The sequence below is a fragment of the Mycobacterium innocens genome (assembly GCF_900566055.1).
Taxonomy (GTDB): Bacteria; Actinomycetota; Actinomycetes; order Mycobacteriales; family Mycobacteriaceae; genus Mycobacterium; species Mycobacterium innocens.
This window is the reverse complement of the sequence record NZ_UPHQ01000040.1, coordinates 1-57,671: the sequence shown is the minus strand read 5'-3', so window position 1 is coordinate 57,671 and position 57,671 is coordinate 1. Positions and strand designations below refer to the sequence as shown.

Annotated in this window: 37 protein-coding genes, 3 pseudogenes and 1 riboswitch; of the genes and pseudogenes, 26 read left to right on the top strand and 14 right to left on the bottom strand. The window is 66.9% G+C overall.

Annotated features, from left to right (window positions below):
* Positions 1-279: 279 nt before the first annotated feature.
* From sdhC to EET03_RS05040, 11 genes are all read left to right on the top strand, one after another.
* Complete coding sequence (gene sdhC, locus EET03_RS05090) at positions 280-618, top strand: succinate dehydrogenase, cytochrome b556 subunit (RefSeq protein ID WP_023371364.1); 339 nt, start codon at positions 280-282, stop codon at positions 616-618.
* On the top strand, positions 615-1,094 hold the full coding sequence (locus EET03_RS05085; protein WP_075543102.1) for a succinate dehydrogenase hydrophobic membrane anchor subunit: 480 nt from the start codon (positions 615-617) through the stop codon (positions 1,092-1,094). The genes sdhC and EET03_RS05085 overlap by 4 nt, the downstream gene beginning before the upstream one ends.
* Positions 1,095-1,156: 62 nt before the next feature.
* The gene (gene sdhA, locus EET03_RS05080; RefSeq protein WP_075543101.1) at positions 1,157-2,947 is read left to right on the top strand and encodes a succinate dehydrogenase flavoprotein subunit; all 1,791 of its coding nucleotides are present in this window, start codon (positions 1,157-1,159) and stop codon (positions 2,945-2,947) included.
* A 50-nt stretch (positions 2,948-2,997) separates the two neighbouring features.
* A complete protein-coding gene (locus EET03_RS05075; protein ID WP_099194327.1) occupies positions 2,998-3,774 on the top strand; it encodes a succinate dehydrogenase iron-sulfur subunit in 777 nt (258 codons plus the stop codon).
* A 21-nt stretch (positions 3,775-3,795) separates the two neighbouring features.
* Positions 3,796-5,388, top strand: a complete 1,593-nt coding sequence (locus tag EET03_RS05070; RefSeq protein ID WP_208648999.1) for an AAA family ATPase — start codon at positions 3,796-3,798, stop codon at positions 5,386-5,388.
* Positions 5,375-6,307, top strand: coding sequence for a hypothetical protein (locus tag EET03_RS05065; protein WP_075543099.1), 933 nt, complete (start codon positions 5,375-5,377; stop codon positions 6,305-6,307). The genes EET03_RS05070 and EET03_RS05065 overlap by 14 nt, the downstream gene beginning before the upstream one ends.
* Positions 6,304-8,037, top strand: a complete 1,734-nt coding sequence (locus EET03_RS05060) for a hypothetical protein (protein WP_099193991.1) — start codon at positions 6,304-6,306, stop codon at positions 8,035-8,037. Before EET03_RS05065 ends, EET03_RS05060 begins: the two co-directional genes overlap by 4 nt.
* A gap of 5 nt (positions 8,038-8,042) precedes the next feature.
* On the top strand, positions 8,043-8,621 hold the full coding sequence (locus EET03_RS05055) for a hypothetical protein (RefSeq protein WP_075543106.1): 579 nt from the start codon (positions 8,043-8,045) through the stop codon (positions 8,619-8,621).
* A gap of 3 nt (positions 8,622-8,624) precedes the next feature.
* Positions 8,625-9,980 (top strand): phenylacetate--CoA ligase family protein, encoded by a 1,356-nt coding sequence (locus EET03_RS05050; protein WP_136625645.1) that lies wholly within the window; start codon positions 8,625-8,627, stop codon positions 9,978-9,980.
* Positions 9,977-10,864, top strand: a complete 888-nt coding sequence (locus EET03_RS05045) for a radical SAM protein (protein WP_075543096.1) — start codon at positions 9,977-9,979, stop codon at positions 10,862-10,864. Before EET03_RS05050 ends, EET03_RS05045 begins: the two co-directional genes overlap by 4 nt.
* Before the next feature lie 68 nt (positions 10,865-10,932).
* Positions 10,933-11,805, top strand: coding sequence for a hypothetical protein (locus EET03_RS05040; protein WP_099193990.1), 873 nt, complete (start codon positions 10,933-10,935; stop codon positions 11,803-11,805).
* A gap of 81 nt (positions 11,806-11,886) precedes the next feature.
* Here the strand turns inward: EET03_RS05040 and EET03_RS05035 are convergent, their stop codons facing one another.
* Positions 11,887-12,327, bottom strand: a complete 441-nt coding sequence (locus tag EET03_RS05035; RefSeq protein WP_075543094.1) for a condensation domain-containing protein — start codon at positions 12,325-12,327, stop codon at positions 11,887-11,889.
* Between the two features lie 33 nt (positions 12,328-12,360).
* Between EET03_RS05035 and EET03_RS05030 the strand changes: the two are divergent.
* The 3 genes and pseudogenes from EET03_RS05030 to EET03_RS05020 form a co-directional block, all read left to right on the top strand.
* Positions 12,361-12,975: pseudogene (locus EET03_RS05030) on the top strand (carboxymuconolactone decarboxylase family protein); the annotation flags it as partial.
* A gap of 65 nt (positions 12,976-13,040) precedes the next feature.
* Positions 13,041-13,334: a lipase family protein gene (locus EET03_RS30695; protein ID WP_075543092.1), complete on the top strand. Its 294-nt coding sequence runs from the start codon at positions 13,041-13,043 to the stop codon at positions 13,332-13,334.
* A 77-nt stretch (positions 13,335-13,411) separates the two neighbouring features.
* Positions 13,412-14,833, top strand: a complete 1,422-nt coding sequence (locus tag EET03_RS05020; protein WP_075543091.1) for a PE domain-containing protein — start codon at positions 13,412-13,414, stop codon at positions 14,831-14,833.
* Here the strand turns inward: EET03_RS05020 and EET03_RS05015 are convergent.
* Positions 14,817-15,746: a sigma-70 family RNA polymerase sigma factor gene (locus EET03_RS05015; protein ID WP_075543090.1), complete on the bottom strand. Its 930-nt coding sequence runs from the start codon at positions 15,744-15,746 to the stop codon at positions 14,817-14,819. The genes EET03_RS05020 and EET03_RS05015 overlap by 17 nt on opposite strands.
* A gap of 31 nt (positions 15,747-15,777) precedes the next feature.
* On the opposite strand from EET03_RS05015, the gene EET03_RS05010 reads away from it, so the two are divergent.
* Positions 15,778-17,094: an aspartate aminotransferase family protein gene (locus EET03_RS05010; RefSeq protein ID WP_075543089.1), complete on the top strand. Its 1,317-nt coding sequence runs from the start codon at positions 15,778-15,780 to the stop codon at positions 17,092-17,094.
* Here EET03_RS05010 and EET03_RS05005 read toward each other — a convergent pair.
* Positions 17,091-19,334 (bottom strand): VIT domain-containing protein, encoded by a 2,244-nt coding sequence (locus EET03_RS05005; protein WP_075543088.1) that lies wholly within the window; start codon positions 19,332-19,334, stop codon positions 17,091-17,093. The genes EET03_RS05010 and EET03_RS05005 overlap by 4 nt on opposite strands.
* The gene (locus EET03_RS05000; RefSeq protein WP_063472142.1) at positions 19,331-19,900 is read right to left on the bottom strand and encodes a helix-turn-helix domain-containing protein; all 570 of its coding nucleotides are present in this window, start codon (positions 19,898-19,900) and stop codon (positions 19,331-19,333) included. The genes EET03_RS05005 and EET03_RS05000 overlap by 4 nt, the downstream gene beginning before the upstream one ends.
* 120 nt (positions 19,901-20,020) lie before the next feature.
* On the opposite strand from EET03_RS05000, the gene dacB1 reads away from it, so the two are divergent.
* The 5 genes from dacB1 (at position 20,021) to EET03_RS04975 (ending at position 25,557) form a co-directional block, all read left to right on the top strand.
* On the top strand, positions 20,021-21,247 hold the full coding sequence (dacB1, locus tag EET03_RS04995; RefSeq protein WP_075543087.1) for a D-alanyl-D-alanine carboxypeptidase DacB1: 1,227 nt from the start codon (positions 20,021-20,023) through the stop codon (positions 21,245-21,247).
* A 10-nt stretch (positions 21,248-21,257) separates the two neighbouring features.
* Entirely contained in the window at positions 21,258-21,584 is a 327-nt protein-coding gene (locus EET03_RS04990; protein ID WP_075543086.1) for a hypothetical protein, read from the top strand.
* 7 nt (positions 21,585-21,591) lie between these two features.
* Positions 21,592-22,953: a sugar porter family MFS transporter gene (locus EET03_RS04985; RefSeq protein ID WP_075543085.1), complete on the top strand. Its 1,362-nt coding sequence runs from the start codon at positions 21,592-21,594 to the stop codon at positions 22,951-22,953.
* Positions 22,950-24,089: an N-acetylglucosamine-6-phosphate deacetylase gene (gene nagA, locus EET03_RS04980; RefSeq protein WP_099193989.1), complete on the top strand. Its 1,140-nt coding sequence runs from the start codon at positions 22,950-22,952 to the stop codon at positions 24,087-24,089. The genes EET03_RS04985 and nagA overlap by 4 nt, the downstream gene beginning before the upstream one ends.
* Positions 24,090-24,354: 265 nt before the next feature.
* Entirely contained in the window at positions 24,355-25,557 is a 1,203-nt protein-coding gene (locus tag EET03_RS04975; protein WP_075543083.1) for a PPE family protein, read from the top strand.
* A gap of 8 nt (positions 25,558-25,565) precedes the next feature.
* On the opposite strand, the gene yhjD is transcribed toward EET03_RS04975, so the two are convergent.
* Positions 25,566-26,594, bottom strand: a complete 1,029-nt coding sequence (gene yhjD, locus EET03_RS04970; protein ID WP_075543082.1) for an inner membrane protein YhjD — start codon at positions 26,592-26,594, stop codon at positions 25,566-25,568.
* Positions 26,591-27,622, bottom strand: a complete 1,032-nt coding sequence (gene trpS / locus EET03_RS04965; RefSeq protein ID WP_075543081.1) for a tryptophan--tRNA ligase — start codon at positions 27,620-27,622, stop codon at positions 26,591-26,593. The genes yhjD and trpS overlap by 4 nt, the downstream gene beginning before the upstream one ends.
* Positions 27,623-27,706: 84 nt before the next feature.
* Here trpS and EET03_RS04960 point away from each other — a divergent pair, with 84 nt between their 5' ends.
* Complete coding sequence (locus EET03_RS04960) at positions 27,707-28,549, top strand: alpha/beta fold hydrolase (protein WP_075543080.1); 843 nt, start codon at positions 27,707-27,709, stop codon at positions 28,547-28,549.
* 72 nt (positions 28,550-28,621) lie between these two features.
* Here the strand turns inward: EET03_RS04960 and EET03_RS04955 are convergent, their stop codons facing one another.
* Complete coding sequence (locus EET03_RS04955) at positions 28,622-29,851, bottom strand: NADP-dependent isocitrate dehydrogenase (RefSeq protein WP_099193988.1); 1,230 nt, start codon at positions 29,849-29,851, stop codon at positions 28,622-28,624.
* 144 nt (positions 29,852-29,995) lie between these two features.
* Positions 29,996-30,115, top strand: a riboswitch (SAM riboswitch).
* A gap of 40 nt (positions 30,116-30,155) precedes the next feature.
* Between EET03_RS04955 and EET03_RS04950 the strand changes: the two genes are divergently transcribed.
* From EET03_RS04950 to EET03_RS04940, 3 genes are read left to right on the top strand one after another with little or no spacing between them, the layout of a single operon-like run.
* Complete coding sequence (locus EET03_RS04950) at positions 30,156-31,514, top strand: bifunctional o-acetylhomoserine/o-acetylserine sulfhydrylase (protein ID WP_099193987.1); 1,359 nt, start codon at positions 30,156-30,158, stop codon at positions 31,512-31,514.
* An 11-nt stretch (positions 31,515-31,525) separates the two neighbouring features.
* Positions 31,526-32,677, top strand: coding sequence for a homoserine O-acetyltransferase MetX (metX, locus tag EET03_RS04945; protein WP_075543077.1), 1,152 nt, complete (start codon positions 31,526-31,528; stop codon positions 32,675-32,677).
* Positions 32,674-33,405 carry a class I SAM-dependent methyltransferase gene (locus EET03_RS04940; protein WP_075543105.1) on the top strand — a complete coding sequence of 244 codons (732 nt, stop codon included), beginning with the start codon at positions 32,674-32,676 and terminating at the stop codon, positions 33,403-33,405. The genes metX and EET03_RS04940 overlap by 4 nt, the downstream gene beginning before the upstream one ends.
* 608 nt (positions 33,406-34,013) lie before the next feature.
* On the opposite strand, the gene EET03_RS04935 is transcribed toward EET03_RS04940, so the two are convergent.
* The 3 genes from EET03_RS04935 to EET03_RS04925 all read right to left on the bottom strand — a co-directional run bounded on the left by EET03_RS04935 (position 34,014) and on the right by EET03_RS04925 (position 51,875).
* Entirely contained in the window at positions 34,014-41,726 is a 7,713-nt protein-coding gene (locus EET03_RS04935; RefSeq protein WP_167470584.1) for a type I polyketide synthase, read from the bottom strand.
* Positions 41,727-41,735: 9 nt separating this feature from the next.
* Complete coding sequence (locus tag EET03_RS04930) at positions 41,736-50,312, bottom strand: type I polyketide synthase (RefSeq protein WP_099193986.1); 8,577 nt, start codon at positions 50,310-50,312, stop codon at positions 41,736-41,738.
* A gap of 120 nt (positions 50,313-50,432) precedes the next feature.
* Positions 50,433-51,875 (bottom strand): FAD-dependent oxidoreductase, encoded by a 1,443-nt coding sequence (locus EET03_RS04925; protein ID WP_075541725.1) that lies wholly within the window; start codon positions 51,873-51,875, stop codon positions 50,433-50,435.
* Between the two features lie 209 nt (positions 51,876-52,084).
* On the opposite strand from EET03_RS04925, the gene EET03_RS04920 reads away from it, so the two are divergent.
* On the top strand, positions 52,085-52,495 hold the full coding sequence (locus tag EET03_RS04920) for a DUF732 domain-containing protein (RefSeq protein ID WP_075541726.1): 411 nt from the start codon (positions 52,085-52,087) through the stop codon (positions 52,493-52,495).
* A gap of 3 nt (positions 52,496-52,498) precedes the next feature.
* Here EET03_RS04920 and EET03_RS04915 read toward each other — a convergent pair whose 3' ends face one another.
* Together EET03_RS04915 and EET03_RS04910 are read right to left on the bottom strand one after the other, a co-directional pair.
* A complete protein-coding gene (locus EET03_RS04915; protein WP_075541727.1) occupies positions 52,499-52,792 on the bottom strand; it encodes a DUF3017 domain-containing protein in 294 nt (97 codons plus the stop codon).
* The gene (locus EET03_RS04910) at positions 52,789-53,646 is read right to left on the bottom strand and encodes a bifunctional methylenetetrahydrofolate dehydrogenase/methenyltetrahydrofolate cyclohydrolase (RefSeq protein WP_075541728.1); all 858 of its coding nucleotides are present in this window, start codon (positions 53,644-53,646) and stop codon (positions 52,789-52,791) included. The genes EET03_RS04915 and EET03_RS04910 overlap by 4 nt, the downstream gene beginning before the upstream one ends.
* A gap of 39 nt (positions 53,647-53,685) precedes the next feature.
* Here EET03_RS04910 and EET03_RS04905 point away from each other — a divergent pair, with 39 nt between their 5' ends.
* Positions 53,686-54,870, top strand: coding sequence for an NADH:flavin oxidoreductase (locus EET03_RS04905; protein WP_063471944.1), 1,185 nt, complete (start codon positions 53,686-53,688; stop codon positions 54,868-54,870).
* A 58-nt stretch (positions 54,871-54,928) separates the two neighbouring features.
* Here the strand turns inward: EET03_RS04905 and EET03_RS04900 are convergent.
* Both EET03_RS04900 and EET03_RS04895 read right to left on the bottom strand, forming a co-directional pair.
* Positions 54,929-56,267: pseudogene (locus tag EET03_RS04900) on the bottom strand (TfuA-like protein).
* Positions 56,264-57,507, bottom strand: a pseudogene (locus EET03_RS04895) (YcaO-like family protein). Before EET03_RS04895 ends, EET03_RS04900 begins: the two co-directional pseudogenes overlap by 4 nt.
* Positions 57,508-57,671: the final 164 nt, after the last annotated feature.

Here is a 57,671-nt window from a genome sequence, read left to right as displayed (position 1 = left end):
ACCCCGACGGGACGAGCCGCGTCGACCACGAATGGCCACGCGACACATGATTGCGATCGGACTGTCGGTACCGCCCGCGGACCTGGTCAAGTTAAGCTCGATTGCCCGGCTAGAGCTGTTTGATGCCGTTTCTTACGGGGTTTGGAAGGCGGTGAGGACGGTCTGAATACCAAGGCGACGACCGCGAATCCGGCAGCGCCCACAAAGGGGCCTGAACCTGCCCCCGGATCATCACGCAAACGGCGGCCACCACGGACCCTCTATCGCGGCGACCCCGGCATGTGGTCGTGGGTGCTGCATCGCATCACCGGCGCGACGATCTTCTTCTTCCTGTTCGTCCACGTCCTGGACACCGCGCTGGTGCGGGTCAGCCCCCAGGCGTACAACTCGGTGATCGGCACCTACAAGACGCCGGTCGTCGGCCTGATGGAATTCGGGTTGGTGGTTGCGGTCTCCTACCACGCCCTCAACGGAATCCGGATCATCTTGATCGACTTCTGGTCGCAGGGGCCGCGCTATCAGCGGCTGATGTTGGGCGTCGTCGGCATCGTATGGCTGCTGATCCTGGTGCCCGCGGCGGTGGTGCTGGGCATCCACATGTGGGAGCACTTCCGATGAGCACCCCCGGCGTGCAGCTCAACCCGCAAACCGGCAAGAGCCGCCGCGCACCGGTGCTGCAACGCACCCATGACCGGCCCGCCAGCCTGGACAATCCGCGGTCGCCGCGGCGCCGCGCCGGTATGCCCAACTTCGAGAAATTCGCCTGGCTGTTCATGCGGTTCTCCGGGGTGGTGCTGGTGTTCCTGGCCCTGGGTCACCTGTTCATCGGTCTGATGTGGGACAACGGCGTCTATCGCATCGACTTCAACTACGTGGCGCAGCGCTGGAACTCACCGTTCTGGCAGACCTGGGACCTGCTGCTGTTGTGGCTGGCGCAGTTGCACGGCGGCAACGGACTGCGCGTCATCATCGACGACTACAGCCGCAAGGAATCCACCCGGTTCTGGCTCAATTCGCTGCTGGCGGTGTCGATGACATTCACGCTGGTGCTGGGCAGCTACGTGTTGCTGACCTTCGACGCGAACATCTCCTGAAAGGCGCACATGTTTTCGCCACCTCCTCCTCATCGCTTCGCTCTGCATCGTCGGCGGCGGCGGTGATCCACCAACACCGATACGACGTGGTGATCGTCGGCGCGGGCGGTGCCGGCATGCGCGCTGCGGTAGAGGCCGGTCCGCGGGTCCGCACCGCCGTGTTGACCAAGCTCTACCCCACCCGCAGCCACACCGGCGCCGCCCAGGGCGGCATGTGCGCCGCCCTGGCCAACGTCGAAGACGACAACTGGGAATGGCACACCTTCGACACCGTCAAGGGCGGCGACTACCTGGCTGACCAGGACGCCGTCGAGATCATGTGCAAGGAAGCCATCGACGCGGTGCTGGACCTGGAGAAAATGGGGATGCCGTTCAACCGCACCCCCGAGGGCCGCATCGACCAGCGCCGCTTCGGCGGCCACACCCGCGACCATGGCAAGGCTCCGGTGCGCCGGGCGTGCTACGCCGCCGACCGCACCGGCCACATGATCCTGCAGACCCTCTACCAAAACTGTGTCAAGCACGACGTGGAGTTCTTCAACGAGTTCTACGTACTCGACCTGGCACTCACCCACACTCCCAGCGGCCCGGTGGCCACCGGGGTGGTGGCCTACGAGCTGGCGACCGGCGACATCCACGTCTTCCACGCCAAGGCCGTCGTGATCGCGACCGGCGGCTCCGGCCGGATGTACAAGACCACATCCAACGCGCTCACCCTCACCGGCGACGGCATCGGCATCGTCTTCCGTAAGGGACTTCCGTTGGAGGACATGGAGTTTCACCAGTTCCACCCGACCGGACTGGCCGGCCTGGGCATCCTGATCTCCGAGGCGGTGCGCGGCGAGGGCGGCCGGCTGCTCAACGGCGAGGGTGAACGCTTCATGGAGCGCTACGCCCCCACGATCGTCGACCTGGCTCCCCGCGACATCGTCGCCCGCTCGATGGTGCTGGAGGTGCTGGAGGGCCGCGGCGCCGGCCCGCACAAGGACTACGTCTACATCGACGTGCGCCACCTGGGTGCGGACGTGCTGGAGGCCAAGCTGCCCGACATCACCGAGTTCGCCCGCACCTACCTGGGCGTGGACCCGGTGCACGAGCTGGTCCCGGTCTACCCGACCTGCCACTACGTGATGGGCGGCATCCCCACCACGGTCACCGGCCAGGTGCTGCGGGACAACACCCACACCGTCCCGGGCCTGTACGCGGCCGGCGAGTGCGCGTGCGTGTCGGTACACGGCGCCAACCGGCTGGGCACCAACTCATTGCTGGACATCAACGTGTTCGGTCGCCGGGCCGGCATCGCCGCGGCCAACTACGCGCGCGGTCACGACTTCGTCGAGATGCCACCGAACCCGGCGGCCATGGTCGTGGGATGGGTGAACGACATCCTGTCCGAGCACGGCAACGAACGGGTAGCCGACATCCGCGGCGCGCTGCAGCGCACGATGGACAACAACGCCGCGGTGTTCCGCACCGAGGAAACCCTGAAGCAGGCGCTCACCGACATCCACGCACTCAAGGAGCGATACTCCCGAATCAGCCTGCACGACAAGGGAAAACGCTTCAACAGTGACCTGCTGGAAGCCATCGAGCTGGGCTTCTTGCTGGAGCTGGCCGAGGTCACCGTGGTCGGCGCACTCAACCGCAAGGAATCCCGCGGCGGGCATGCCCGCGAGGACTACCCCAACCGCGACGACGTCAACTACATGCGCCACACCATGGCCTACAAGGAAATTGGGGCCGATAAGGAATTTGGGGCCGATAAGCAGGGCACCGAACTGCTCAGCGACATCGCGCTGGACTTCAAACCCGTCGTGCAGACCCGCTACGAACCCAAGGAACGGAAGTACTGATGGCCGAAGGCGACACTGTGGGATCAGCAGAGGTAGCCGAGACCGAACCGGTGCCGGACCTGCCGGAGAGACCGCTGCCGCCGGTTCCCGAGGGCTCGGTGATGGTGACCGTCAAGATCGCCCGGTTCAACCCGGATGACCCGGAGCGGTACACCGAAACCGGTGGCTGGCAAAGCTTTCGGGTGCCCTGCCTGCCCAGCGACCGGGTGATCAACCTGCTCATCTACATCAAGGGTTACCTCGACGGCACACTGACCTTCCGGCGGTCGTGCGGGCACGGGGTGTGCGGCTCGGATGCCATGCGGATCAACGGCGTCAACCGGCTGGCCTGCAAGGTGCTGATGCGTGACCTGCTGCCGAAAAAGCCCGGTAAGCAACTGACCATCACGGTCGAACCGATTCGCGGGCTGCCGGTGGAAAAGGACCTGGTGGTCGACATGGAGCCGTTCTTCGACGCCTATCGCGCGGTCAAGCCGTATCTGATCACCAGCGGCAATCCGCCCACCCGCGAACGGATTCAGAGCCAGACCGACCGCGCCCGCTACGACGACACCACCAAGTGCATCCTGTGCGCGGCCTGCACCACCAGCTGCCCGGTGTTCTGGAACGAGGGCAGCTACTTCGGCCCGGCGGCGATCGTCAACGCCCACCGCTTCATCTTCGACAGCCGTGACGAGGCCGCCGCCGAACGCCTCGACATCCTCAACGAGGTCGACGGGGTGTGGCGCTGCCGGACCACGTTCAACTGCACCGACGCCTGCCCGCGCGGTATCGAGGTGACCAAGGCGATCCAGGAGGTCAAGCGCGCGCTCATGTTCTCGCGCTGAGCAACCCGAGAAGGCAACCACGTGGCCCTGATCGATCGGCGAAAACTTCGCCATGTACCCGAGGCACCCACCAACCCCACGGCCGACCATCGCGGTGCGCCCGTCTTCGATGTCGCCGACCTCTACCGAGGTCCGATCAGTACGGGTGAGGAGCATGCCGGCGAGGTCGCGCTCGATGAAAAGCTGCGTCAGGCCTACTTCTGGATCGTCAACCAGGCGATCATCAGCCCGCATTACGACATCGACTACTTCCACGGCGCTCACCAGAGTTTCCGATTCGGCGACTCCCAGACCCAGGTCGATCTTCCCAGCGGCCAGTCCTACAGCAGCTTCGTCCTGATCCCCCTGCTCAACTTCGCGGTCCGGCGGCGGTGCCTGCTCGTCGGCGGGCCGGGCCGGGGCAAGACGGCCAGTGCGGTATTGATGGGTGTCTTGGCGGGCTACTCGGTTACCGAAATCCGCCGCGGGATGCAGCATGGTCATCCGGAGATGACGGTGGCGGACCTGCTGGGCAGCCCGCTGCCCGCCGACCTGATCAAAGCCGCCAGCCCGCAGGACATTCGGATCGCCTGGCGGGCTTGGCTGCAGATGCGCGTCCGAATTGTCGACGAGTACAACCGGATTCCCACTCGCACCCAGTCGGCACTGCTGACGCTGATGGGCGACAACTACGCCGAGATGTTCGACCAGGTGCTGGAGTGTCCCGAGGCCGCCTGGTATCTGACCGCCAATGACGACGCCGGCGGCGGCACCTACCACGTGATCGAAGCGCTGCGCGACCGCATCGACGTGGTGGTGGCGGCGCTGAACTTCAACCCGCGCTTCCTCACCCATCTGCTGGACCGGATCGAGGCCGGCTTTCGTCCGGACGAAGTCGTACCCGAACAGCTGGTGTTCAGCGCCGCCGAGCTGGATCGGCTCTATGCGGAGGTCCTCGCCGTCGAGATTCCTTTCGAAGTGCGACGGCGGATCGAGTTCTTCGTCAGCCAGTTCGAGTTCCTCGATGCCGCGGCGTGCACCCTGGAATACAAGACAAAGGACACCGCACGGCTGGCCGGGCTCGATCCGCACCTGCTGGCCCTGGACGACACCGGCCGCGATCGCCTCGCCGACCTGGGCGCGCAAACCCACAACGGGCTGTCGGTGAGGTCGCTGCAGACCATTTTGGTATTTGCAAAAGCGTTGGCGTACTTCCGCGGAACTTGCATCGTCGCGATCGAGGACGTTCGGCACATACTGCCGTTCGTCCTGGTGAACCGGCTGGTTCAGGATCGCGACGCGCCGTTTTTCGAGGTGGCGGGCAACGCCGCCTACCGAGCCGACCGAGTCGGCTGGATCCGGCGCCTGTTCGAGCTGTCCTGCGCGCAATACGACCAACAGGGACTCGACGCCGACGATCCGGTGGTCGATCTGTTCGCCGAGTTCGAGCTGGGCCTCGACGGCATCACCGAGCGCCAGGTGCGCGATCGACTGGTCCGCATCGAGCGCACCTTGAGCGGCTGGTCGACCGGACGAAAGCTGTACGGCACCGTCTACGACGACATCATCGCGCTGAAGTACCTGCACCAGCGCTACACCAACTATCTCGCATGGCTGACCCATGACGCTGGTTGACGGCCCGATGGCCGCCGCGCTCGCCCAGCATCGGGACCGCTGCAACGCGATCGTCGCCAACGCGCGCCGAACCTATGTCGACTTCGACACCACCATCCTGGAGAACCAAATTCGGGGCCCGCTGCGCGACCTCGTCGACTCATGCGACCGGATCTCGCCCGGCTCCGGTGCGCGCGTGCTGGCCGCGGTATTCGACTCCGTTGTCGAGCTCGTCGGCCAGCACCGCCTTGGCGGCGGCTCCCACGACCCGCTGCTGGCCGCGCTGCCGGGGTTGGCGCGGATCCTGCTCGACGAACCGCGCAAGGTCTTCGGTTCACTCGCCAATGCCGTTGTCCACCTGCACCACTGCGGGCTGTCCGTCGGCGAGTGGCTCACCCGCGTGACCACCGCAGCGGCCGCCGGTAACCCGACGATGACGATGCGTGCCGGACAGGTCGCGGCCTGGCTGCTTGGCCTCAGCCAGTACCGCGACAGCGCCCTGAGCGTCGCGGTGACGCTCAGTGATGCCGCATTCAGCGCCGCAGTCGGCGTCAACGGGGTGACGGCAGCCGACACCCTGCAACGGATGCGGGACAACCGGTGGTGGCGACCCGGCCGAACCCCTACCGGCGCTCCGTCCGTCGCCCACCGGGTGGGGGCTTTCCGAGGGTTCGGAGGTCAGTTCTTGAGTCCGCCGCGGGTCGGGGTCCGGGCCGGGCACATCGTGGTCTGCTCCGGACCAGACGCCTGGTTGCTGCACGCCGATGCCTGGGGCGCCACGCTGACCCGCACCGAACCGCAGAGCATCGATTTTTCCTCGGCCACAAAGGCTTTCGTTCCCCCGGGGGTGCGCCCGGTCAGTGTCGCCGCTACCGCGGACATGACCGCGCTCACGGTGCCCACCAGCTATCAGGTGCTGGTCGTGGAGCCCGGCCGATGACGACCGTCGCCACCGCGGCCGACGCCCGCCAAGAATGGCACCGACGCTGGTCCGACGCCCTGGCGTTATGGAGTCGGTTCACCCGGCTGCGCGAGCCGCAGTTGTGCACGACGACCGAGCAGGCCAACAGGTCGGGCCTGGACGGCAGCTTCGCCATGATCCGGCTGACCGACCAACTGGTGGTGATCGACCTACAACAGGTGATCGAGCGGAACCTGGTGGACCTGCCGCTGGAGATCATGGGTCATGAGATCGGCCACCACATCCTGTGTCCGGCCAACCTCACCGACCAAGCGCGGATGCTGGCCCGCATGCGCTGGGCGCTGCCGGGGGTGGAAGGCGCCGCACCGGCCGTGGCCAACCTCTACGCCGACCTGCACATCAACGACCGGCTGCAACGCGGCTCCGGCCTGCGCATGGACGAGGTGTATCGCCGACTGAAAGCGCATGCCCCCGAGGGACCGATCAGCGACTTGTGGCGCCTCTACCAGCGCATCTACGAGATCTTGTGGGCATTGCGCCGCGGCGACCTGTCCCCCGGTCCGCTGCCCGACCGGATCGAAGGCGACGCCCAGTTGGGAAGTCGGCTGGTGCGTGCCTACCGTTCGGACTGGCTCGACGGGGCAGCCGGGTTCGCCGCTCTATGCCTGCCGTATCTGGCTCAAGACCCTGACGCCCGCCGCGTTCTGGCCGGCTGGGACGACTCGCTGAACACGGCCGGGGGTGTGGTACCGCCCGGGCTCACCGACATGGACGCCGGCGAACGGACCGAGCCACTGCATCCCGCCAACGACCCGCGGGTCACCGAGGGCGCTGAACCTGTTGCAGCACAGCCGCTCTCAGAAGTTCCGTCGGCCGCGCCGCGGGTCCAGGCTCGCGAGCCCTTCCAGTACGGCGAACTGCTGCGCGCGCTGGGTCTGAAGCTGAGCGACCATGACGTCGCGGTCCGCTACTACCGGGAGGCGGCCCAGCGTCACCTCATCCCGTTCCCGTCGAGGCCGGCGCCTAGCACTGGAGACCTGGTGCCGGAAGGCCTTTCGCCGTGGACGGTGGGGGAACCGATGGCCGACATCGATTGGCTGCACTCGGTCATTCGCAGCCCGCTCGTCATACCGGGCGTCACCACCGTCAAGCGAGTAATGGCCCCCGAGGAAGACCTGCCGCCGCGCCCGCAACCACTGGACCTCGACCTCTACATCGACTCGTCGGGCTCCATCGTCAACCCGCAACGACAGCTGTCTTTCCTGGCGCTGGCCGCAGCGATCATCGCGCTGTCCTGCCTGCGCTGCGGCGGCCGTGTCCAGGCCACCCTGTGGAGCGGTGCGCGGCGGTTCGAAACCACCGCCGGTTTCATCACCGACACCGAACGCATCTTGCGGATCGTCACCGGCTACCTCCGCGGCGGCACCGCCTTTCCGATCCACGTACTGCGCGACACTTACGCTGCTCGCACCGAACGGGACCGGCCCGTGCACGTGCTGGTGATCTCGGATGACGGCGTGACGACGATGTTCAACCAGGACGAACACGGCAACGACGGCGCGGTGATCGCCCGGGAATCGTTGGCTCGGGCGCGCGGTGGCGGCACCATGGTGCTCAACCTGTACCGGTGGCCCGACGACTTGAATCCGGCCGTCGAGATGGGCTGGGACGTGGTTTCGATCCGCGGCTGGGCAGAGTTGCTGGGTTTCGCCCGCCGTTTCGCGCGCCAGGCATACCCGGGCCGGTGAACGACATGTCCACGCCTTCAGTTGCCACGCTGGTTCATCGGTTGGCCGACTGTCCGGACGACTTCTTGGCGCCGCCATTGATCGGTGACCGCGGACTAGTCGCAGTCGCCGCGGTGGTCGGCGACACCCTGGCCTCATTGGGCGCCGCCATACCCGACGACTGGGTGGCCGGCCTCACGCCCGGCCAACCGGACGCGGCGACGGAAAACTGGCTGCGAGCCTGTCTGGTGTCCTGCTGGCTGGCCACCGACGAATCGGCACGATCTGTGTTGTCCGGGGCCGCTTTTCTGGGGTTCTTGGGTGAGGAGCTGTGGGCAATGGCCGCCTTGGTGCGCGCCGAACTGCTGGTGCGCGATCCCGACCGGCGTGAGGAACTCGCCCGTCTGATGTTCCGCCGCGCGGGGGGGGTGCCCGCCGGCGAAACCGTCGAACAAGCAGCCGACCGGCTGTCCACCCTGGACTCGGCGACGCGGGCGCGGGTGGAGGCCGAGGCCCGAGCCGCCGAAGCGCGGGCCAAGGAAGTGCGCGCCGCCCTGGCCCGCAAGCGTGCCGCGGAAGCCGCGGCCCGAGCATCAAGGGAATAGCCCATGCCACGATTCACGCCCATGGGATCCGGCGTCGTTCCCTTCGCGGAACGCCATCCGCTCATTTCTGCCACCGGGCGGAAGACCCTTGATGCGCTGCTCGAAGCGCCCGGCGCGCCGTTGTGGAACCATCACTGCGGCGACCGCTTGAACCGCGAGGCGCTCGACCGAGTCAACGCCTACGCGGCGTCCGTGGTCCTCGATCCCCCGCGCTGGCGTCCCGATCACCGACCGCCGTGGCTGGCCGGCTACCTTGCCCGCGCCCGGCAGGTGGTGCCGCGCTACCGCCAAACCGACGCCGCGTCACCAGCTTTCACCACCGACCGGGCGAACCTGGCCCGCGGCTGGTGGGAACTGGTTCCCGACGACGCCGACCTCGACGACCTCATCTGGTTCCCGACGTCGGGATCGGGACATCCGGCGGTCGTGGTGCCCACGCACCCGGTCTCGGTTTCCTGCTACTACGCCTTGCTGCTGCAGGCCGCCCGCTGGCATGGCGTCACCGTGCAGTTCCGGGCCGACCGCGCCGACTGGATGACCGTGGTGAGTCAGCGGCACGGCGGCTTCATCGTGCCGTCTTGGTCGTCATTTCTCGGCTGTGCGACCGCCAAGGTGAACCTCGAGGATGCGGGCTGGCCGGATCCCCTGGCCCGGCGGCGTTTCTTGGCGCACCACGATCCCCAGGTGATCACCGGCGACCCGGTCTCACTGACTCAGCTCGCCGGGCTGGACGTGGACCTGCATCCCAAGGTGCTGATCTCCACCGCGTTGCACCTCAGCGCCGCCACCCGACAACGAGTTGCCCAGCGCTTCGGATGTCCGGTCATCGACGTGTACTCCACCACCGAATCGGGCCCGGTCGCCGCCAGCCGTCCCGGACGCGGCATGGCCTTGCTGCAGCCACGGCTGTTCGTGGAGGTGCTCGAAGATGCCGGCATGCCTTGTACGCCAGGAGCTTTGGGGCAAATCGCGCTCACCGGCGGGATGAATCCGTACCTGCCGCTGCTGCGCTACCGCACCGGGGACAGCGCCCGGCTGGTGTGGTCGGGCGACCAGCCGGTCATCGAAGACCTGGTTGGCCGCACCCCGGTGATGTTGAGCCGTGCGGACGGCACCCAAGCGAACTCGTTCGACGTCACCCAGCTTTTCCAGGAGCTGCCGCTGCGTCGCTGGACGGTCCATCAACACGCCGACACGTCGATCACCGTGCGACGGGAGCTGGAGGTCGGCGCCACAGACAATGCCGACGACCTCATCGTCGCAGCGCTGCGCCGCGCACTCGGCCCCGTCCCGGTAGCCGTCGAGCCGCTGACGGCACCCGACAAGGTCACTCCGTTCAGCACCGCGGGGCCACGATGAGCTGGGCCGACTGTTGCTTCCTGACCTGCTCGGTGCTGCCGGTACGGATGGCCTGCCAGTGCAGCTGCCCGTTCTGCTTTTCGCGCTCATCGATTTCCGCGCTGGAAGCTGCGCCGGCCCGCTGGTCGGATGAGGAGCTGCGGAGCTACTTCCGGTGGTCGGCGAGCAGGGGTGCCAGCCGGATGGTGGTCACCGGAGGCGGCGAGCCGCTGCTGCGCCCTGACGAGTGCGTGCGAGCCATTCGGTTGGCCGCCGACGTTTTCGACGAGATCGCGCTGTTCACCAACGGGGCCCGACTGAGTTCGCCCGTCGCCGCCGAGTTGCGGGCCGCGGGCCTAACATATCTGTGTTGGTCTCGCCACGCCGTGGGCGACGCCGAGAACCGGGCGATCATGGGCGATGCCGCGCCCACCGCCGAAGCGGTGTTGGCGGTCGCGCAGGGCGTGGGATTGCCGGTTCGAGCAACCTGCGTGATGAGCACCGCCGGTGTCGCCGACCCCGACCAGGTCTGGGCGTACATCGGGGCGTTCACGGCGCTGGGCGTAGCCGAATTCACCTTCAAGCACACGTATGTGGCGTCGGCACGGTCGCTGCTTTCCTCGTCTGACGCCAACCAGTGGTGCCGGGAGCACCGAATTCACGCTGATCCGTTCGCCGGTCGTGGCCACGTCGTCGGGGGCCTGCCATGGGGTCCCACAATCCGTCGCATTGGGAAGGTGCAGGTATGTCATTACTACGAACCGACACCGGAGTGGGAGCTGCGGCATCGGCTGGCCCGCTCGTCCAACCTGCTGGCGGACGGCCGGGTGTACGCGTCGCTGGAAGACCGGGCCAGCCTGCTGTACCGGCTGGGCTGCTCACCGATGCGGGCTGCGAACCGTTAGTCGATGCGGACCTGCTCGCGGGTGCCATCCTGCCGGATCAGGTCGAGGCGCTGCGCCCGCTACTACCCGTGGGTTCTCGCATCGCGGCCGAGGCCTACCGGAGCGCCGTTGCGCAGCTGAGCGCCGACGACCTGTCCAACCATTACCGCGACGGCCAAGACTGGCTGCGCCATGTCTTCGCACCCGCACTCATTGACCGGGTGCAACGACTCAGCGAAGGCGAATGGGATTTGACCGGCTGGCAGCTGTTTGCGGCCGGAAGCGACGTCGACCTCATCACCCACATCATCGAGGCGGTGGCGGCCGCGGGTCAGGTTGTGATCTACCCGGGCGACTGGTACGGCTTCATGGTCGGCGCCACCCATGACCACGCCGTCCGGTTCGACGCCGCGGGATCAGCAGACCTGGCCTGCTTGTGCGTGCCGTCGGTGCGCAACGGTCACCTGACCGACGAGATGCTCGCATTCCTGGCCCGCTCGCCGGCGCGACTACTCAACATCAACCTCTTTCCGACGCTGGCCGCCGCAGACCGCGCGGAGATCGCCCGGGCGCTGCGGCCGCTGCTTCCCGGCGCGCTGCTGTCGATCAGTTTCAGCCGCGGGTTCGGCCTGACCGCCTCGCAGCTGGGCGTGCTGCTCGTCCCGCCCGGTCACCCGTTGGCAACCAGATACCGGCGGCAGTGGGACTGGTACTCGTACTTCTACAACGCCCTGGCCGCTCGGGCCTTCATGGCCGTCGACATGGCAGCGCTGGCCGAGGTCGACGCCGCGCGGCGGGACTGGGTGGCCGATTGGCTTTCGAAACGTCAATTACCCACCGTGGCGTCGGGCAGCTACTACGTACGCAGCTTCCGTCCGGACGGACCCGTCGCCGACCACCTTCGGCCGTTGTTCCGGCACGGGGTGTTGCGCTGCTGCCTCAAGCCGACAATCACGGGGTAGCAGCATCTTCGGGCGCCAACTCGCCGGGCTGATTACCCGTGACCGTCCTGAACGGGGTCGACGGAATGCGGCGCCGCAGGACTATTTCCAACCGCACCGAAGCCTCACCTCGTCGACCACGGTTTGCCAGGACGCACCGTCCATGCACAGCTGGCTGGCGCTGAGCACCAGCCGTTCCGGAGTCCCGGGCAGCAGCGACACGGCGAACAATCGGCCGGTGCGCATGTCGAAGGAAGCACGTTGGCGGGCGACGACATCGGCGACCAAGACCCCCGGAGGTTCCACTGCCCATCCCCAGCCGCCGCCCGGACGAGCGGCCCAGCGGTCGAAGAACGGTTCGAACACGGTGCCCAGAGCCGGGTTGGCCGCGAAGACCTCCTCGACCGCGGTGCGGACCCGTCCCTGGTCCACGCGCGAATCGGCAACCAGGACCGCGGTGTGCATCAGCGGCTCGATGTCCTCGAGCCCGGGCAGCTCAGCGATATACGAGTAGGACGACACGTCCACAGACTCCGACGCCATCCTCGGCGAATCCTTGGCGGATCCTTGGAGCCGTCACACTTTGGCGACCCGTCTCGTCTGATGGGTATGACAACGAAAACCCGCATCGAGCCCCTGCCTCCGCAGCGCGCCGGACTGCTGGTTCGCGCCATGTACCGAGTCGCCAAGCGCCGCTTCGGCGAGGTCCCTGAGCCGCTGGCGGTCACTGCGCATCATCGGCGCCTGCTGCTCGCCAGCGCCGTGCACGAGACGATGGTCCAGCGCGCGTCGCAAACACTGCCGGCCAGCGTGCGTGAGCTGGCGGTGTTGTGGACCGCGCGTCAGGTCGGCTGCTCATGGTGTGTCGACTTCGGCACCATGCTGCAGCGCCTCGACGGCCTCGACATCGAAAGGCTCACGGAGATAGACGATTACGCGACATCTCCGGCGTTCAGCGACGACGAGCGCGCCGCCATCGCCTACGCTCAGGCCATGACCACCGATCCGCATACCGTCACCGACGAGCAGGTGGCCGACCTGCGGGCCCGCTTCGGCGATGCCGGCGTGATCGAGCTGACCTATCAAATCGGCTTGGAGAACATGCGAGCGCGGATGAACGCCGCGCTGGGGATGACCGAGCAGGGCTTCAGTTCCGGTGACGCCTGCCGGGTTCCGTGGGCTACGGCCTGACCCACCCCGGTCTCCTTGCCCGGTTCAGGCCACGCTCTGGCTCGTCAGCTGTCATCCTTGGCGTCATGTATGACACCGAGCACGTCGTTCTCATCCACGGCGTGTGGGGCACTGCAGACGGCTGGGCTCCGGCCCGGGCGGCCTTCGAACAGCGCGGTTTCACGGTGCACACTCCGACGCTGCGTCATCACGAACTGCCGTTGCAGGAAGGTGCCATGAAGGACCGGTATCAGCAAGGGACCTCTGTGGAAATTGCCGGCGCAGACCACCTCGTCTTCTGGGGGCGGTGGCTACCCGCCACCATGGGTCATATCGAGGACTGGATGGCTGAAAATCGGGTGTTCGCACATTCGGCCTAGCACCGACGGAGCCTCGATTCGTTCAATTTTTGAACTAAATTGTGCCTGATCTCGTATCAACTGAAAGGGAGCCGCCGATGTCGTGGTATGTGACCGCAGCACCCGAGGCTATTGCCACAGCTTCCGGGAACTTGACCGGCATCGAGGAGGCGATCAAGAAGGCCGCGGCTGCGGCGTCGTCTTCGACGACGGGGATCGCCGCGGCGGCGGCCGACGAGGTGTCGACGGCGATCGCGACGCTTTTCGGCGGCTACGCCCAAGAGTTTCAGACGCTGGTCGCCCGGACAACGCTGTTTCACAACGAGTTCTCGCGCGCGTTGAGCGCGGCCGGGGCCGCGTACGTGGCCGCTGAGGCCGCGAATGCGTCACCGCTGGGGTCGCTGTTGGCGCAAGTCAAAAGCCTGTCTTCACCCGTTGAACGGCTGCTTGGGTCTCCGCTAATTGGTGGCCCCGGTACCGCAACGCTGGGAGCGCTGCTCAACTCGGCGACCAATGCGGTGGGTTTGGGCGGGGTGCTGAACTTCCCTTCCACTGCCTTCACCGCCCCGGGCACCAACGGAGTGACCGGGGTCAGGATCGGGTTCTCGTTCCTGCAAATCCCCGTCGGCCCAAGTTCCTTCCTCGGCTTTACGATTCCCCAATTCAACTACCCGGCCCCCGCGCTGTGGTATTTCCCGACGCAGGCGAACGGGCCGGTCAACGCCACCGGCACCGTCTATCTGCAGCACGGCTTCGGGGCTTTCGGCTTGTTGTACCAGCCGTTGGCTATCGAGCTGGCGCAGCAGACCAACAGCGTCGTGGTCACTCCGACCATCCCGTCGATTCCGTTGCCGTTCGGCCTGTTTCTAAACAGCCCGGAGATGCAGCAGGGCGTGGCGTCGTTGTTCCTGGGTCCCCAGACGAATCTGAACATCAGCGCGCAACGGGCCGGTTATTTCGGCACGCTGCCGCAGGATTTCATCCTGTCCGGACACTCCGCCGGCGGCGGCCTGGCCACGATCGCCGGCGGGAATTACCTCGCCGCCCTCGGGGGTGGCACCAACCACCTCAAGGGTGTGGTGATGTTCGACGGCGTCGCCAACAACGCAACGGCCTTCGGGAACGCGATCGCCAACCTGCAGGCGGCCAATGTCCCCGTCTATACGGTCGCCGCGCCACCGCAGCCGTGGAACGCGTTCGGCAACACCACGAACCAACTGGTCAGTCTGTACCCGAGTCAGTTCGTCGGGGCCGAGATCGTGGGCGGCTCGCACGTCGACTCGATGCTGGGCCTGAACCCCCTCACCGACCTCATCCTGCAGTTGGTGACCGGGTTCTCCCCGCCCGGCGCCACCTCGGCGGTGTACACGCTGTCCACCGGCTGGATCAACGACATCTGGGCCGGAGCGAGCCCGGCCGCCCCGATATACGGGATCTACGGGCCCACCGGCAACTACGTGCCGCCCGGCGGTCAGGCGACCTTCCTCGGCCCGACCGCCGCGATCATACTGCCGGTGTAGCCCGCAACGGCGACCCGGTGAACTTGTCGGGGTTGGCGATATCCCATATCGCACAAACCTTTCCGTCGCGAACCGTCATCGCGGTGATCCGCGGCGCCATGTCCCGATGCCCGTCGGCACCGGCGAAACCCGTTGTGTAGGCGCCGAGTTCGCCGTTGACCAACGCCAGCTGATTTGCGGTGAAGAATGCCGGGCCGTAGCGACGGGCCAGGCCGAACATGAACCGAACCACCTTGTCCGCGCCGTGAATGACCTGAACGGCCGTGGGGGCCTTCCCATTCGAGTCGCCGGTAAAGGTCACATCGGGATGCAGCAGCGACACCACGGTGTCCAGGTCGCCGGCGGCCATGGCGGCCATCAGCTTGCCGACCACCTCGTTGTGGGCGGGGTCAGATTGTGGCGGGCGGTCCGCTGCGTCGCTCGCTACAGCCTTGCGGGCCCGCGATGCCAGTTGCCGGGCAGCGGACTCGCTGGTCCCCAGCACCTCGGCGATGTCGGCGAAGGGCACCGAAAACCCGTCGTGCAGCACGAACGCGACCCGCTGATCTGGCGACAGCCGTTCCAGCACCACCATCGCCGCGAACCGGGCATCTTCGGCGGCCACCACGGCCGTCAGCGGGTCGGCGCCGTCAAACCCGGTCACCACGGGTTCGGGCAGCCAGTTGCCGGTGTAGGTCTCCCTGCGGTGCGCCGCCGACCTCAATTTGTCCAGACCGAGCCGGCTCACCACCGTGGTCAGCCACGCCCGCAGGTCGTCGATCTCCCGGTCGTAGGTGTCCCAGCGCAGCCAGGCTTCCTGGACGATGTCCTCGGCGTCGGCCACGGTTCCGGTGAGCCGGTAGGCGACCGACATCAGATGCGGTCGCAGCTCCTCGAATTCGGTGATCTGCGTCCCAGTGGCAGACAGGGCCATAGCCCGAGGGTAGCGCTACGCTCGCGAACAAATGACGAGCAACCTCTGGCTACATTTCGCCCGCCACGGCGCGGGGATCACACCGCCGGTCATCACCCGCGGCGACGGCGTGACCATCTACGACGACCGCGGCAAAAGCTACCTCGACGCGCTGTCCGGGCTGTTCGTGGTGCAGGTCGGTCACGGCCGTGGCGAACTCGCCGAGACCGCCGCCCGCCAGGCGGGCACGCTGTCGTACTTCCCGCTGTGGGGTTATGCCACCCCGACGGCGATCGAGCTTTCCGAGCGGCTGGCTCGCTACGCGCCCGGCGACCTGAACCGGGTGTTCTTCACCAGCGGCGGCACCGAGGCCGTCGAAACGGCCTGGAAAGTGGCCAAGCAGTACTTCAAGCTCACCGGCAAACCCGGGAAACACAAGGTCATTTCGCGCTCGATCGCCTACCACGGCACCACCCAGGGCGCGCTGGCGATCACCGGCCTGCCGGCGTACAAGGCACCGTTCGAGCCGGTCACCCCGGGTGGGTTCCGGGTGCCCAACACCAACTTCTACCGCGCGCCGGTCACCGACGTCACGGTGTTCGGGCGGTGGGCCGCCGACCGGATCGCCGAGGCGATCGAATTCGAAGGCCCGGACACCGTCGCCGCGGTGTTCTTGGAACCGGTGCAGAACGCCGGCGGGTCCATCCCGCCGCCGCCGGGCTATTTCCAGCGCGTCCGCGAGATCTGCGACGAATACGACGTGCTGCTGGTCTCCGACGAGGTGATCTGCGCGTTCGGGCGGATCGGGTCGATGTTCGCCTGTGACGACTTCGGCTACCTGCCCGACATGATCACCTGCGCCAAGGGCCTGACCTCCGGTTACTCGCCGCTGGGCGCCATGATCGCCAGCGACCGGGTCTTCGAGCCGTTCAACGACGGCACGACGATGTTCGCGCACGGATACACCTTCGGCGGTCATCCGGTGTCGACGGCCGTCGCGCTGGCCAACCTCGACATCTTCGAGCGCGAGGGCCTCAACGATCGCGTCAAGCAGCACTCCCCCGTACTGCGAGCCACCTTGGAAAGGCTCTACGACCTGCCGATCGTCGGCGATGTGCGCGGCGAGGGCTTCTTCTTCAGCATCGAACTGGTCAAAGACCAGGCGACCAGGCAAACCTTCACCGGCGAGGAACGCCGATCGCTGCTGAGCCGGGTGTCCGCGGCGCTGTTCGAGGCCGGGCTGTATTGCCGCACCGACGACCGCGGCGATCCGGTGATCCAGCTGGCGCCACCGCTGATCAGCGGTCAGGCCGAATTCGACACCATCGAAGCCACCCTGCGCGCCGTGCTCGGCGGGATACCCGGCTAACCCCAGAACCGTCGCTTGGGCAGCACCTTCTTGACCGCCCCGACCGCCTCGCGCACCTGCTGCGCCCCTTCCTCGGTCGGGCTGCACAGGTATCTGGTCAGTGCGTCGCACAGCACCGTGAGCGCCGCCGTCAGCGCGGGATCGGTCGCCGCGTCGCGATGCACGATCAGTTCCGCACAAACCTCGTCGAGTCCCGAGTCGTCGCCGCCAGCCAATCCCTTCTCCAGCAGCTTGAGCAGTTCCTTGAGGGCACGTTTACGGGCGGCCGGTGCACCGGCAAGCGGTACGGCGTCCTTCATCGCGGTGACACCGCGCACCGCAGCCGCTGCCGGGGCCGGCAGGAAGCCCACGGCCGATGCCACCCATCCCGACGGCAGCTCGACGGGCTGCACGACCTCGGTGAGCGGGCCGGCCTCGGTGTGTTCGGGATCGATGGCCACGAACGCGGTGAACCTCGACAGCACCCCGAACCGGATCGAATGCGCGACCAGACGCTCGGCCAGCTCCCCAGAGTCGCGACCCGACGCGTAGTCGTCCTCCAGGTCACGGACTACCGAACGCGCCCAAATAGTCTGCACCGCAAAAGCTTCCGGTGCCACCCGGGCGGGTAGGGCCGCCCGGAACGGGCCGTCGGGGGCGTCGGCCCCGACGCGCAGCGTCACTTCGGTATCGGGGACCGCAGGACCGCGATAGCGCCCGGAGATCACGCAGGGCACCCCGGCGAAGGCGTCGGGGAGCCGGCTGGGCGTGATGCTGCCGTCGACGATCTCGATACCGTCGGCGCGCACCCGCACCGAGGTCAGCGCCGGCCGTCCGATGGTCCGGGCCAGCCTGGACATCGCCTCGTCCAGGCGCGCCTCGGATTCCACCAGCTCGGCCCGCCCGCGGCCCAGCCGGGCCAGCCGGTCCAGGAAGCCGGCGTTGACCGCCCGGTCGATGCCCACGCAGTAGATGCGAGTTCGCCCGATCGAGGGCGCCAAGGCTCGCAACAGGTGGTCCTCCCCGGTGATCTGGCCGTCGGTCACCAACACCACACTGGCCTGCCGGTCCTCCCCCGAGCCGGCGAGCATCTGCACGGCCCGATGCAGCGGCTCGGCCATCTCCGTCCCGCCCCGGCTGCGCAACGAGCCCAGCCAGGACGCCGCCGCGAACCGGTTCTGATCCGAACCGGTGAGCAACCCCGGCGCCATCTCCGGCGGCGTATCGATCCGGTCGTCGAAGGCCAGCACGCAGAACCGGTCGACGGTGTCGAGCATGTCCACAATGCGTCCTGCCGCTCGCCGGGCGGCGACCATCTTCCAGCCGCCCATCGACCCCGAGCGATCCAGCACCACGACGACGTCGCGCGCGGCGCTGGACGGCTGCGCGGGCGGCACCACGGTGACCGACCAGGTGCCTTCATCACCGTCGGCATCCGGGACCAGCAGCGCCGACGACGACAGCTCGCCGCGGTCGACACGGAACCGCAGCACGAAATCACGGTCGGCGCGGCCGCCCGGCTCCAGCCGCAGCCGGGTCAGCCCGTCGGCGGAGGCTTCCAGAACGCTAGTCGGAAGCGAGGACCGCAGGTCGGCGACAGGCAGGCCGCCGCCGTCGACGCTCACCGAGATCTGCACGTCGGGGCGCTCGTCGGCCTCCGCAAGCTGCGGTGGGGTCACCCGCGACGCGTCGGGCACCGCGTCGGTGTCGCGCGCCCAACCCGGACCGGTCTGGTCACCGGGCAGCGGGGTTCCGGTGGTGTAGCGCGGGGCGACGACGAGCGGGAAGCGGAAGGTGGCCTCGCCGTCCTCGAACGCCAGCGGGCCGGTCAGCCGCATCTCGATAGCGGCTTCCTCGCCCGGCCCGAGATTGCCCACCCGCACCGAGAACACGTCCGAGCGGTCCTCCTCCACGATCGCGGCGCGCTGGCCGACGGCCAAGGCCTGCTCGTAGTCGGCGCGGGCCTGGGCGCGCTCCTTGAGCACGCCGACCACCCGCCGCCCGGCCAGATCGGCGACGAAATCGGTGACACCCGCGCGGGCCGGCAGCGGGAACACGTAGGTCGCCTCGATGCTGGTTTCACCGGTGTTGGCGAAACGTTGCCGCACGGTCGACGTCGCGGTCATCCCGACGACCACGGTGTCCACGCTGATCGCCCGCAACGGCAGCCGCCGCCCGTCCGCCGAGCTGAGCTCGCCGCACGTCGGCCTGCCCCCCGGTCCGGGTGCGACGGTGATCAGGGGCAGCAATTTCGTACTCATGGGGCGTCCTTTCGGGTGACGGCGAGCAGGTCCAGCAACGGCGCGGCGGCCTGCCGCAAGGTGTCGAGCGCCGGGAGCGGGCCGTCGATCAGCACCGTGACGGTGTCGGAGAGCCGGACGGCGTGAACGTCGGTGACGGCTGGGGCGGCGGCCGGCGCCGGGGCGGTCTGGGGCACGGCGCGCCAGAAGCGGCCGGCCGCCCGCGATGGTTCCGCGGCGGGCTCGGGATCCCCAAGGTCAGCCGGTATGACGCCGGCCGGGACCGCGGCCAGCGACGCCAGCTCCGCCGGCGACATCGAGGCCAACCGGTCGCCGATCTCCTCCAGCGACAAACCCTTGCCCTGCAGCCGCTTGACGGCGACCAGGCGCAGCAGGTGAGTGCGCCCATAGGTTAGCGCGCGCCCCCGGGTTCCGGGGCCCGGCAGCAAACCCCGCGCCGTGTAGTACCGGATCATCCGTTCCGCCGGCACCGCCTTGGCCTGGCGGTTTTCCGGCGCGGCACCAGACGCCCGCACTGCCGTGGCGGCCAGCGCGGCGAATTCGGGCAGCGTGAGAAGTGACGGCATACTATTTGACAGTGTCATACAGTTAATCGACACTGTCAAATAGTATTTATTAACTTCCGCCTCACCAGTCACAGCGCGGCGCCGCGCGATCCGGCCGCCGATCGCCTAATCTGCACACCGATGTACCTCTTACGCGCAGCATCGTGCCTGGTCGCCGCGGTATTCCTGGCAGCGGGGCCGGCCGCTGTGCCGACCGCACACGCCGAACCCAGCGCGGCGGCCAACGGCGCCGGAAATTGCCCGTACAAGGTGTCCACCCCGCCCGCGGTGGACTCCTCGGAAGTCCCGACGGCCGGTGACCCGCCGCTGCCGCTGGCGGTGCCCCCGACACCGGTCGGCGGCAACGCGCTGGCCGGCTGCGGCATCATCACCGCACCGGACACCCCGGCGGTACCGGGCGACGTCTCCGCCGAGGCGTGGCTGGTCGCCGACCTGGACAGCGGCGCCGTCATCGCCGCCCGCGATCCGCACGGCCGGCACCGCCCGGCCAGCATCATCAAGGTGCTGGTCGCGATGGCCGCGATCAACGAGCTGAACCTCAACAAGTCGGTCGCCGGGACCGACGACGACGCGGCCGCCGAGGGCACCAAGGTAGGCGTCGACGCCGGCGGCAGCTACACCATCAACCAGCTGCTGCACGGCCTGCTGATGCATTCGGGCAACGACGCCGCGCACGCGTTGGCCCGCCAACTCGGCGGTATGCAGATGGCGCTGGAAAAGATCAACGTGCTGGCCGCCAAGCTGGGCGGGCGCGACACCCGGGTGGCGACGCCGTCCGGACTCGACGGACCGGGCATGAGCACCTCGGCCTACGACATCGGGCTGTTCTATCGGTACGCCTGGCGCAACCCCACTTTCGCCGACATCGTCGCCACCCGCAGCTACGACTTCCCCGGCCACGGCGACCATCCCGGCTACGAACTGGAAAACGACAACCAGCTGCTCTACCACTACCCGGGTGCACTGGGCGGCAAGACCGGTTACACCGACGACGCCGGACAGACCTTCGTCGGCGCGGCCAACCGCAACGGCCGCCGCCTGATGGCGGTGCTGCTGCACGGAACCCGGCAGCCGATCGCGCCGTGGGAACAAGCCGCCCACCTGCTGGACTACGGCTTCAGCACCCCGCAGGGCACCCAGATCGGTTCGCTGATCGAGCCCGACCCAGCGCTGGCGTCGGGCAAGGACAAACCGAGCGACCGGCAGCCCGATGCGTCGCAGGCGGCCGGGCTCATGTCTTCGGCCGACGCTTTGCCGGTCCGGGTCGGGGTGGCGGTGATCGGCGCCGTCGTCGTGTTCGGGTTGATCATGGTCGCACGGTCGATGAACAGCCGCGCTCAGCACTAAACTCTGCGAGATGACTGCCCTGTACGAGGACGCGGGCCTCACCCTGGACGACGACGGCATCACCATCCGCCGCTATTACTTCCCCTTTGCTGGCTCGAAGCGAATCGCCTACCACGACATCAAGGGCATCAAGACCGAACAGATGGGCTGGGCGTCGGGCAAGGGCCGCTTCTGGGGCGCGACCGACCCGCGCTACTGGTTCCCGCTGGACGTGCGGCGGGGCAGCAAGAACACCCTGCTGATCCTCGATGTGGGCAGCCGGGTCAAACCATGCATCACCCCCGAGGACCCCGACCGCGTCATCGACTTACTCAAGGCCCGGGTATCGGCGAGCTGAGCTGTCGGTGCAGCGGGGAATACAGGTCGGGCTCACCGCGGCCAGCGTCGGCCTCATCTACGGCTACGACCTGTCCAGCATCGCCGGCGCGCTGCTGTTCGTCACCGAGGAGTTCGGTCTCACCACCCGCCAGCAGGAGCTGCTGACCACGACGGTGGTGATCGGCCAGATCATCGGGGCGCTCGGGGCCGGTGTGCTGGCCAACGCTATCGGACGCAACAAGTCGGCGGTGCTGCTCACCGCCGGCTTCGCGCTGTTCGCGCTGCTCGGCGCGTCGGCCGTGTCGTTTCCGATGCTGCTGATCGCCCGCCTGTTGCTGGGGGTGACGATCGGCGTGGCGGTGGTGGTGGTTCCGGTGTACGTGGCCGAATCCGCGCCGGCGGCGGTGCGCGGGTCGTTGCTGACCGCGTATCAGGTGGCCATTCTCAGCGGCATCATCCTGGGCTACCTGGTGGGTTACCTGCTGGCCGGCGCGCATGGCTGGCGGTGGATCCTGGGGCTCGCGGCGGTACCCGCCACGCTGCTGCTGCCGTTCTTGGCGCGGCTGCCCGACACCGCTCGCTGGTATCTGCTCAAGGGCCGAGCCGACGAGGCACGAACGGCGCTGCTGCGCATCGAATCCGAGGCCACCGTCGATGCCCAGCTGGCGGGCATGGCCGGCGCTCTCGGCGAAGGCAGCGGACGGGTTTCCGAGATGCTGCGACCGCCGTATCGGCGCGCCACCTTGTTCGTGGTCAGCCTCGGCTTCCTGGTCCAGATCACCGGGATCAACGCGATCATCTATTACAGCCCGCGGATCTTTGCAGCCATGGGTTTCACGGGTGATTTCGCGTTGTTGGGGCTGCCGGCGCTGGTGCAGCTGGCCGGATTGTCGGCGGTCTTCGTCTCGCTGTTTTCCGTTGACCGGTGGGGCCGGCGCCCCGTCCTGCTGTCGGGCATCGCGATGATGATCGCCGCTGACGGCGTACTGGTCGTGACATTCACCCACAGCGCCGGCAGCGGGCTGATCGGCGGATTCGGCGGGGTGCTGCTGTTCATCGTCGGCTTCAACTTCGGGTTCGGCTCGCTGGTCTGGGTGTACGCCGGCGAAAGCTTCCCCGCCCGGCTGCGGTCGATGGGGTCGAGCGCGATGCTCACCTCGACGCTGACGGGCAATGCGATCGTTGCCGCCCTATTTCTCACCATGCTGCATTGGCTCGGCGGCGCAGCCGTTTTCGCGCTCTTCGGGGCGCTCACCGTGATCGCCTTCGTGGTGGTGCTCGGGTATGCGCCGGAGACCAAGGGCCGCGAGCTCGAGGAGATCCAGCGTTACTGGGAGAACGGCGGCCACTGGCCTACCGAACCTTCCCAAGCCCCGGAGACTCGGTGAGCCTGGTCTGTGCCGGCACCGCCGTCATCGACGGCCGAGTATGCCGGCCGGGTTGGGTACGAACAGCGGGCCGGACGATTTCGGCCTGCGCAGCCGGCCAGCCACCGCAGCCGGCCGACGTCGATTTCCCCCATTCCGTTGTGGTGCCCGGTTTCGTCGACATGCACGTGCACGGCGGCGGCGGCGCGTCCTGCACCGACGGGCACATCGCCCGGGCGGCCGGCTTTCACCTGCGGCACGGCACCACGACCATGCTGGCCAGCCTGGTCACCGCCGGGCCAGCCGAGCTGCTCGACGCGGTAGCTCGGGCCGCCGAAGCGACCCGGTCGGGCGCCGTCGCCGGCATCCATCTGGAAGGGCCGTGGTTGAGTCCGGCGCGCTGCGGCGCACATGACCCAACTCAGATGCGCGCCCCGGACCCGGCCGAGATCGACGCGGTGCTGGCCGCCGCCGACGGCACCATTCGGATGGTGACGCTGGCCCCCGAGCTGCCCGCCGCGGACCAGGCGATCCTCCGTTTTCTAGGCGCGAATATTGTTGTGGCAGTAGGCCATTCGGACGCGACATACGAACAGGCTCGGCACGCCGTGGGGCTCGGTGCGACGGTGGGCACCCATCTGTTCAACGCGATGCCGCCGCTGGACCATCGCGCGCCGGGGCCGGCGCCGGCCTTGCTGGAGGACCCTCGGGTGACGGTCGAACTGATCGCCGACGGCGTCCACCTCCACCCCGCGGTGGTGCGGACGGTGATCGCGGCCGTCGGCCCAGGGCGGGTGGCCCTGATCACTGACGCGATGGCCGCCGCGGGATCCGGCGACGGGGCATATCGGCTGGGCTCGGTGCCGATCGACGTCGAGGCCGGCGTGGCGCGGGTGCGCGGGACGTCGACGATCGCCGGCAGCACGGCCACCATGGATCAGCTGTTTCGCAGCGTGGCCGGAGCGGATCCAGACGACCACGCGCTGGCCGCCGCGGTGCAGATGACCTCGACAACCCCGGCCCACGCGCTCGGGCTGGCGGGCGTCGGCAGTCTGCGGGTCGGCTTTGACGCCAATCTCGTTGTCCTGGACCGCGATCTGCGGGTGGTCGCGGTGATGCGCAACGGGACGTGGCAGACGCAACCCGGGAAAACGTGAGAGCCCTCGCCGCGACCTACGCAACCGTAGCGTTTCTCAACAATTGACAAGAGTTGTGTCGGGTGAGTTTGATATTTCCGAACTCGTGAGCCAGGCCCCGGTGCAGTGGTCGACCACGGCCTTGCCGTGCAGGTAGGCCGAATGCAAGTAGAACGCCAGCAAAAGGAGTGCCGGTAGTGACGCTGCGCGTAGTACCTCACCGGTCCAGGGTCGATGATGCCGCGGCCGAGACCCAACTGATCTCGGGCGCATCAGGCGGATCGTTATGACGGCACCGGTCTGGATTGCCTCCCCGCCGGAGGTGCATTCGGCGTTGCTGAGTTCGGGCCCGGGCCCCGCTCCGCTGCTGGCGGCAGCCGCGGCGTGGACCTCGCTGAGCACCGAATATGCCGCTGTCGCAGAAGAACTCACCGCAGCACTGGCCACGGTGCAGGCCGCGGCGTGGCAAGGCCCGAGCGCCGAGCGCTATGTGGCCGCGCATGTGCCTTATGTGGCCTGGTTGACCCAGGCCAGTGCCGACAGCGCGGCGCTGGCCACCCAGCACGAAGCCGCGGCGACGGCCTATGCCGGCGCGCTGGCGGCGATGCCGACGCTGGCGGAATTGGCCGCCAACCACCTCACCCACGGGGTGCTGGTGGCGACGAATTTCTTTGGGATCAACACCATCCCGATCGCCCTCAATGAAGCTGACTATGTGCGGATGTGGATCCAGGCGGCCACCACGATGGGCGTCTACGAGGCCGTTGCGGGTGCGGCGGTGGCGTCAGCGCCCCGGACCGCACCGGCGCCGGTACTGCTCAGCGCCGGAGTCGGCACGGCCAGCGCCCTTTCCGCCGCCACCGCGGTGGGAGAACTTCCGATCATCATCGTGATCTTGATACAGATCGTTCTGATATTGCTCGAGCTCCTATTTGCCGTGGTCGCATACACGATCGTGATCGCGCTCATCACGCCACTGCTGATCCTCACCTACGCGATCGTCTTCGCGATCCTGGGCCTCATCTTTGGCCCGCCGTTGCTCGTGATCGCAACGCCGTTCGTGCTGACCGGCGCGTTGGTCGCGGTGCCGACGTCGTTGGCGACCGCGTTGCCGATCGGCATTTGCGTGGGCAGCCAGCTGGCTGTGGACGCCGAGCCGGTCGATGACGACCTCAAGACGGCGGACCCGGTGCTGGTTTCCGCGATGGGGAGTGGGTCTGCTCCGGTGCGGCTGCCGGCAGGTGGTGCGACGGCGCCGGCGGTCAGGCCCGTCTCGGCGGTGGCACCGGCTCCCGCGGCCACACCGGCGTCGGTGCCGGCTTCCGACCGGGGTGCCGGGACGTGGGGATTTGCCGGGACCGCCGGTAAGGCGGCCGTCGCGCAGCCATCGGGGTTGGCAGTGCTGCCTGGCGAGGGACTCGCCGCCGCTCCGCGGGTGCCGATGCTGCCGAGCGGCTGGGGCGCCGATCTGGTCGCCGCGGTGAGTTAACGGCGCTACTACCGTTGCCGGCGCAGTAGTCGTGAAAACGTCAGCGCCCCAAGCGCTCCGGTGGCCACCGCGGCCACGGTCTGGCGTGCCGACAGGCCCTCGTCGACCTGTATCCGCGGCCGGATGATCGCGGGGCCCGGCGGATCGACATGTTTGGCACGCGGGTCGTCGCCGGTTTCGGTGGCCGCCCAGGCGGTGGCGAACAGGACCAGGTAGGCAGTGACATAGGCGAACACCATCAAACCCAGCACCGGCCCGAACGTCGCGCCCGCCGGGCTGCGCAGGACCATCCGCAGGTAGATCGACCCCACCTGCTTGAACAGCTCGAACCCGACCGCCGCCATCAAACCGGCCCGCATCGAGGTGACGAAGCGTCCCGACTGCCGCGGCAGCCGCGCGATCATCCAGGTGAACAACAGCCACGACACCACCACCGACAGCACTACCGAGATCGCCCTGAAGATCCAATCCAGCACCGAATACTCCGGGATTCCAAGCCATTTCAAAGCTGTCGCCATCGGCCGCAGGTAACTAAACGCGGTGAGTGCAATGGTCGCCATGGTCACTACGAACGTCCCGACCATCGCTGCCAGGTCTGAGAGCTTGTTACGCACGTAGTTCCCCAACTCGACGGGATGCGCCCACATCTCGCTCAGCGCCACCCGCAGATGTGACATCCACCCCAGCCCGGCCCACGCCGCGGTGGCCAGGCCGATGACGCCGACCGACGCCCGCGCATCGATCGCCGAGTTCATCAAGTCGATCAGCTGCTGACCGAAGGCCCCCGGAACCAGGGCCCGGATCCGGTCATAGGTCATGTTCAGCAGTTTGTCGTTGCGCGACAGGGTGAACCCGACGACGGCGAAACCGACCATCAGCAACGGGAACAACGCGAAGATCGTGTAATACGTCAGGCCGGCCGCGTAGAAGCCGCCGCGGCGCTCACTGAACCGCGTGTAGGCGCGCATCGCATGGTCGAACCACCCGTACCGGGCCCGCAGCCGATCAAGGATTCCAGGCTCGCCCTGCTCGCTCATGGCAGGTGATTACCCCGTTGCGGTAGGAAACCCAGCCTTTCATAGACCCGTTGCACGGTTTTGCTGGCGACGTCGTGAGCGCGCTCGGCACCGGCCTGCAGCACGGACTCGAGCTCGGCCACGTCGGCGGTCAGCTCGTCGACCCGGGCCTTGATAGGGCTGACGTAGGCGACGACGGCCTCTGCGGTGTCCTTCTTCAGGTCGCCGTAGCCGCGTCCTACGTAGCCGTCGACGAGGGTGTCGATGCCGACCCCGGTGACCGCCGACTGGATGCTGAGCAGATTCGACACACCAGGTTTGGCGTCCGGGTCGTAGCGAATCTCGCGTTCGCTGTCGGTCACCGCCGAACGAATCTTCTTGGCGGACAACGCCGGGTCGTCGAGCAGGCTGATCAGCCCGGCGTCGGTGCTGGCCGACTTGCTCATCTTCGCAGTCGGGTCCTGCAGGTCGTAGATCTTGGCGGTGATCTTGGGAATGAGCACATCGGGAACCACGAAGGTGTCCGGGAAGCGGCTGTTGAACCGCTGCGCGACGTCGCGTGCCAGCTCCAGGTGCTGGCGCTGGTCCTCCCCCACCGGCACCAGGTCGCTGTCGTAGGCCAGCACGTCGGCGGCCTGCAAGACCGGGTAGGTGAACAGGCCGACGGTGGTGGACTCGGCGCCCTGGCGACTCGACTTGTCTTTGAACTGAGTCATCCGCGAGGCCTGACCGAAACCGGTGAAACACCCCAGCACCCAGGCCAACTGGCTGTGGGCGGGGACGTGACTCTGCACGAAAATGGTGGCGCGCGCGGCATCGATGCCCAGCGCCAGGTACTGCGCGGCGGTGATCAGGGTCCGGCGACGCAGCGCCTGCGGATCCTGCGGCAGCGTGATCGCGTGCAGGTCGACCACGCAGAAGAACGCGTCATGGTCGTCCTGCAGCGCAACCCACTGGGTGACGGCGCCCAGAGCGTTGCCCAGGTGAAGCGAATCGGAGGTTGGCTGCACGCCGGAGAAAATCCGGCGGGATCCGGTGGGGGTGCTCATGATGCCCCTGATCTTGTCACGCGGGCAGCGGGGTGATTCGAGACGCTTGCGATACCGGCGGTACCACCTTGTAATGTCGGAAATATGACGACCCGTACACCGATCCACCTGGGTTCCGGCGAGCCGGTCCTGCTGCTCCACCCGTTTCTGCTGTCCCAGGCGGTATGGGAGAAGGTGGCCCGGCGGCTGGCCGACACCGGCCGTTACGAGGTCTTCGCCCCGACCATGGCCAGCCACAACGGCGGACCCCGTGCCGGTACCTGGTTTCTGTCCTCGGCGGTGCTGGCCGATCACGTCGAGCGCCAGATGGACGAACTGGGCTGGGATACCGCGCACATCGTCGGCAACTCGCTCGGCGGCTGGGTGGCATTCGAGCTGGAGCGGCGCGGGCGGGCACGCAGCGTCACCGGCATCGCCCCCGCCGGCGGTTGGCACCGCTGGAGCCCAGCCAAGTTCGAGGTGATCGGCAAGTTCATCCTGGGTATCCCACTGCTGGTGTCCGCCTGGATGTTCCGGCAGCGGGTGCTGCGGCTGCCGTTCAGCCGCCGGCTGGCCACCTATGCGATCAGCGCCTCACCGGACGGGGTCACCGACGCCGAACTGCACGGCATCATCGACGACGTGGCGCACTGCCCGGCCTACTTCCAGCTGCTGCTCAAGGCGCTGCTCATGCACGGCTTGCGGGAACTGGCCGAGAACGCCGTCCCGGCGCATCTGGTGATCTGCGGTAAGGACCGGATCATCCCCTCACCCCGCTACACCCGGCACTTCACCACCCACCTGCCCGACGACCACCGCGTCACGGTGATCAAGGACGTGGGCCACGTTCCGATGTACGAGGCGCCGGACCGCATCACCGAGGTGATCAGCAGCTTCATCGAAGAGTGCTGCCCGCACATCCGGGCCGTCGATCCGCCGGCGAGCTAACCAGCCAGGTTCCCGTCGAGTGTGCGGCTTCCACGGTGAGCGCACACTCCAGCGCGCCGGGAGCAACCGGGTCTAACCAACCAGCCTTTTCTCCAGGTTCTCCGCAATCGCGTCGAGAAACTCCTCGCTGTTGAGCCAGCCCTGCTCGGGGCCGATCAGGATGGCCAGATCCTTGGTCATCTTGCCGCTCTCCACCGTCTTGATGACCACGTCTTCCAGTGTCTGGGCGAATTCGACGACCGCGGGGGTGTGGTCCAGCTTTCCGCGATGGGCCAGCCCGCGGGTCCAGGCGAAGATCGAGGCGATCGGATTGGTCGAGGTGGGCTGTCCGGCCTGGTACTGGCGGTAATGACGGGTGACGGTGCCGTGGGCGGCTTCGGCCTCGACCGTCTTGCCGTCGGCGGTCATGAGCACCGACGTCATCAGTCCCAGCGAGCCGTAGCCCTGCGCGACGGTATCGGACTGGACGTCGCCGTCGTAGTTCTTGCACGCCCAGACGTAGCCGCCTTCCCACTTCAGGCACGCGGCAACCATGTCGTCGATCAGGCGGTGCTCGTAGGTCAGGCCTTCTGCTTCGAACTTGTCCTTGAATTCGGTTTCGTAGATCCGCTGGAACTCGTCTTTGAACATGCCGTCGTAGGCCTTGAGAATGGTGTTCTTGGTCGACAGATAGACCGGCCATTTGGCGTTCAGGCCGTAGGAGAACGACGCCCGGGCGAAATCCTGGATGGATTTGCGGAAGTTGTACATTCCCATCACGACGCCGCCGTCTTCGGGAATGGACACGAGTTCATGGACGATCGGCTGACCGCCGTCCGCGGGAGTGAATGTCAGGGTGACGGTGCCGGGCTTTTCCACCTTGAAATTCGTCGCGCGGTATTGATCGCCGAAAGCGTGCCGGCCGATCACAATTGGTTTGGTCCAGCCCGGAACCAGCCGCGGCACATTCGAGATCACGATAGGCTCGCGGAAGATGGTGCCGCCCAAGATGTTTCGTATCGTTCCGTTGGGTGACAGCCACATCTTCTTCAGGTTGAATTCCTGGACGCGCGCCTCGTCGGGGGTGATGGTCGCGCATTTGACGCCCACACCGTGGCGCTTGATGGCATAGGCCGCGTCGATGGTCACCTGGTCGTTCGTCTCGTCACGGTTTTCGATGCCCAGGTCGTAATACTCCACGTTGATGTCGAGATGCGGCAGTATCAGCTTGTCCTTGATCAGCTTCCAGATGACGCGGGTCATCTCGTCACCGTCGAGCTCTACCAACGGGCCTTTGACCTTGATCTTGGCGTCACTGGACATGTGGGCCCGAATCCTCCAGCATGGTGAGCTTTGGGTGAGCGGTTGCTCTTGTGGCCAGGTTACTAGCCGGGTTCACCCGCTCTACCGGGTCGCAGTTAGGTCGGAGTTGGCATGAAGCAGCCGCCGTACGGTAGGCTTCGAATCGGTCATGAGCGCCAGCGTCAAGCCCCGGCTTGCTGGCCGGCAACCCTCCAACCGCGGTGGGGTGCCCCGGGTGATGACCCGGTTGAGTAGCCACAATCGGCTACACGGCAAGCGCGGGTCCGCCATGACGGGCCCCCTGAGCTGACGGGGAGTTACGTCTATGAGCGCCGAAAACACCAGCACCGACGGCGATCCGGCCGCGCACTGGTCGTTCGAAACCAAGCAGATTCACGCCGGCCAGCAGCCCGACTCCGCCACCAATGCGCGGGCGCTGCCGATTTACCAGACCACCTCGTACACCTTCGAAAACACCGCGCACGCTGCGGCGTTGTTCGGTCTCGAGATGCCCGGCAACATCTACACGCGGATCGGCAACCCGACCACTGATGTGGTCGAGCAGCGCATCGCGGCCCTCGAGGGCGGGGTGGCCGCGTTGTTCCTGTCCTCCGGTCAGGCCGCGGAGACCTTCGCCATCCTGAACCTGGCCGGCGCGGGTGATCACATCGTGTCTAGCCCGCGGCTGTACGGGGGCACCTATAACCTGTTCCACTATTCGCTGGCGAAGCTGGGCATCGAGGTCAGCTTCGTCGAGGATCCCGACGATCTGGACTCCTGGCAGGCGGCCGTCCGGCCGAACACCAAAGCCTTTTTCGCCGAGACCATCTCCAACCCGCAGATCGACATCCTGGACACCCCGGGGGTCGCCGAGGTCGCCCACCGCAACGGCGTACCGCTGATCGTCGACAACACCATCGCCACGCCCTACCTGATCCAGCCGTTCACCCAGGGCGCCGACATCGTGGTGCACTCGGCCACCAAGTACCTCGGCGGACACGGCGCCGCGATCGCGGGTGTGATCGTCGACGGCGGAACGTTCGACTGGACGCAGGGCCGCTTCCCCGGATTCACCACACCCGACCCCAGTTACCACGGCGTGGTTTTCGCCGAATTGGGACCACCGGCGTTCGCCCTCAAGGCCAGGGTGCAGCTGCTGCGCGATCTGGGTTCGGCGGCCTCGCCGTTCAACGCGTTTTTGGTCGCGCAGGGTCTGGAGACGCTGAGTCTGCGGATTGAGCGGCACGTCGCGAATGCCCAACGCGTGGCCGAGTTCCTGGACGCCCGCGACGACGTGCTGTCGGTCAACTACGCGGGGCTGCCCCGTTCGCCGTGGCATGAGCGGGCAAAGAAGCTGGCACCCAAGGGAACCGGTGCTGTCCTGTCCTTCGAGCTGGCCGGCGGCGTCGAGGCCGGCAAGGCGTTCGTCAACGCGCTGAAACTGCACAGCCACGTCGCCAACATCGGTGACGTGCGCTCGCTGGTAATCCACCCGGCATCCACCACCCACGCCCAGCTGAGCCCGGCCGAGCAGCTGGCCACCGGCGTCAGCCCGGGGTTGGTGCGGTTAGCCGTCGGGATCGAGGGTATCGACGACATCCTGGCCGACCTCGAACTCGGCTTTGCCGCGGCCCGAAAATTCAGCGAGTTCAGCGGCGAGTCGCAGGCCGTGGCTGCCTTCTGAGGGGCTCTGACGTGACGATCTCCGAGGTGCCCACCCAGACGCTGCCCGCCGAAGGTGAAATCGGTTTGGTCGACATCGGCTCGCTACGCCTGGAAAGCGGGGCGGTGATCGACGACGTCTGCATCGCCGTACAGCGTTGGGGCAAGTTGTCACCCACCCGCGACAACGTGGTGGTGGTGCTGCACGCGCTCACCGGTGATTCGCACATCACCGGGCCCGCCGGACCGGGGCACCCCACCCCCGGCTGGTGGGATGGGGTCGCCGGACCGGGCGCGCCGATCGACACCGACCGCTGGTGCGCGGTGGCCACCAATGTGCTGGGCGGTTGCCGCGGCTCAACCGGGCCCAGTTTCCTTGCACGCGACGGAAAGCCTTGGGGCTCAAGGTTTCCGACGATCACGGTACGCGACCAGGTGCAGGCCGATATGGCTGCGCTGGCCGCGTTGGGCATCACCCAGGTAGCCGCCGTGGTCGGCGGGTCCATGGGCGGGGCCCGCGCGTTGGAATGGATTGTCGGCCACCCCGACCGGGTACGCTCGGCGCTGCTACTGGCGGTCGGCGCACGCGCCACCGCGGACCAGATCGGCACCCAGACAACCCAGATCGAGGCCATCAAGGCCGACCCGAATTGGCAGGGCGGCAACTACCACGACACGGACCGCAAGCCCGAGGCGGGGCTGAAGATCGCCCGGCGCGTTGCGCACCTGACCTACCGCGGCGAGATCGAACTCGACAACCGGTTCGCCAACCGCGGCCAGGACGGCGAAGATCCCACCGACGGCGGGCGCTACGCCGTACAGAGCTACCTGGAACACCAGGGGGACAAGCTGCTGTCCCGATTCGACGCCGGCAGCTATGTGGTGTTGACCGAGACCCTCAACAGCCACGACGTCGGCCGCGGACGCGGCGGGGTCGTCGCGGCGCTGCGCGGCTGTCCGGTGCCCGTCGTCGTCGGGGGTATCACCTCCGACCGGCTCTATCCGCTGCGCTTGCAGCAGGAATTGGCCGAGTTGCTGCCCGGCTGCGCCGGGCTACAGGTTGTCGACTCGGTCTGCGGGCACGACGGGTTCCTGATCGAAATGGAGGCTGTCGGCGAATTGATCCGTCAGACACTGCTTTTGGCCGACCAGCAAGCCGACCATCAAGGCGTGCGTCCATGGTGACCCGGTCCAGCCAGGACCCGTCGCTGTCATTCGGTTCGGCGGCGGCAGCCTACGAGCGGGGACGCCCCTCTTATCCACCCGAAGCCATCGACTGGCTGCTGCCGGCCGGCGCCCGCGACGTTCTTGACCTGGGCGCCGGCACCGGCAAACTGACCACCCGACTGGTCGAGCGCGGGCTCGACGTGGTGGCCGTCGACCCGATTCCCGAAATGCTTGAAGTGCTGCGGGCCTCCCTGCCGGATACGTTGGCGCTGCTGGGCACGGCGGAAGAGATTCCGTTGGAGGACAACAGCGTCGACGCGGTGCTGGTGGCTCAGGCCTGGCATTGGGTGGATCCCGCGCGCGCCATCCCCGAGGTTGCGCGGGTGCTGCGGCCCGGCGGGCGGCTGGGTTTGGTCTGGAACACCCGCGACGAGCGGCTCGGCTGGGTCCGCGAATTGGGCCAGATCATCGGGCGTGACGGCGACCCCACACGTGACAAAGCGACGCTGCCCGAACCGTTCACCGACGTGGAACGTTTCCAGGTCGAATGGACGAATTACCTTACGCCTCAGGCTTTGATCGACCTGGTGGCGTCTCGCACCTACTGCATCACCTCACCGGCGAAGGTGCGCACCAAGACACTGGGCCAGGTCCGTCAGTTGTTGGCCACTCATCCGGCGCTGGCGAATTCGGCCGGTTTGGCGCTGCCATACGTCACGGTGTGCGTACGGGCAACGCTGTCCTGAGGATCGGGTGGCGTTGCGGCGCTGGTGAATAGCAAGCCCGAGAATGGTATAGCGCCGTTCCAGTGCCCCGAGTTGTCAGACGCAACTGCGACTTTCCCATCAGCCACATCAGCCTCCACGGGTTTGGGATGTTGGTTGTGCCCGGTTGTCAGCGACAAATGCGTTGCGCCCCTCGGCTTGTCGCTGGTGGCCGACGGCGCCGAGTGCGCACTGGCGGCGCCGACTGTGCACTGGCGGCGCCGACTGTGCGCTGGCGGCGCCGAGTGTGCCGTCAGGGCGGCCGATCGCGGCGGTTCCCGCCCTACATACACGGTCAAAGCCGCCACTGCACACCCGATGCGGCCGGCATGACAGCCGATTCGGTGAGCACGGCAGACATCCCCCGAACGCCTGCCATCACAAGCGGTTTGAGCGACGGTGCGGTATCGCTGTGTGGAAAAACAGAGCCAGGCGCAAGAAGACATCGTTGACCAGCCGCATTCGTGGCCACCATAAATGTCCGAGTGAGGTGGGCAAATTGTGCACCAGACTCAGACTGAGGTCCATGTGAAAGATGCGATTGCCGGGCCAGAATCACGCTGCGCGAGTTGACCAGATCAGCACCGTCGCTAGCAATCGATCTCTGCGTTCAGACCGAATTCGGCCAAGGTACGCGACACGGCCTCCCGCAGCTCATCTTTGGTATTTGAGCGACCGACAATATACGCCGAGACTCCGATACGCATCTTCCCGCGACTCCGCCCCGAACCCAGAAGCATTCGTCCGCCGGTGCCCTCGAGTTCGTTTTTCGTGAGATCAGGATCAATCAATCTCATGTGCGCCAAGTCGGCATCGGTGCCGTCGGGCCGGTTCGCGGCCGGGGGCAGGTCACCGACATTGGAGCAAGTGACGGGAAGGCTGGGACCACCCGCCGCCATCCCGACGAGCCTCCTGGCCACCCACGTCGGTGTCATCGCTGCCAGCGGGAGCGGCGCCAGGAACTCGCTGCTGGTATCCTCCATCGCTTCGAGGACCGCTCGCGTGATCTTCGCGTGCATTTCCCGAAGATCCGTCGCCGCGTGCTCCGGGTCGACTGCGACGTCCACAGCCGTCAACGCGTTGCCCCGGGTGTCACCTTCGGTCCGAAGCGACACCACAAATCGTAGGGTGACTGTTCCGTCGTCCCGAACACGTCCAACCCGCACCGCGAGTCTGCAGGCAACCCCTCCCACAAGCGAGTTACTGTTCGCGCCAAGCCTTTTGGCACAAGCATCCCATTCCGCGAGGTCGATGCATGCGGTCACGGCAGGCACCTCCACCGTCTGGTCGCCGCCGGCCGTCCTCGGGGAAGGCGGTGCCGCTTTGATCGATGATTGAAACTCATCGCGATCACTGCGGAGCCTTCGAACCACGCCACCCAAAGCGTGCAAGACGTCGGGCAGTTCCTTGACGGTTTGCCGGAGATCCTCACGCAGGGCCGGCCTGAGGGCTCGCGATCCCGCAGGCCGATAACCGAGATCCAGCGTCCGGCCCTCGACCGCGTCGACTATCGCCTGGCCGAAAGCGATCGCGTCCACGACCGCATGCGAAGCCACCAGGCTCACCGCGGTCCCGCCGTCCTCGAGCGGCAGCACCCCGAGATGCCAGCCCGGACCCCACTCCGGATCGATGGGTAGCCGCGCCCGCTCGTCGGTCCATGCGTCCACATCGGTGCGCCGCCGCGGAGTTGCGGCGAAGTCAATCTCCTCTGTCGCCGGGGCCAAGACCCAGCGATCGCGCGCGAACGGCAATGGAGACCGTTCGATCCTGCGTCCCAACAACCCGCATCCGAGATTACGGTGAAAACGCCGCAACCCGTCAACGTCGACGGCACGGTCATATATCCAAGTCACCTGGATCAGCGAGACGTGGCCTGCTCGCAGCCCGAGGAATGCGGCTTGATCCAGGTATGCGAGCCTATCGTCCACCAGCTCAACGCCGCCCGTGCCGACCTCAGCCGCTGCGACCGCAGGCGCCGCGGTGACGCTGAGCAGGTCGGCCAGGTGGTCGGCGAGCATGGCGGGGCTGGGGTGGTCGAAGGTAATAGTGGCCGGCAAGGCTACTCCGGTTTGGGCCGACAGGGTGTTGCGCAGTTCCAGCGCACTTAGCGAGTCGATGCCGAGGTCTTTGAAGGGCTGATCGGGGTCCATAGCCGCCGGGTCCGGGTGAGCCAACACTGCTGCAGTGGCGGTGATGACCAGGTTGGCCAGGATGGCGTGTTGTCGCTCGGGGGTCAGCCCGGCCAGCCGGGCACCGAGCGCGCGCGAGTCGGCCGCGACGGCCTGCGGCCGGGTGGTGATCAGCGCGGACAGGATCGGAGGCAGGCTGTTCTCACGGGCTAAAGCCGCCAGCGCCCGGGTGCTGAGCGGGGCTGGGATCAGATTGGGGTGCTGCTGGGAAATGGCGGCATCGAACAGCGCCACACCTTGGCCGGCGGTGATCGGGACCATCCCGCTGCGGGCAAGGCGGGTTACATCGCGCGTGTCGAGGTGGCCGGTCATCCCTGATGAGGGCTGCCAATACCCCCAGGCCAGACTGGTAGCCCCCTGCTGGCGGCCGCGGGCCAGGGCGTCTAGGACGGCGTTGGCGGCCGCGTAGTTAGCCTGTCCCGGGGCGCCCAGGACACCGGCGGCTGAGGAGAACAACACAAACGCGGCCAGCTCGGTGTTGGCGGTGAGTTGGTGTAGATACCAGGCACTATCGGCTTTGGCGGCTAGCACGTTGTCGAGCTGTTGTGCGGTGAGCTGGCTGGTCACTGCGTCATCAAGCACTCCGGCAGCGTGGATAACCGCGGTCAATGGGTGCCCGGCGGGAATCGAGTCGATCAGGGCCGCCAGCTCGGTCGGGTTGGCACAGTCGCAGGCGCTGATCGTGACATGCGCACCCAAACCATTCAGGCGCTCGGCAAGCTCGACCGCTTCGACCGTGCCGGAGCCGCGTCGTGAGATCAACAACAATCGACGCACCCCGTAGGCCGTGACCAGGTGTTCGGCGAACAACCCGCCGAGCATGCCGGTGCCCCCGGTGATCAACACCGTGCCCGCCGGATCGAGCACCGCAGGAGGGGTGAGCACGATTTTCCCACTGTGGCGGCCCTGGCTCATGTCCCGGAACGCCTGGGGGGCGCGCAGCAACCCGTAGCTCGTCACCGGCAGGGGCTGGATCACCGCGGCATTGATCAACTCGCTCACCACGGCCCAGTTGTGTTGCAGCTGTTCGGGGGTGGCCACGCTCAGGTCGTAGACGTGGTAGCTCAGGCCGGGATGAGTCTGTGCGACGTCGGCGGCTACCCGGATGTCGGTCTTACCGATCTCGATAAAACGCCCGCCCGGGGCCAGCAGCTGTAGCGACGCGTCCACAAAATCGCCACTAAGACTGTTCAACACCACGTCCATCCCGCGCCCGCCACTGGCTGCGGCGAAGGTGTCACGGAAATCCAGGGTGCGTGAGGAAGCGATGTGATCCTCGAGTATGCCCAGCCCGCGCAGGACGTGATGCTTAGCGGGATGGGCGGTGGCGAACACCTCAGCACCCAGGTGCTGCGCAATGCGGATCGCGGCCTGACCGACCCCGCCGGCACCGGAGTGGATGAGCACCCGCTGCCCGGCTGAGAGATGCGCGATATCGATCAGAGCGCCGCAGGCGGTCATAAAAGCTGCCGGGACCGAAGCCGCTTGCGGGTAGGACCATCCCGGCGGGACGGCTTTCACGTTGCGGTGATCGGTGGTGGCGGTGGGGGCGAACGCGTTGTTGGGGAACAGCCCCATCACTGCATCCCCCGGCGCGAAATCTGTGACGTCGTCTGCTGTGTCGATGACGATCCCGGCCGCTTCCCCACCAAGGCCTTCAGCGCTGATCGCGGCCAAGGCGACCACCACATCACGGAAGTTCAAGCCTGCAGCACGGATCCGCACCCGGATCTGTCCCGGCCCCAGTGCCGCCGGTGCTGGGGTGGGAGCCAGCGCCAGGTTGGCCAAATCCCCGCGACCGGTGCTGACCAGCTGCCAGTACGGTGTCGGGGGTGGGGTCAACGCCTGTGCCGGGGTCAGCCGAGGAATGTGAGCGACGCCGTCACGCAAAGCCAGCTGCGGCTCACCGCTCGTACCGGTGAACGTAGCCAGCAGTTGCAGCAGGGTGTCAGTACTGGTGGGGCCATGGTCGGTATCGACCAACCGGATCCGGTCCGGATACTCATTTTGAGTGCTGTGGATCAGCGCCCACGCCGCGGCCTGCGCCAGATCCGGCGCCCGATCATAAGGACTGATCGTCACCGCGCGAGACGACAGAACCACCAGCATCGTGCCGGACGTGTCTGGGCGGGCCAACCAGGCCTGCACCCCGGCCAACACCCGTCGGGTCAGCTCATGAATGCTCGACACGGGATCACCGTCATCGCCACGAAGATCCGGCGCGGCTAAAGACCAGATCACCACCTGCGGGCATGGCCTCACCGCGTCCAAATCGGGGCGCACGGAGCCGTGGCGCAGCCTCGTCGGTAGCGCACCGAGATCTTCGGCAACGACCACCCAGTCCGGCTGCTCGGCCACCGTGGCGGCACGGTGGGTGGTGGGCAGGGACGGCCAGGCCAGCTCCCACAAATCCTGACCGGACCGCGCTGCCGCCGTGCCTGGTGTGAGAGTCGAAGTGTCGGGCAGGACCCGTACAACAACCGTGTCGATGCTGATTACCGGCGCGCCGGCGGGATCGCTGGCCTGCAGGGTGAAGGCGTCGGCGCCGGTGCGGGTCAGCCACACCTGCAGCCGGGTGGCCGCGGTCGCATACAGCGTGACGCCGCTAAACACGAACGGAAGGCGCACCACCGACGACTCAGCGGCCGCTCCGACGCCCAGGGCGGCGGCGATGGGCTGCAGCGCGGCATCCAGCAAAGCCGGGTGAATCCCGTAACCGGTGATATCGGTTCCGGCCGGCAGGGCCACTTCAGCGTAGATGTGGTCGGGGTCGGCCGGCTCGTGGCCGATCCCTCGTACCGAGCAAAACGGGGAGGCATAGTGCAGACCGCATTCGGCCAGCTGCTCATAGAAACGCTCAACATCGATAGCCGTCACGGGCAACGCCGGGAAGGGAGGTTCAGCGGCAGCGGTTTGCGCCGGACTGAGGATTCCACTGGCGTGCAACACCCAACCCGCCTCGGCCCGATGGTCGGCGCCGGTGCGGGAATGGACGGTGAACGAGCGTCGCCCACCCCCGTCGGCACCGGCCACGCTGATCTGGATATCGGTCGGGGTGTGTTCGGCGAGCACGAGAGGGGTGTGCAACACCAACTCGTCAATGACCGGACACCCCACGTAATCCCCGACCCCCAACACCACATCGACAAACCCGGTCCCGGGCAACACCACCACATCACCCACCCGATGGGCGGCAAGCCAGCCCTGCGAACCGAGCACCAACCGACCAGTGGCTATGAATTCGTCTCGGTCCGCCAATGGGGTGATCGCCCCCAACAACGGATGCTGCGGTTGATCAAGTCCGAGACCGGCAGCATCACCGCTCGGTCGTGGGGTCAGCCAATACCGATGGTGCTGGAAGGGATACGTCGGTAGCTCGACCGTGCGGGCGTGGGGATACACCACCGACCAGTCCGGGCTACGACCATGAACCTGCAGCCGGGCCAGCGTGGTAGTCAAGGCGTCCAGGTCGGGTCGCTCGCGATGCAGGGTGGGAATGACTGCCGAGCCAGGACGCCCGGCAGTGCCGGCCAGGGTGTCGGCGATCGCCGGGGCCAGCACCGGGTGCGGTGATACCTCTACGAACACCTGCTCAGCAGCGGCCAGCAGATGTCGGATGCTGTCGTAAAACCGGATCGGTTGACGCAAATTGGCATACCAGTAGTCGGCGGTCATGGTGGTGGTGTCCAGCGGCTGGTCCGACATGACGCCGTCCACGGTGGAATACAGGGCGATCCGCCCCGGTTTCGGGGTCAGCCCGGCCAGCTCCTCAAGTAGGCGCTCGCGCAACGGTTCGACCTGACTGCAATGTGAGGCGTAATCGACTGGGATGGAACGGATCTGGACGTTGTCGCCCTCGCAAGCCGCGACGAACCGCTGCATCGCGGCGGGACCACCGCTGATGATGGTCTGGGTGGGTCCGTTGACCGCAACAACCGCCAGTGCGTCACCGTAAGGCCGCAGCCGCGCAGCCACTTCGTCAGCGGCCAACAACACCGATGCCATCGCACCGGCCCCGGCCAGGTCCGCGAGGGCTGAGCTGCGCAGTGCCACGATTTTGGCGGCCTGCTCGAGGGTGAACACCCCGGCGACATGGGCGGCCGCAATCTCGCCTTGGGAGTGCCCGATCACCGCGTCCGGTTCGATCCCGTAGCTGATCAAAGTGCGGGCCAACGACACCATGACCGCGAACAACACCGGCTGGACCACATCGACCCGATCCAGGGAGGGGGCGCTGGGCTCGCTGCGAATCACCGCACGCACCGACCAGCCCGTCCAGGTGACCAGGGCCTGATCGCACTCGTCGAGCGCGGCGGAAAACGCGTGGTGCCGCCCATATAGCTCGGCGGCCATACCGGGGTATTGGCCACCCTGTCCGGGGAACACGAACACGGTGTTTCCCGCCGACGTCGCGCGTTGGTGGTGTTGGATCAGTTGTGGATGCGGTTGATCAGCGGCTAACGCTTCGAGTGCCGCCAGCAGCTCAGCCCGGGGATCGGGGCTGTCGACCGGCACCGTCAGGACGGCCCGGTGCGGGTGGTGGGTGCGGGTGCAGGCCAGGCTGTAGGCCACATCGCTGAGATCCAGGTCGGGATGGGCGATCAGGAAGTGGCGTAGCCGGTCGGCCTGCGCGCGCAACGCCGCGCGGGTGCGCGCCGAAACCGGCCACATTGGCAATACGGGCAGCCCGAACTCAGCACCGTGATCGGCTGGCTCAGCCGGTTCGACCACCGGGGTCGGGGCTTGTTGCAGGATGAGATGGGCGTTGGTGCCGCTGATCCCGAACGCGGACACCGCCGCGGTGCGGGGATGATCGGTGACCGGCCAGGCCACCGGCTCAGTCAGGAGGCGAACGGTCCCAGCTGACCAGTCGACGTGCGGACTGGGACGATCGACGTTGCGGGTCGGCGGCAAACTGCCATGGTTGAGAGCCTCGATCATCTTGATCATTCCGGCAACGCCGGCAGCGGCCTGGGTGTGACCGATGTTGGATTTGATCGATCCCAACCACAGCGGGTGCTCTGTCCCGCGCGCGGCACCGTAAGTGGCGATCAGGGCGCCGGCCTCGATCGGGTCGCCCAAAGTGGTGCCGGTGCCATGGGCCTCGACGACGTCGACCTCGTCAAGCCCGATACCCGCGTTGGCCACGGCTTGGCTGATGACTCGCTGCTGAGCGGGCCCGTTGGGGGCGGTCAACCCGTTAGAGGCCCCATCTTGGTTGATCGCCGAGCCCGCGACGACCGCCAACACCGGGTGGTTGTTGCGCTGCGCGTCGCTGAGCCGTTCCAGCACCAGCACCGCGGCCCCTTCGCCCCAGCCGGTGCCATCAGCAGCGGCCGCAAACGCTTTACACCGCCCATCGGCGGCCAGCCCGCGTTGCCGGGAGAACTCGGTGAACACCGCTGGTGTGGTCATCACCGTGACACCACCGGCCAGGGCCAAACTGCATTCCCCGTTCCGCAGCGACTGAGCCGCCAGATGCGCGGCCACCAGCGACGACGAACACGCCGTGTCAACGGTGATAGCCGGGCCCTGCAAACCCAACGCATAAGCGACCCGCCCGGAGGCCACACTGGTGGACGTCCCGGTCATGGCGTATCCCTCGGCGCCATCAGAACCGCCCCCGCCATACTGCTGTGACCACGCTCCGACGAACACCCCGGTCTCGGAACCCACCAAGGCGGCCGGATCAATCCGGGTGGTTTCCAACGCTTCCCAACACACCTCCAGCAGCAGCCGCTGCTGCGGATCCATGGTTAGGGCCTCCCGCGCCGAGATCCCGAAGAACTCGGCGTCAAATCCGCTCACGTCGGTCAGAAACGCCCCGGCACGGGTGTAGGTCTTACCCACCGCGTCAGGGTCGGGGTCGAACAAATCCGCCAGATCCCAGCCACGATCGGTCGGAAACTCCCCCACAGCCTCGGCGCCGCCAGCGACTAGATCCCACAACGCCGCCGCCGAATCCACCCCACCGGGAAACCGACACGCCATCCCCACCACAGCGACCGGCTCATCGACACGAGCAAGAAGGGCACGATTCTGTTGCTTCAACCGCTCGATTTGTATTAATGAATCACGAAGTGCTTCGATAATTTCGTTGTTTTCAATAGTCATTTTGAAAATCTATTCCTGGTTTGTCTTGTTGCCTCGAGCAATGTCCATAAGTTCGCTCAGACTCATGCCTGCGATAGCCTCTGCTTTGCTATCCGGACCCGATGATTGCATATCGTTGGCGATATCACGGAGCATTGCTAAAATCCCTGTCTCCGTAAGCCGTTTTTCTGGAATTATCGAGATGAGACGCTGAATTTCGCTGTCTGGTACGTTCCGAGTTCGGATAGTGTCGTCGTTTCCGAATAACTGATCGCGAAGGTGCCTGGCCAGGGCCGCGGGGGTGGGGTGGTCGAAGATCAGGGTTGCCGGCAGGGTGAGGCCGGTCTGTTGGTCGAGGGCGTTGCGTAGTTCCAGGGCGGTCAGTGAGTCGATGCCGAGGTCTTTGAAGGGACGGTCTGGATCAAGCGTGGCTGGGTCGGGATGAGCCAAAACGGTGGCGGTGGCGGTGGTCACCAGCGCAGTGAGACCGTGTAGTTGCTCTTCAGGAGCTTGCTTGGCCAGTCGCGCCTGAAGGCTCTCGGCACTGGCCGCGCTGGCGCGCGGGCGGCTGGTGGTAAGTGTCGACAAGATCGGGGGGAGGGCGTTTTGGCGCGCGAGGCGAGCCAGCGCCCGCGGGGAGAAGGGGCTGACGACCGGGGCGGGAAGTTGCTGGGGCAGTGTGGCATCGAACAGGGCCAGGCCGTGTTCGGTGCTGATGGGGGTAAAACTGTTGCGAGTGAGGCGGGCCTGGTCGGCGGACGTAAGGTGAGCCGTCATACCGGTGGGGGTTTGCCAGTAGCCCCAGGCCAAACTTGTGGCCTGGCGGTGATCGCGGTGACGCTGCTGGGCCAGCGCGTCGAGGAAGGCGTTGGCGGCCGCGTAGTTGGCCTGCCCGGGACTGCCCAGTATTCCTGCGGCAGAGGAGAACAACACAAACGCGGCCAAGTCGCGATCGCGGGTGAGTTGGTCTAGATACCAGGCGGCATCGGCCTTGGCGACCAAGACCCGGTCTAGTTGATCGCCGGTCATTTCGGCCACGACAGCGTCTTCGAGGACGCCGGCGGCGTGGATGACCGCGGTCAACGGATGCTGAGCGGGAATGCCGTCTAACAGCGCGGTCAGGTCGGCGGCGTTGGCGGTGTCACAGGCGGTGATCGCGACCTGGGCGCCCATCCGGGTCAGGCGTTCCTCGAGTTCGGCTGCACCGGAAGCGGCCGGGCCGCTGCGAGACACCAGCAGCAGATGCTCGATGCCGTAGTGGCTGACCAGATGTTCGGCGAAGATCGCGCCCAGCATCCCGGTACCACCGGTGATCAGCACTGTGCCCGCGGGATCCAACTTCGCGGGGGGGATTAGCACAATCTTTCCGGTGTGCATCCCTTGGCTCATGTCGCGGAAGGCCTGAGGGGCGTTGAGCAGTCCGTAGCTGGTGGTGGGCAAGGGCGTCAGGATGCCTGCGGCGAGCAACCCGATCAGGGCGGTCCATGCCGGCTGGAGGGATTCCGCCGGTGCGCTGGCCAGGTCCAGGGTCTGATAGTCGACTCCGGGGTGGGCGGCGACGATGTCGGGTGCCAGGCGGATGTCGGTCTTGCCGATTTCGATGAAATTACCGCCGCGCGGCAGCAGTCGCAGCGAAGCGTCGACGAAATCTCCGCTAAGGCTGTTGAGCACCACGTCCATGCCCTGCCCGTCGGTGGCGTCGTGGAAGGTGTCGGCGAAATCCAGCGTGCGTGACGAGGCGATGTGCCCGGGGTCGACCCCCAGATCGTTGAGCACGTGGTGTTTGTTCGGGTGGGCGGTGGCGAACACCTCAGCACCCAGGTGCTGCGCAAGGCGGATGGCGGCCTGGCCGACCCCCCCGGCACCGGAGTGGATGAGCACCCGCTGCCCAGCCGATAGCCCGGCGATCTCGACCAAAGCGATATAAGCGGTCAAATACGCTATCGGAACCGACGCGGCCTGGGTAAACGACCATCCAGCCGGTATGGGTTTGACCAGGCGCTCATCGGTGACGGCGGTGGGCGCGAACGCGTTGCTGGGGAATAGGCCCATCACCGCATCACCCGGTCTCAGGGATGTCACATCGGCAGCGGTTTCAATGACCACCCCGGCGGCTTCGGCGCCGAGCCCTTCATCGGCGATGGCGCCGAAGGCGACCACCACGTCGTGGAAATTGAGTCCGGCGGCCCGGACCTGAATGCGGATCTGCCCCGGGCACAGCGTGGCGGGAGGCTTGGTGGGGACCAGGGTCAGGTGGGTTAGGTCACCTTTACCGGTGGTGGCCAAGTGCCAATCGGGGGCATCCGGTGGGGTCAGGGCCGAGGTGCGGGCCAGGCGGGGGATGCGGGCAACACCGTTGCGCAGGGCCAGCTGCGGCTCGTTGGCCGGTCGCGTCAACGCGAAGGCCAGCAGGTTGTCCGCGGTTGCGGCGGTGGTGTCGGTGTCGATCAAAGTGATGCGATGGGGGTGCTCGTTTTGGGCGGTGTGTATCAGCGCCCAGACCGCGGCATGCGCCAGATCGGGCACACCGTCATAAGCGCTGACACTGACTGCGTGACGGGTGACGATCACCAGGTGGGTGCCCAGGACGTCGGGACGGGCCAGCCAATCCTGCAGTTGGGTGAGAGTGCGGCGAGTCAGGATGTGGAGTCGGTCAACGGGGTTGGAGTCCTCGCCGGGATCGGGCAGCGGCAAAGGCCAGACCACCAGGTCAGACCCGGGGGTCACGGCGGCCAGGTCGTGGTGGATCGGGCCGCCATGCAGGCTGGCCGCAAGCCGATCGGGTTGCTCGGTGACAACCGCCCACCCGGGGACGGCAGCCGCCGCCGGGGAGGTGTCGTCGAAGAGGGGCAGCCAGCTCAGTTGGAACACGCTGTCATGGAGCGCGGCCGCAGCTGCCGGCTGCTCACCGATGGGCGGCAGTTCACGCAGGGTAATCGTTCGGATGGTGATCACCGGGGCACCGGTCGGGTCGGTGGCGTGAAGCATGAAGGTATCCGGGCCGGTGGCGGTGAGCTGGACGTGCAGCCGGCTCGCCGCGGTGGCGTGCAGGGTGATGGCGGCGAACGCGAAGGGCAGCCGAGACTTCGGAAGGTCAGCGTCGGAAGCGGTGCGGTCAAACACGGAGGCCAAGGGGTGCAGGGCGGCGTCCAGGAGGGCCGGGTGGATACCGTAGCCGGTGATGTCGGTGTCGGCGGGAAGTGCGACCTCGGCATAAACGACCTCCGGCCGGGCGGGGTCATGACCCATACCACGCAGCGACCGGAACGGGCCGCTGTAGCCGTATCCCAGCTGAGCTAGCCGTTCGTAGAAGTCGTCCTGGTCGAGGGCCTGCACACCCGGCACCGGGGTGAGCGGGGGGCCAGCGGCGGGCTGCTCGGCGCTGAGTACACCGCTGGCGTGCAACGTCCACGCCGCCGGGGTGTGCTCGTCGCCGGTTCGGGCGTGCACGCTAAACGGGCGCCGGCCGGTGTCCTCGGCCGAATGCACAGCGATCTGCAGATCGGTGCGCGTATGGTCGTACAGCCTCAGGGGGGCATGCAGGACCAGCTCGTCGATGACGGGGCAGCCGGCGTACTCACCGGCCTGCAACACCACATCGATGAACCCGGTTGCGGGGAACACCACGGTGCCGTTGACCTGGTGGCCGCCCAGCCAGCCCTGAGTGGCCGTCGACAATCGACCGGTCAACACGACTTGGTCCTGGTCAGCAAGGTCGATCGCGGCACCCAGCAGGGGATGCTCGGGCCGGCCCAGTCCGGCAGCGCCGACCTCGGCTGCGGAGGTGGGGGCCAGCCAGTAGCAGCGGTGTTGGAAGGGGTAGGTGGGAAGCTCGACGATGCCCGCGTGGGGATAGAGACTGCGCCATGACGGGCTGTGGTTGTGATTGTGCAACTGGGCCAGCGCGGTGGCCAAGCTGTCGTGGTCGGACCGGTCTCGGTGCAACGTGGTGATCACCGCTGACTGAGTCCGACCCGCGGTCTGGGCCAAGGTGTCGGTGATCGCCGGGGCCAGCACCGGATGCGGTGACAACTCCACAAACGTGTGTTCACCGGCGGCCAAGAACGCGACCACGTTGTCATGGAACCGGACCGGCTCACGCAGGTTGCGATACCAGTAGTCGGCATCCATGGTGGTGGTATCGAGGGGAGCGGCTGAAAGTGCTTGTCCCACTGTGGAGTACAGCGGGATGCGGGCCGGCGCCGGAGTCAGCTCGGCCAGCTCGGCCAGCAGGCGCTCACGCAGTGGTTCGACCTGAGCAGAGTGCGAGGCGTAGTCGACGGCGATGGGCCGGATATGGATGCCGTCACGATCGCAGGCCGTGCTGAACTGCTCTAGCGCAGTGGGGTCGCCGCTGATGATGGTATGTGAGGGCCCGTTGATCGTGGCGATGCTCAACTTCTCGCCCCAGGGTCGCAGGCGTGGGTGCAATTGGTCGGCGCTCAGCAGGACCGACGCCATGGCCCCGGCTCCGCGCAGGGCGCTCAGCGCTTGACTGCGCCGCGCTACGACCTTGGCGGCCTCGGGCAAGGGAAACACCCCGGCGATATATGCCGCGGCGATCTCGCCTTGGGAGTGGCCGATCACTGCGTCGGGGACAATGCCGTAGTGGTTTAGCACCTCGGCCAGCGAAACCATCATCGTGAACAGCACCGGCTGGACCACATCGACGCGGTCCAGCGCCGGGGCCGCCGGGTCCTGACACAAGACCTCGCGCACCGACCAGCCTGTGAAGGGGCGCAACGCCTGGTCACAGTCATCGACCGTGTCGGCGAAGACGCGGAGGTGTTCGTAGAGCTCTCGACCCATGCCGGCGTATTGGCCGCCTTGGCCGGGGAACACGAACACGGTTTTAGCGCGAAGGTGGGCCAGGTGATGGTGTCGGGTCAGCTGCGGATGGGGTTGGTCGGTGCGCAGCGCATTGAGGGCATCCAGCAGGTCTTTGCGCCGATCAGCGGTGGCCTTCGCAGCGGTGATCACCGCCCGATAGGGGTGGTGGGTGCGGGTGCAGGCCAGGCTGTAGGCCACATCGGTGAGATCCAGGTCGGGATGGCAGACCAGGTATTGGTGCAACCGGTCGGCCTGCGCGCACAGCGCCGCTCGGGTGCGCGCCGAAACCGGCCACAGTGGCAACAGGGGCAGCCCAGACTCGACACCGTCGTCGGCGCCCCCGACCGAAGGCAGGGTCGCAGCCGGGTCGACCACCGCGGTGGGGGCTTGCCGCAGGATGAGATGGGCGTTGGTACCGCTGATCCCAAACGAGGACACCGCCGCGGTACGCGGATGATCGGTGACCGGCCAGGGCACGGCCTCGGTGAGCAACCGAACAGTGCCGGCTGACCAGTCGATGTGCGGACTGGGACGATCAACGTTGCGCGTCGGCGGCAAACTGTCATGGTTGAGCGCAGCGATCATTTTGATCATTCCGGCGACACCGGCAGCGGCCTGGGTATGACCGATGTTGGATTTGATCGATCCCAACCACAGTGGGTGCTCTGTCCCACGCGCAGCACCGTAGGTAGCGATCAGGGCGCCGGCTTCGATCGGGTCACCCAAAGTGGTGCCGGTGCCATGAGCCTCAACAACATCCACCTCATCAAGGCCGATACCGGCGTTGGCCACAGCCTGGGTGATGACGCGCTGCTGAGCGGGCCCGTTGGGGGCGGTCAACCCGTTAGAGGCACCGTCTTGGTTGATCGCCGAGCCCGCGACGACCGCCAACACCGGGTGGTTGTTGCGCTGCGCGTCGCTGAGCCGTTCCAGCACCAGCACCGCGGCCCCTTCGCCCCAGCCGGTGCCATCAGCAGCGGCCGCAAACGCCTTACAACGCCCATCGGCGGCCAGCCCGCGCTGCCGGGAGAACTCGGTGAACACCGCTGGTGTGGTCATCACCGTGACACCACCGGCCAGGGCCAAACTGCACTCCCCGTTCCGCAGCGACTGACACCCCAGATGCGCGGCCACCAGCGACGACGAACACGCCGTGTCAACAGTGATGGCCGGGCCCTGCAAACCCAACGCATAAGCAACACGCCCAGAAGCCACACTGGTCGACGTCCCGGTCATGGCGTAACCCTCCGCGCCATCAGAACCGCCCCCGCCGTACAGCTGCGACCACGTTCCGACGAACACCCCGGTCTGCGAACCCACCAACGCGGCCGGATCAATCCGGGAGGTCTCCAACGCCTCCCAACACACCTCCAGCAACAACCGCTGCTGGGGATCCATGGTTTGGGCCTCCCGCGCCGAAATCCCGAAAAACTCGGCATCAAACCCACCCACATCGGCCAAAAACGCCCCGGCACGCGTATAGGTCTTACCCACCGCATCAGGATCAGGATCAAACAAATCCGCCAGATCCCAACCACGATCGGTCGGAAACTCCCCCACCGCCTCAGTGCCACCAGCCACCAAATCCCACAACGCCGCCGCCGAATCCACCCCACCGGGAAACCGGCACGCCATCCCCACCACAGCAACCGGCTCGCCCGTCGCCACCTGCGGCGCCGCCGGCGAAACCGCCACGGCCGGTGCGCTCCAGAGATGACCTAGATGGGTAGCCAATTCCTCCGGGGTGGGGTAGTCGAAGGCCAGGGTGGGCGGCAACGCCAACTCGGTGACCGCGTTGAGGCGGTCAAGTAGTTCAGTGGCTTTCACCGAGTCAAAGCCCAGGTCCTGGAACGCGCAATCAGGATCGATGTCGTCGGGGCTGGCATAGCCCAGCACCGTTGCCGCCTGCGAGCACACCATCCCGACCAGGAGGTCATGTTGTTGCTGGCGCAGCGTGCGCAGGCGTTGTGCCAAAGTCACGTCGGCCCCGGCGCCCGCGCCAGTGTCATCAACCGCGCGCTGTGCTGGCCGGCGAATCAGCCCGCCATCCACGCGGGTGAACTCATTGCGCAGATATCGCTGTAGACAATCCCTTCTCCTGACCTTGCCGCTTGTGGTGAGGGGAATCGAATGTGGGGGCACCAGAACAAGATCCGCCACGCTCAGACCGTGCGACTTCGATATCGCTGCCGTGATGTCCCGCCGGACGCCGCCTATCCTGTGCATCGCGGCCTCTTCGGAGTCCTCGCCCACCTTGAGTTCGACAATGGTGACCAGCTTCTCCGGGCCGTCATCATCGGAAACCGCTATCGCCACGCAGCGGCCTCGGGTGATCTCCTGGATCGTCGCCTCGATATCGTCGGGAGCATAGTTTCGCCCGTAGACGATCAGGAGATCCTTGATCCGGCCGATGATGAAGAGATCGTCGTCGGAGAAGACGCCCAAATCGCCGGTTCTCAGCCAAGGGCCTTCCGGTGTGCCGGCCGACGAACCGACAAGCGTTGCGCCGAAGGTGCGTTCGGTCTCCTGAGGTTTCTGCCAATAGCCTGCGGCAACGTTGTCGCCATACACCCAGATCTCACCGACGGTTCCCGCCCGACACTCGGTTCTGGTCTCAGGGTCGACGATACGAACCGTCGGTGACTGCGGCTTGCCGTAACTGATCAGCGGTGTACCGTCTCCGCTTGCGCACCGCGTCGCGTGGCCGGCGGTCAGGTTCTCGGGGTCGAAAAATACGCTTACCGGTGGTTGACCCGATTCGCGGGTCGCGACGTACAGCGTGGCTTCCGCTAGCCCGTACGAAGGCCGTAACGCCTCCGGGCGAAGATTGAAGCGGGCGAACCGCTCAGCGAAGCGCTGCAGCGTAGCGGGGTTTACGCGTTCGGCACCATTGAGGATGTTGCGCACACCCCCGAGATCAAGCCCGGCCAGGTCTTCGTCCGATGTTTTTCGTGCTGCCAATTCGAAAGCAATGTTCGGCCCCGCCGAAAATGCGTGACTGTTGCTTGCCAGCAATTGCATCCACCGCGCTGGTCGCTGCAAGAACGACGGCGGACTCGTCAGCACAGTTCGGAACCCCCCCAAGATCGGGAAGGCAGTTCCCAGTATCAAACCCATGTCGTGAAAGAGCGGCAGCCACGACACCACGGTGGTGTCGGGCGGGGCAATCCCCTCCTCGTAGTAGGCGGACATGAGCTGTTCGCAGTTGACCTGAATGTTTCGGTGGGACACCACGACTCCCGCCGGCGTTCGGGTGGACCCGGAGGTGTACTGCAAATGGGCAACGCTTGGCGGACTATCGGTCTGGCCGGCGGGCGCTTGCTGAGAGTCAAGGTCCAGCAAATCAACCTCGATGACCGATGGCGCGCATCCGCCAGGCTCCGGCTTGGCGTACCCGGCGATATCGTCTACCACAGCGGATGTCGTGAGAATCGCCGAAGGCGACGCGTCACGCAGCACGGCACCGACCCGCTCATCGCTGGCTCCGCCCAGCGGCATCGACAGCGGCACCGCGATCTGACCGGCCTGTAGTGCGCCGAGAAACGCGATGACGTACTCCAGTCCTTGCGGCGCCAGTATCACCGCACGGTCACCGGTTGACCCGCAGGCTGTGAGCTCCCGGGCGACGTTCAGCGTCCGCCGATACAGCTGCGACCACGTCAGACTTTCCGCAACGCCCGCCCAGTCCTGCTCGTAGTCGACAAACGTGAACGCCGTCTCCTCGGGCCGCAGGCTGGCACGCTGCTGCAGCACGGCGGGAATCGAGTTCTCACGCACAGCTAAACGATAGGGGACGAGTAGACAGGCCGTCAGGGGAACCCACGCAGCCCAGAACAAGCCACTTTCGGACCCAACCGCGCCCGCTCAGCGTGCTGTCGCCGCGCAGCTGGATACCCGTCAGAAGTTGAGACCCGAGTACATCAACCGGTTGGGGTCGTACTGCTGCCGGATCTCGGTGAGCCGCGACAGATTCGACCCGAAGTATCGCGACGGCGCGGTGTTGGGTTCCAGGTAGTTGACGTACGCGCCGACCGAAAACTGTTGCACTGCTTGATGTGCGGAGCTTAGCCAGTTGTTGGCCGCGGCGGCTTGCCCGCTGTTGGGCGTCTCGACGTACCACTGCGCGACGGCGGACTGCCGGCGCCACGGAAAAGCCGAGCCGGCCGGATCGATATCGCCGACCGCGCCGCTGAGCGTGTCCACGATCACCGACGCCCGCCCCGAGGCCGGCGGCCACTTTCCCAGCGCTGCGACAATGGCTTGTGCCGCAGCCGAATTCACCGTGCCGATGACGTCGGACCCGGCCACGAAGGCGCGTGGTGAACTCGTCGAACTGCCGCCGGCCAGATACATCACCAGGTCCATATGACTCAGCGTCTTGTGCTCGGTCCCGGTGGGCTGTACACCGACCGCGGATTTGATCGCGTTGGCCATGCCGGGACCCGACCCCGCCGGGCAGGTCGCCAGCACATGGCAGTTGGCCTGTGAGGCGTTGACCGACATGTCGACCAGACCCCAGGTGTTGCGGTCGGCTGCCGCCAGCCAGGTCTGCCAGCCGGTCAGCACCTGGGCCGCCGACGATGGGGCGAAGTCGACGCGCACCACGTCGGAGTCGGCGGTCGGGAAGGTCGCAAACGTCATCGAGGTCGTCACCCCGAAGTTGCCGCCCCCGCCGCCCCGCAACGCCCAGAACAGATCGGGGTGATCGTCGGCGGATGCGGTGACCGTTTGCCCGCTGGGCAACACCACCGTCGCTGACTTGAGCGCATCACAGGTCAAGCCGGCGTGGCGGGAATCGGCGCCCATTCCGCCGCCGAGTGTCAGGCCGCCCACGCCGACGGTCGGGCAGCTGCCGGTGGGAATCGCGCGGCCGGCGCCGGCCAGCGCCTGCTGTACCGCGTACAGATCGGTCGCGGCCGGCATCGTCACGTTTCCGGTGGCGCTGTCGAGATTCACGCCGCCGGTCAGGCCGCGCAGATCGATCACCATGGCGCCGGCGGCGGCCGACGCGCCGATGTAGGAATGCCCGCCGCCGCGCGGAGCGATCTTGAGCTTGTTGGCGGCCGCGAACGCGACCGCCTTCTCGACGTCGGCTTGCGAAGTGACCGTGACCACCGCCGCCGGGTTCGAGCCGTTGTAGAGCGAGTTGAATACCTGCTTGCCAGAGGTGAACGAGCCCCCGCTGTCGGGCAGCAGCACCCGGCCACCGATCGAGGAGGCCAGACCGCTCCAACCGCTAGACGGAGCCGCAGCCGCCCGCACCGGCCGGAACAGCGCTGATGTCGCCAACGCTCCCACCGCGCCGCGAAGGAACGCTTGCCGAGAAATCATGGGCCGCATTGTCAATCGGCGCGACGGCGAAACCGGCTGAGGTGCGACGTGTCGTGGCACAGTGTGACGCGATCGTGTCGTTGGGCGCGTGCTGACAGTCGACGGCAAACCTTTACGTGGCCGTGTTCGAAACGAGACAGCCATGCAGCAAGGTTCGTAGAAGTCGCTTGAGTGTGCCCGAATGGCCTGGTGCGCTCCGAATTGAATGGGGAACGGACATGAAAGCATGGCGTCATCAGCCACTCACGATCCGCCTGTTGGCGGGGTCCGCAATGCTGCTCGCCGCGGCCGCGGCATTGGCGGCACCGGCTGAGGCCGGCACCATCGACGACGCCTTCATCAACGCGCTCACCGAGGCCGGCGTCAACTACGGCGACCCGGCAAGTACCGTGGATTTGGGCCGCTCGGTGTGCTCGACACTGGCCCGACCGGGCGGGTCGTTCAACTCGGCGGCGGCGACCGTCGTCGCCGCAGGCACCGGCATGCCCAAGCCGATGGCGCAAATTTTCACCAGCATCGCCATTTCGACGTATTGCCCGCAGGCGATGACGGACGTGGCAACCGGCAACCTGCCGGGTTTGCCGCAGATACCGGGGATACCCGGGTTTTCGGGTTCAGCCGGGTTTTAGGGTTCAGCCGGTGCCCAGCGGGTCGATCGTTGACGCGATATAGACCATCGCGGCCCCCACCACCGCCATGGTCGTGAAGTCCGTTCCCTTGCTGCGCACCACCAGCAGGCCGGCCAGCTCGTCGGACAACACCAGCCGCAGCGCGGCCGCCACACCCACACCGATCCCGATCAACAACGCACCTCGACGCCAGAAGTTCGCCCCCACCAGCACGAACGCCGCCACGAAAATCAGCCCCACGAGCAGGATCGGCCACTGCGCGCGAAACGTGTGCGCAAGGATGGCCCGCGCCGTCATCGTTGCTCGGCCAGCTCGACGACGTTGGTCAGCAGGAACGCCCGGGTCAGCGGCCCGACGCCACCGGGGTTCGGCGACACGTGACCGGCCACCTCCCACACGTCGGGGTGTACGTCGCCGACCAGCCCGTCCGCGGTGCGGCTGACTCCGACGTCGACCACCGCGGCGCCGGGGCGCACCATGTCCGCGGTCAACATGTGCGGCACCCCGACCGCCGCCACGATGATGTCGGCTTGCCTGGTCAACGCCGCCAGGTCGCGGGTTCCGGTGTGGCACAACGTCACCGTGGCGTTCTCGGAGCGGCGGGTGAGCAACAGCCCCAGCGGGCGGCCCACCGTCACACCGCGGCCGATGACGACCACGTGCGCCCCGGCGAGTTCGACGTCGTAGCGCCGCAGCAGGTGCACGATGCCGCGCGGGGTGCAGGGCAGCGCCGCCGGGGTGTTGAGGACCAGCCTGCCGAGGTTGGTCGGGTGCAGCCCGTCGGCGTCCTTGCCCGGGTCGACGCGCTCCAGCGCCGCGTTCTCGTCCAGATGTTTGGGCAGCGGCAGCTGCACGATGTAGCCGGTGCAGTCGGGGTTGGCGTTCAGTTCATCGATGGTCTCGTTGAGCGTGGCGGTGCTGATGTCGGCGGGCAGGTCGCGGCGGATCGACGTGATGCCGACCTTGGCGCAGTCGGCGTGCTTACCCCGCACGTAGGCCTGCGATCCGGGGTCCTCGCCGACCAGGATGGTGCCCAGCCCGGGGGGGCGGCCCGACGCAGCCCCGGAAGAAGTCAGAGCCGCCACCCGCCGCTTCAAGTCCACAAAGATCTCGTCGCGGGTGGCCTTGCCGTCCAGCGTGATTGCGCCCACCCCAGACAGTGTGGCACGTCCGCCGCGTACGCTCCTGACATGGCCGATGCCCCCGACGTGTTCAGCCCGGCCAAGCTGGGCCCGCTGACGCTGCGCAACCGGGTCATCAAGGCCGCGACGTTCGAGGCGCGCACGCCCGATGCGCTGGTAACCGACGATCTGATCGAGTACCACCGGCTGCCGGCGGCGGGCGGGGTCGGTATGACGACGGTCGCGTATTGCGCGGTCTCCCCCGGCGGCCGCACCAGTGGCGACGGGATGTGGATGCGGCCCGAGGCGGTGCCGGGGCTGCGCCGGCTCGCCGAGGCCGTGCACGCCGAGGGCGCGGCGGTCAGTGCCCAGATCGGTCACGCCGGCCCGGTGGCCGACGCCCGCTCCAACAAGGCGACCGCGCTGGCTCCGGTGCGGTTCTTCAACCCGCTCGCGATGCGGTTTGCCAAGAAGGCGACCCGCGACGACATCGCCGATGTGACGGCCGCGCACGCCGACGCCGCCCGCCTGGCCGTCGACGCCGGCTTCGACGCCGTCGAAATCCATTTGGGCCACAACTATCTGGCGAGCTCGTTTCTGTCGCCACTGATCAACCGGCGCGACGACGAGTTCGGCGGGTCACTGGAGAACCGGGCCAAGGTCGCCCGCGGATTGGTGCTGGCCGTTCGCCGCGCCGTCGGACAACAGATCGCGGTGACCGCCAAGCTCAACATGGCCGACGGCATCCGCGGCGGCATCACCACCGAGGAAGCGCTGACCACGGCGAAGTGGCTGCAGGACGACGGCGGGCTGGACGCGCTGGAGCTCACTGCCGGCAGTTCGCTGGTCAACCCCATGTACCTGTTCCGCGGCGACGCGCCGGTCAAGGAATTCGCCGGCGCCTTCAAGCCGCCGCTGCGCTGGGGCATCCGGATGACCGGCCATAAGTTTTTCCGCGAATACCCCTACCGCGATGCCTATCTGTTGCGCGACGCTCGGCTGTTTCGCGCCGAGTTGTCGATGCCACTTATTCTGCTGGGCGGAATCACCAACCGGGAGACGATGGACCTGGCGATGGCCGAGGGATTCGAGTTCGTTGCGATGGCCCGGGCGCTGCTGGCCGAGCCCGACCTGGTCAATCGGATCGCCGCCGACGGGCAGCGGGCCCGTTCGGCGTGCACACATTGCAATCTGTGCATGCCCACGATCTACAGCCGCACCCGCTGTGTCGTCACCGGCGCGCCCGACCGCTGACGATGCACCCGCGTCGAAAACACCTATGCCACGCGCCGAGGTTCCCTCGGCTTTAGGTTTAGGCGGGACCCAAGGAGCCGACTTCGAGGGACGGCAGCCGGTCATCGGCGGCGGCGACAGCGAACAGGGTGGCGGCGGTGCAGGTTCAAATGCGGCTTGCGACGGGATAATTCGTCGCGCCTGGCCAGCGCGTGGGCCGTAGCAATGCGCCAGTACGGCAGGCGCTCGTCCGCGCGTAACAGGTCGAGAAAGTGCTCGATTGCCGGAAGTGCCCGGGTGACAAACAATGTGCGGGTGATCAGTCGCGCCGAGACGGCAATCGGGTCATCGCAAAGGATTTCGTTCTCTTCGGCGGTCAACCACTGCGGCCTGACCGGCTCGGGGAGGCCGGACTCGTCGGCAAGTCCGACGGTTACGGCGTGGTGGTGGGCGACGGTCTCCAACGCGCGTTGCCGGGTGTCGGCAGCAACCTGCGCAATCGCGCGGGATGCGTCGTGGCGAACGTCGCCGCTGCGCCCGGGCTGCGTCAGGCTCCAGTGCCAGGAGGCGACCTGCTCGAGGGCGGGCAGGTAGGCCCAGCGGTCGGTGGCGCAGATGCTCAGCAGGGATAGGACGTCGGTGTCGCGGACCTCGATGGTGGTGTTGGTTCCGCTGTCGGTGGTGATGGCCACTGGAACGGGTGGTGCCCAGCGTTGTTGCCAGCGTTGGGACCAGATGGTTGGCGGTGGGCCGGGGCGGGTCGCCGCGCCACGGTGGCCGTCGGTGATGTTGCGCAGTGCCAGTAGCGCATCGGCGTGTTTGATGTCGACCCGCAGTTCCTGAAATTGTTTTGTCAAGCAACGTCTTTCGGGCACATCGAGGTCGGCGAGGAGGCGGTCCCAGCTGCGCTCGGTGAACGGCACGCGGCGGGCCGCTTCGACGATCTCTGCCGCTAATTGAGCCGAGAGCAAACCGGTCCCGACGGCGCGCCGCAGCGTTTGGCGGATGTTGACCAGCGCGTCGACGAAGACGGGATAGCCGTCTTCAGGCTCGCCGTGCACCATGCCGACTTCGTCGTCGGCTTCCAAGTTTCCGTTGCGGTAGCTGTCGAATACCCAGCCGTAGCCTTCCATGCCGAAGGGATGCAGTTCGGCGGCGCGCAGCGCGCCCATGCTGGACGAGCCGACGACGCGGACACCGGCGTCCATCACAGTCAGGAGTTCTTTGTGCCGCACCGGGGGGTGCTGGAAGAACAACCCGTCAACGATCAACAGCGTGTCGCCCGCTTCCAGCCCGTATTGCAGGGCGTCGCCGAACGAAATCGGAGGCACCACTTCGGCATTGGGCACGACCGCGTGGATATCGTCGACGCCTATGGTGGGCCCCGCCGTCACCACGATCCGGCCGGCGGCCGTCATGCCAACTCCTGCAAGGGGGTACGCATCGGAGAACCGTGTGATGCCGTCAGGCCGGGCGCGATGACCTTCACCACCGGAACGCAGCTGCCGGCCAGGTCGCACACGACCGCCAGCGGCTCGGTGCCCGACCGCGCGGCCACCGCCGTTGCGGCCGAAGCCAACAGGTCACTGAGCGAACCGGTGTCGGGAACGTGCCACGATGTGGGTTCGGCGGTAGGCAACTGCCGCCTGGTTGGCCGCAACGGGCCGTAGGCGTGCACTCGGGCGAAGCGGTGATACAACGCCGGTGACAGATCCTCGCGAGCTCCGCTGATCGCCGTCAGCCGCGATTGCGCGGCTTCGGTGATCGCGCGAGACAACGCCACGTTGGGATCGTGGTGTAAACCGAAGCCGCTGAACGGCACCCCCAGCATGGGCGAACAGATCTCGGCGGTAAAGCAAGGGAAACCGTCCCACGTGTCGGTCCGCGCTATCTGCAGTTCGCTCCCGGCCCGGTGAACCATGTCGACCAACTCGGCGCAGCCGGAGTCGGCGACATCATCGACAGGCACCTCGAAAAGTGTGCTTCCGGGCTCGCCGGCGGCCATGGCGTGGCGTTCCATGACCTCGTAGAGGGCAGGCTGGCCTCCCAGTAGCTGTTGCCCGAGGCCAACCCCGTGGTGTCCATCGAGAACATCGGCGGGTCCCAGCGGTTGTGGACCGCCGCGTTCACCAGAACCGCCTCCCAGGGCACCCAGGTTTGGCGGCCGGTCAACAGCGTCGTCGCTGTCATCCAGTCGAGCTTGGCGCCCGGATGGTAGATGCTTCGGGCCGACAGGAGCAGCTGGGCGGGATCGTAGGTCAGTGCGGCCGCGATGTCCCTCGTGGTCATGGAAAACAGGTCGGGCGTGACGTTTTCAGCGTGCCAGGTTTCCAGCGATTCCATGACCGCAGAAACTTGGGCGGCGCGGTAGGTGGTGGCCTTGCCCTGACTGACCGACAGTGTCAGCGAGGCGGGGCGCACTGCCTGAACGGTGGGAATGCCGAGATCATCGAGCCAGGTGAGGTCGGCGACACGGGTGATGCCCGCTGATTCCAGCATCGGTTGCACGGCCTGCCAGGTCTGCTCGGGAGAGATGATGCGATAGGTCCCCGCCCGACGGGCGATGGAGGTGGGATCGGCATTGCCCAGCACCCGGGTTGGGCACTGCGACCAATCCGGGCCCACGGACACGGCGGTGGGCCGCGACGCATGATTCAGCCTCCTTCCGCGGGGACGAGCGGTGACCAGCCGCGGTTGGTGGTAGGACTTACCTCGATCTGATCGTTACTTACCATGCAAAATTGTAACGATAGGCAATAGTAGCCTACGGCTGTCGAATGCGCGTTCCGCGTTGTGTTCCGTTTCCTGGGGGGTTGCGGGGG

What these genes read in the sequence shown, in the direction of transcription:
- EET03_RS04920 (WP_075541726.1), top strand. Translation starts at nt 52,085, where the DNA reads ATGAAAGCATGGCGTCATCAGCCACTCACGATCCGCCTGTTGGCGGGG.
- yhjD (WP_075543082.1), bottom strand. Translation starts at nt 26,594, where the DNA reads ATGAGCGAGCAGGGCGAGCCTGGAATCCTTGATCGGCTGCGGGCCCGG.
- EET03_RS30695 (WP_075543092.1), top strand. Translation starts at nt 13,041, where the DNA reads ATGTATGACACCGAGCACGTCGTTCTCATCCACGGCGTGTGGGGCACT.
- EET03_RS05015 (WP_075543090.1), bottom strand. Translation starts at nt 15,746, where the DNA reads ATGGCCCTGTCTGCCACTGGGACGCAGATCACCGAATTCGAGGAGCTG.
- EET03_RS04935 (WP_167470584.1), bottom strand. Translation starts at nt 41,726, where the DNA reads ATGACTATTGAAAACAACGAAATTATCGAAGCACTTCGTGATTCATTA.
- EET03_RS05005 (WP_075543088.1), bottom strand. Translation starts at nt 19,334, where the DNA reads ATGAGTACGAAATTGCTGCCCCTGATCACCGTCGCACCCGGACCGGGG.
- EET03_RS04905 (WP_063471944.1), top strand. Translation starts at nt 53,686, where the DNA reads ATGGCCGATGCCCCCGACGTGTTCAGCCCGGCCAAGCTGGGCCCGCTG.
- EET03_RS04915 (WP_075541727.1), bottom strand. Translation starts at nt 52,792, where the DNA reads ATGACGGCGCGGGCCATCCTTGCGCACACGTTTCGCGCGCAGTGGCCG.
- EET03_RS05050 (WP_136625645.1), top strand. Translation starts at nt 8,625, where the DNA reads ATGCCACGATTCACGCCCATGGGATCCGGCGTCGTTCCCTTCGCGGAA.
- EET03_RS05085 (WP_075543102.1), top strand. Translation starts at nt 615, where the DNA reads ATGAGCACCCCCGGCGTGCAGCTCAACCCGCAAACCGGCAAGAGCCGC.
- trpS (WP_075543081.1), bottom strand. Translation starts at nt 27,622, where the DNA reads ATGAGCACCCCCACCGGATCCCGCCGGATTTTCTCCGGCGTGCAGCCA.
- EET03_RS05045 (WP_075543096.1), top strand. Translation starts at nt 9,977, where the DNA reads ATGAGCTGGGCCGACTGTTGCTTCCTGACCTGCTCGGTGCTGCCGGTA.
- EET03_RS05035 (WP_075543094.1), bottom strand. Translation starts at nt 12,327, where the DNA reads ATGGCGTCGGAGTCTGTGGACGTGTCGTCCTACTCGTATATCGCTGAG.
- sdhC (WP_023371364.1), top strand. Translation starts at nt 280, where the DNA reads ATGTGGTCGTGGGTGCTGCATCGCATCACCGGCGCGACGATCTTCTTC.
- EET03_RS04960 (WP_075543080.1), top strand. Translation starts at nt 27,707, where the DNA reads ATGACGACCCGTACACCGATCCACCTGGGTTCCGGCGAGCCGGTCCTG.
- dacB1 (WP_075543087.1), top strand. Translation starts at nt 20,021, where the DNA reads ATGTACCTCTTACGCGCAGCATCGTGCCTGGTCGCCGCGGTATTCCTG.
- EET03_RS05020 (WP_075543091.1), top strand. Translation starts at nt 13,412, where the DNA reads ATGTCGTGGTATGTGACCGCAGCACCCGAGGCTATTGCCACAGCTTCC.
- EET03_RS05010 (WP_075543089.1), top strand. Translation starts at nt 15,778, where the DNA reads ATGACGAGCAACCTCTGGCTACATTTCGCCCGCCACGGCGCGGGGATC.
- EET03_RS05065 (WP_075543099.1), top strand. Translation starts at nt 5,375, where the DNA reads ATGACGCTGGTTGACGGCCCGATGGCCGCCGCGCTCGCCCAGCATCGG.
- EET03_RS04955 (WP_099193988.1), bottom strand. Translation starts at nt 29,851, where the DNA reads ATGTCCAGTGACGCCAAGATCAAGGTCAAAGGCCCGTTGGTAGAGCTC.
- EET03_RS04975 (WP_075543083.1), top strand. Translation starts at nt 24,355, where the DNA reads ATGACGGCACCGGTCTGGATTGCCTCCCCGCCGGAGGTGCATTCGGCG.
- EET03_RS05055 (WP_075543106.1), top strand. Translation starts at nt 8,043, where the DNA reads ATGTCCACGCCTTCAGTTGCCACGCTGGTTCATCGGTTGGCCGACTGT.
- EET03_RS04925 (WP_075541725.1), bottom strand. Translation starts at nt 51,875, where the DNA reads ATGCGGCCCATGATTTCTCGGCAAGCGTTCCTTCGCGGCGCGGTGGGA.
- EET03_RS04950 (WP_099193987.1), top strand. Translation starts at nt 30,156, where the DNA reads ATGAGCGCCGAAAACACCAGCACCGACGGCGATCCGGCCGCGCACTGG.
- EET03_RS04990 (WP_075543086.1), top strand. Translation starts at nt 21,258, where the DNA reads ATGACTGCCCTGTACGAGGACGCGGGCCTCACCCTGGACGACGACGGC.
- EET03_RS05000 (WP_063472142.1), bottom strand. Translation starts at nt 19,900, where the DNA reads ATGCCGTCACTTCTCACGCTGCCCGAATTCGCCGCGCTGGCCGCCACG.
- EET03_RS05060 (WP_099193991.1), top strand. Translation starts at nt 6,304, where the DNA reads ATGACGACCGTCGCCACCGCGGCCGACGCCCGCCAAGAATGGCACCGA.